The organism is Nitratireductor lacus, assembly GCF_056431025.1.
In genome coordinates, this window is the sequence record NZ_JBWKMB010000001.1 from 113031 (window position 1) to 169583 (window position 56553).

The window sequence follows — 56553 nt, forward strand, 5'->3', positions numbered from 1 at the left end:
AGACGGCGATAGAGCGGCATCTGGCCACCCTCGAAGCCGTTGATAGACACGCCTGAGCGTGACTTCTGACCCTTCACGCCGCGGCCACCGGTCTTGCCGGTACCCGAACCGATGCCACGACCGACGCGCTTGCGCGACTTGGTGGCGCCTTCATTATCCCTGAGTTCATTCAGTTTCATAATATCGCTCCTGGGATCCTCAGGCCTCGTCCACGACGCGGACGAGATGCTGCACCGACGCGATCATGCCGCGCACGGACGGTGTGTCCTCGAGCGTGGAACGGCGGTGCATCTTGTTCAAACCAAGGCCGATCAGCGTCTGACGCTGGCTGGCCGGGCGGCGAATCGGGCTGCCGATCTGTTCGACGGTGACCGTCTTGCCCTTCTTCTTCTCTGCCATTTTCATCAATCCTTGCAAACCTGGCGATCAAAGCCCGTCAGTAAACGGGCCGACCTGCCGTGATCCTTATTCCTCGCTGCCTGCAGCAGCGCCGCGGCGCGCCTGGAGCGTGGAATATTTAATGCCGCGCTGGGCAGCAACGTCCTTGGGATGCAACTGATGCTTCAGGGCATCGAAAGTGGCACGAACCATGTTGTAGGGGTTCGAGGAACCGAGCGATTTGGCCACCACGTCCTGAACGCCGAGCGTCTCGAACACAGCACGCATCGGACCACCGGCGATGATGCCGGTACCGGGTTTGGCGGCACGCAGGAGAACACGACCGGCGCCATGACGGCCCGCAACATCGTGGTGCAGTGTACGACCGCCACGCAGCGGAACGAAAACCATGTCGCGCTTGGCGCTCTCGGTCGCCTTGCGGATGGCCTCCGGCACTTCGCGAGCCTTGCCATGACCGAAGCCGACGCGGCCCTTCTGGTCGCCGACCACGACGAGTGCAGCAAAGCCGAAACGACGGCCGCCCTTCACCACCTTGGCGACGCGATTGATATGTACAAGCTTGTCGACGAATTCGCTATCGCGCTCTTCGCGCTCGCGACGATCGTCCCTACGTCCTTGTGCCATTGCCCTTTTCCTTGTTCTTTTCCGGAAGCACGGGGTTGAAAATGATAATCCGGGCGCTCCGTTTAGAAGCGCCCGAACGGTTTAGAACTTCAGGCCACCTTCGCGGGCGGCATCGGCAAGAGCCTTGACGCGACCGTGGAAGAGGTAAGGACCGCGGTCAAACACCACTTCCTCTACGCCTGCCTTCTTGGCCCGCTCGGCAACCAGCTTGCCAACGGCTGCAGCAGCAGCGGAATCGGCGCCGGTCTTGATCTGGCCCTTGAGATCCTTGTCGAGGGTCGACGCAGCCGCGAGCGTGTGGCCCTTGGCGTCGTCGATAACCTGGACGTAGATGTTCTTGGAGGAACGGTAGACCGAAAGACGGGGCTGGCCATTGGAGACCGCCTTGATCTTCCGGCGAACACGTCCCGCACGCCGTTTGACGGAGACTTTCGAGACCATGGTTCGAGTTCCTACTTCTTCTTGCCTTCTTTGCGAACGATCGTCTCGTCCGCATATTTGACGCCCTTGCCCTTATACGGCTCGGGGCCACGCTTCTTGCGAATCTCGGCCGCAACCTGGCCTACCACCTGCTTGTCGATGCCGGCGATCACGATTTCAGTCGGCTTCGGGCAGCTGATGCTGATTCCTTCCGGAGCCTCGTAAATCACTTCGTGGCTGTAGCCAAGCGAAAGCTGCAGGTTTTTACCCTGCATCGCGGCACGATAACCAACGCCATTGATCTCAAGACGCTTCTCGAAACCATCCTTCACACCCTGAAGGATGTTTGCGATCTGCGTGCGCGACATGCCCCATTTGGAGCGTGCGTCCTTGGACTGGTCGCGCGGGTCGACAGCGATAGCGTCATCCTCGAGCTTCACCAGAACCTCGTCGTTGACGACGAACCTCAGCTCACCCTTCGGACCCTTCGCCGTCACGGTCTGGCCCTCGACCTGAGCGGTGACGCCCTGCGGAACCGGGACCGGCTTTTTGCCAATGCGAGACATTTGTCTGCCCTCGTTCTTTGTGTGCGTTATCTGCCGGATCAGAAGATCTGGCAGAGCACCTCGCCACCCACATTCTGTTCGCGCGCCTCATGATCGGCCATCACGCCCTTCGGCGTCGAAAGGATGGCGATACCAAGACCGTTGGCGACCTGCGGAATGGATTTCACCGACACATAAACGCGACGGCCCGGCTTCGAAACACGCGCAATCTCGCGGATCACGGAGCCACCTTCGGCGTATTTGAGCTCGATTTCGATCTCGGACTTGCCGTTGTCATAGTCGATCTGGCTATAATCGCGGATATAGCCTTCGGACTTCAGAACATCGAGCACACGGGCGCGCAGACGCGAAGCCGGGGTAGAGACCTTCGGCTTGTTACGGCCGATGGCGTTGCGGATACGGGTCAGCATATCGCCGAGCGGATCATTCACGGACATCGTTCTTACCCCTTACCAGCTCGACTTGACCAGGCCCGGGATGAGCCCGTTATTGCCCAGTTCACGCAATGCAACACGCGACATCTTCAGCTTGCGATAATACGCACGCGGACGTCCGGTCACATCGCAGCGGTTGCGAATGCGAGTCTTGGACGAGTTGCGCGGGAGAGCAGCAAGCTTGAGCTGCGCCTGGAAGCGCTCCTCGATGGGCTTGGACTGATCCTTGACGATCGCCTTCAGCTCTGCGCGCTTGGCAGCGTAGCGATCGACCATCTTGCGTCGACGCTTGTTCTTTTCGACTGCGCTGACTTTTGCCATTTAAAGTGTCCTTCTTCTCGCCTGCCGTTACTGCCGGAACGGGAAGTTAAAGGCCTTGAGCAAGGCCCGCGCTTCGTCGTCGGTTTTTGCAGTCGTACAAACGATGATGTCCATTCCCCAGATCTGATCGACCTGATCGTAATTGATCTCGGGGAACACGATATGCTCCTTCAGGCCCATGGCGAAGTTGCCACGTCCGTCAAAGCTCTTCGGGTTCAGACCGCGGAAGTCGCGGACGCGCGGAAGCGCGATCGTCACGAGGCGGTCCAGAAATTCATACATACGGTCCTTGCGGAGCGTCACCTTGGCGCCGAGCGGCATGCCCTCACGCACCTTGAAACCGGCAATCGACTTCGAAGCACGCGTGATGACCGGCTTCTGACCGGCGATCTTGGCGAGATCCTCAGCAGCCGAGGTCGGCTTTTTGGAATCGCCCGTCGCCTCACCAACACCCATGTTGATGACGATCTTGTCGATGCGCGGCACCTGCATCTCATTGTCGTACTTGAAAGTATCGAGGAGCTCCTTGCGGATCACCTCGTCATACTTCTTCTTCCAGCGCGGCTGGTACTGAGCATTAGCCATCGATCAATTCTCCAGAGCGCTTCGCCACGCGCACCTTCTTGCCGTCTTCCTGGACCTTGAAGCCAACGCGGGTCGGCTTGCCATCCTTCGGGTCGGCCAGCGCCAGGTTCGACAGGTGGATTGGCGCTTCCTTCGTAATGATACCGCCCTCTGCCTGGGCGGACTGCTTCTGATGGCGGCGAACCAGGTTGACACCGCGCACGAGCGCCTTGTCTTCCTTTGGCATCACCTTCACCACTTCGCCGGTACGGCCCTTGTCCTTGCCGGCGAGAACGACGACGTTGTCGCCTTTTTTAATCTTCTGCATATCCCCGGCCTCCTAGAGCACTTCCGGCGCGAGTGAAATGATTTTCATGTGGTTTTTGGCGCGAAGCTCGCGCGGAACCGGTCCGAAAATACGCGTGCCAACGGGCTCTTTCTTGTTGTCGACGAGAACGGCTGCGTTCTTGTCGAAACGGATGACGCTGCCGTCAGCGCGGCGAATATCCTTCGCCGTACGCACAACAACCGCCTTCATCACGTCGCCCTTCTTCACGCGGCCGCGCGGGATCGCCTCTTTCACGGAGACGACAATGATGTCGCCCACGGAGGCATACTTCCGCTTCGAACCGCCAAGCACCTTGATGCACATGACACGACGGGCGCCGGAATTGTCCGCCACATCGAGGTTTGTTTGCATCTGAATCATGACTGGCCGCCTTCTCGTTCAATGGAAAGCGGTTCAGATACTCCGCTTTCCGGCAATTTCAATGTTTATTGTGCCTGGGCGTCTTTAAGGACGACCCAATTCTTGTCCTTAGAAATCGGCGCGGTCTCCTGGATGGTCACCAGATCACCGACCTTGCACGCATTCTCTTCGTCATGCGCCTTGTACTTCTTGGACATACGCACCGTCTTTTTCATCATCGGATGGGTAAAGCGACGCTCGACGCGGACGACAACGGTCTTGTCGTTCTTGTCGCTCACCACGGTGCCCTGCAAAACGCGCTTTGGCATGTTCGCTGTCCTCAGGCCTTGCTGCCGGCCGACTTCTCGGCCGCGATTGTCTTGATGCGCGCAATATCCCTACGGATTTCTTTCACGCGCGCGGTTTTTTCGAGCTGTCCGGTCGCTTTCTGGAAGCGGAGGTTGAACTGCTCTTTCTTGAGTTTTGTCAGCTCGTCGGTGAGCTGGTCCGGCGTCATCGCCCTGACATCAACAGACTTCATAGCGTTCGCCTTTCCTACTCTGCAATACGCTGCACGAAGCGCGTCTTGACCGGCAGCTTTGCAGCGCCCAGACGCAGCGCTTCACGCGCAATGTCTGCACCAACGCCATCGATCTCAAACATGACGCGGCCGGGCTTAACACGGCAGGCCCAATAGTCAACGGAGCCTTTGCCCTTACCCATACGAACTTCGGTCGGTTTCGAAGTGACCGGGAGGTCCGGGAAAATGCGGATCCACACACGACCCTGACGCTTCATGTAGCGGGTGATCGCGCGGCGGGCCGCTTCAATCTGGCGCGCGGTAACGCGCTCCGGCTCGAGAGCCTTCAGACCGAAGGACCCGAAGTTGAGTTCCGTGCCGCCCTTGGCAGCGCCGTGGATACGGCCCTTGAACTGCTTGCGGAACTTTGTGCGCTTTGGTTGCAGCATCGTTCTCTACTCCAAAATTCCTAAGCGTTCTCGCGACGCCGGTTGCTGCTACCGCCCTGGTCACCCTCGGTGGCACGGCGTTCGGAAGCCATCGGGTCATGTTCGAGGATCTCGCCCTTGAACACCCAGACTTTCACACCGCAAATGCCATAAGCGGTCTTTGCTTCGGCCGTGCCGTAATCGACATCGGCGCGCAGCGTGTGCAGCGGAACACGGCCCTCGCGGTACCATTCCATCCGGGCGATCTCCGCACCGCCGAGACGACCCGCACAATTGATGCGGATACCCTCGGCACCGAGACGCATGGCCGACTGAACGGCACGCTTCATGGCGCGGCGGAACGCGACGCGGCGCTCGAGCTGCTGAGCGATCGACTGAGCGATCAGCGTGGCATCGATCTCCGGCTTGCGAACCTCGACGATGTTCAAATGCGTTTCCGCATTCGTCATCTGCGAGACCTTGCGGCGCAGCTTCTCGATGTCTGCACCCTTTTTGCCGATGATCAGGCCCGGACGCGCAGAGTGAATGGTCACACGGCACTTCTTGTGCGGACGCTCGATCACAACCTTCGAGATGGCAGCCTGCTTGAGCTCCTTCTCGATATAGTTACGGATCTTGAAATCCTCGTGCAGAAGATCGCCATATTCGCCGTCATTGGCGTACCAGCGAGAGTCCCACGTGCGGTTGATACCGAGACGGAACCCGATCGGATTGATTTTCTGACCCATCAGGCGGCCTCCACTTTCTCTTCCACTTCACGCACGACAATCGTCAGATGCGAAAATGGCTTCTCGATGCGGCTGGCGCGGCCACGGCCACGCGCATGGAACCGCTTCATCACGATCGACTTGCCGACATGGGCTTCGGCCACGACCAGCGCATCCACGTCCAGGTCGTGATTGTTTTCCGCATTCGCGATTGCCGATTCCAGCGTCTTCTTGACGGTCTCGGCGATCCGCTTGCGCGAAAACTCCAGGTCGGCGAGCGCGGTCGCCACCTTCTTGCCGCGGATCATCGCAGCAACGAGGTTCAGCTTCTGCGGGCTGACGCGGATCGTGCGCAATACGGCACGGGCCTCATTGTCAGCAAGCCTGCGCGGCGCTTTGGCCTTGCCCATTGTTATTTCCTCTTTGCCTTCTTGTCCGCCCCATGGCCGTAATAGGTGCGGGTCGGAGCAAATTCACCAAACTTGTGACCGACCATCTCCTCGGAGACGGAAACGGGAATGTGTTTCTGGCCGTTGTAAACACCGAAGGTCAAACCCACGAACTGGGGCAGAATGGTGGAGCGACGGCTCCACATCTTGATGACCTCGTTACGGCCGCTATCGCGCACCTTCTCGGCCTTCTTCAGAAGATAGCCGTCGACGAAGGGGCCTTTCCAGACTGAACGGGACACTTGCCGCTACCTTTCCTTAGCTCTTGCGCTTGTGGCGCGAGCGCATGATGAACTTGTCGGTCGACTTGTTCGACCGGGTCTTCATGCCCTTTGTGGGTTTGCCCCAGGGCGACACAGGGTGACGGCCACCGGAGGTACGGCCCTCACCACCACCATGGGGGTGATCGACCGGGTTCATGACGACACCGCGGTTGTGCGGGCGCTTGCCCATCCAGCGCTTGCGACCGGCCTTACCCAGGCTGACATTGCCATGGTCCGGGTTGGACACGGCACCGACGGTTGCAAAACAGCGACCGGACACCAGGCGCTGTTCGCCCGAATTGAGGCGAAGGATCGCCATGCCCTGGTCACGACCGACGAGCTGAACGTAAGCGCCGGCAGAGCGTGCGATCTGTCCGCCCTTTTCGGGCTTCATCTCGACATTGTGCACGATCGTGCCGATCGGCATTGCCGAAAGCGGCATCGCATTGCCCGGCTTTACGTCGACCGCCTTGTCGCTGGCGATGATCTTATCGCCGGCAGCCAGGCGCTGCGGAGCCAGAATATAAGACAGCTCGCCATCTTCGTAACGCACCAGCGCGATGAACGCGGTACGGTTCGGATCGTACTCGATACGCTCCACCGTCGCCGAGATATCAAGCTTGCGACGCTTGAAGTCGATCAGACGATAGGTACGCTTGTGACCGCCGCCCTGGAAACGAGCGGTGATGCGACCCGTGTTGTTGCGGCCGCCCTTGCCCGTCAGACCCTGGGTCAGGCCCTTCACGGGCTTGCCCTTGTGAAGGCCGGAGCGGTCAACGATGACCAGCTGGCGCTGGCCTGGGGTTACCGGTTTAAACTTCTTCAGTGCCATTGTCTCTTCCTCGCCGCCCGATTAGAGGCCAGTCGCGATGTCGATGGAATGACCTTCGGCCAGCGTGACGATCGCTTTTTTCACGTCGCTCTGGCGGCCAATCGTTCCGCGAAAACGCTTCACCTTGCCCTTGCGAACAAGCGTGTTGACACCGGTCACCTTGACGCCGAAGAGCGCCTCGACAGCAGCCTTGATTTCCGGCTTCGTCGCCTTGCGGTCCACATTGAAGACCACCTGGTTGTTTTCCGACGCCATTGTCGATTTCTCGGTGATCGCCGGGCTGACGATCACGTCATAGTGGCGAAGCTCCGTCATTTGAAACGCTCCTCAAGGGCCTCGACGGCGGCCTTGGAAAGGACCAGCGTGCCGCGGCGCAGAATGTCGTAAACATTGATGCCCTGCACCGGCAGAACGTCGATGTTGGCGATGTTTTGAGCAGCACGCTTGAAGCCGGCATCGACTTCCGCGCCGCCGATCAGCAGAGCGTTGCTCAGGCCGAGCTTGGCGAAGCTCTCCACCAGGGACTTCGTCTTGCCGTCAGCGAGGGCCAGATCATCGATAATGATAAGGCTGGAGTCCTTCGCCTTGGCCGACAGAGCGTGCTTTAGACCGAGCGCACGGACCTTCTTGGGAAGATCGTGGCTATGGTCGCGAACGACCGGGCCATGAGCGCGACCACCGCCGCGGAACTGCGGTACACGAGCCGACGAGTGACGGGCGCGGCCCGTACCCTTCTGGCGATACATTTTCGCACCGGTACGCGCGATCTCCGAGCGTCCCTTGGTCTTGTGCGTGCCCTGCTGCTTCTTGGCGAGCTGCCAGCGCACGACGCGGTGCAGGATGTCTTCGCGGGGATCGAGACCAAAAATCTCATCCGAGATCTTCAGCTTCCCGGCATCCTTGCCTGCGAGGGTCGTAACTTTAATGTCCATTATTCAGCCCCCTCGGTGGCGGCAGCTTCTTCAGCCTTTGCAGCGCCATTGCTACGGATAGCGGCCGGCATCGGCACGTTGTCTGGCAGCGGAGCCTTGACGGCATCACGAACCGTGATCCAGGCGCCCTTGGAACCGGGAACCGCACCGCGAACCAGGATCAGGCCGCGCTCGGTATCCGTGGACACGATCTCCAGGTTCTGCGTGGTCACGCGGTGCGCGCCCATGTGGCCGGCCATCTTCTTGCCCTTGAACACCTTGCCGGGGTCCTGGCGCTGACCGGTCGAACCATGCGAGCGGTGCGAGACTGAGTTACCATGGGTTGCACGACCGCCACCGAAATTGTGGCGCTTCATGACACCCTGGAAGCCCTTACCGATCGAGGTGCCCGTCACGTCGACCTTCTGGCCGGGGACGAAATGCTCGACCGTGATCTCTGCGCCGACATCCAGAAGGTTGTCGGGCGACACACGGAATTCGGCCACCTTGGCCTTCGGCTCGACGGAAGCGGTCGCGAAATGGCCGCGCAACGCTTTCGACGTGTTCTTCACCTTGGCCAGTCCAACGCCAAGCTGAACAGCCGTGTAGCCGTTCTTCTCCTCGGTACGCTGCGCAACGACCTGACAGTTCTCCATGCGCAGAACCGTCACGGGCACATGCTCGCCCGCTTCGTTGTAGACGCGTGTCATACCGATCTTTTGTGCGATAACACCTGAACGCATCGGTTCGATTTCCTTTCGGGGTTCCCAGCCCCTCGCCCGTTTTCACGGTCAGAGGCTTGGGTTCCTGACTTTTTGTCTTGCGCCCTAGAGCTTGATCTCGACATCCACACCAGCAGCGAGGTCGAGCTTCATCAGCGCGTCGACCGTCTGCGGCGTCGGATCGACAATATCGAGGAGCCGCTTGTGGGTGCGCATCTCGAACTGCTCGCGGCTCTTCTTGTCGATGTGAGGAGACCGGTTAACAGTAAACTTCTCAATGCGCGTGGGCAGCGGCACCGGGCCGCGCACGTTCGCGCCCGTGCGTTTTGCCGTAGACACGATTTCCCGCGTCGAGGCATCAAGAACGCGATGATCAAACGCCTTGAGGCGGATACGGATATTCTGTCCGTTCATGTGTCACTTCCTTGTTCCGCTGCGACGCGGGGAACCGCGCCGCGCCGGAAGGTTGCCGTTCTTACTCAGTGATCGATGCGACGATGCCGGCACCGACGGTGCGGCCGCCTTCACGGATAGCGAAGCGCAGCTTCTCTTCCATGGCGATCGGCACGATCAGCTCGACGTCGACCGTCACATTGTCGCCAGGCATCACCATCTCCGTGCCTTCCGGCAGCGAAACCACGCCCGTCACGTCCGTCGTGCGGAAGTAGAACTGCGGACGGTAGTTCGTGAAGAACGGCGTATGACGGCCGCCCTCTTCCTTCGTCAGGATGTAGGCTTCTGCCTTGAACTTCGTGTGCGGCGTAACCGAGCCCGGCTTGCAAAGAACCTGGCCGCGCTCGACACCTTCACGGTCGACACCGCGGATCAGCGCGCCGATATTGTCGCCGGCCTGGCCCTGGTCGAGCAGCTTGCGGAACATCTCAACGCCGGTAACCGTCGTCTTCGTCGTGTCCTTGATGCCGACAATCTCGACTTCCTCGCCGACCTTGATGATGCCGCGCTCGACGCGACCCGTCACAACCGTGCCGCGGCCCGAAATCGAGAACACGTCCTCGATCGGCATCAGGAACGGCTGGTCAACCGGACGCTCCGGCGTCGGGATGTAGGCATCGACCTCGGCCATCAGCTTGCGGATCGCGTCCTCGCCGATCTCCTTGTTGGAATCTTCGAGAGCGGCAAGTGCCGAACCCTTGACGATCGGAATGTCGTCGCCCGGGAAGTCGTAGGACGACAGAAGCTCGCGAACCTCGAGCTCGACCAGCTCGAGAAGCTCTTCGTCGTCGACCTGGTCGACCTTGTTCAAAAACACCACGATTGCCGGAACGCCAACCTGGCGGGCAAGCAGAATGTGCTCGCGCGTCTGCGGCATCGGGCCGTCGGCTGCCGAAACAACCAGGATCGCGCCATCCATCTGCGCCGCGCCGGTGATCATGTTCTTCACATAGTCGGCGTGGCCGGGGCAGTCGACGTGGGCGTAGTGACGTGCGTCCGTCTCATACTCCACATGCGCCGTCGAAATGGTGATGCCGCGGGCCTTCTCTTCCGGCGCGCCATCGATCTGGTCATAAGCGCGGAATTCACCGAAATACTTCGTGATCGCAGCCGTCAAAGACGTCTTGCCGTGGTCAACGTGACCAATCGTGCCGATGTTCACATGCGGCTTCGTACGCTCAAATTTACCTTTGGCCATGTGAGCTCTCCATTCCTTGTGCCCGTTCGGGCTCTTTCAACTTTCGATAATCCGTAGCAAACGTATCTGAGCGGATTACGCGTATTTCTTCTGGATCTCCTGCGCCACAGCGCTGGGGACCGGCTCATAGTGATCGAACTGCATCGTGTACTGGGCGCGGCCCTGCGACATCGAACGCAGCGTATCGACGTATTTGAACATGTTGGCCAGCGGCACCATGGCGTTGATCACCGTGGCAATACCGCGTGCTTCCTGGCCCTGAATCTGGCCACGACGCCCGTTCAGGTCACCGATGATGCTGCCCACATACTCTTCCGGCGTCACAACCTCGACCTTCATGATCGGCTCAAGGAGCTGGGCACCGGCCTTCTGGGCGCCTTCACGGAATGCCGCGCGAGCGGCGATTTCGAAGGCGAGAACCGAAGAGTCAACGTCGTGATAGGCACCGTCGATGAGCGTGGCCTTCACGCCGAGCATGGGGAAGCCTGCAACCGGACCGGAAGAAAGAACACTCTCGATGCCCTTCTGGACGCCGGGAATGTATTCCTTCGGGACCGAACCGCCGACGATCTTGGATTCGAACTCGAACTCCTCGCTCTCGGTGTTCGGCGCGAACACGATCTTGACGCGGGCGAACTGGCCCGAACCACCGGACTGCTTCTTGTGGGTGTAGTCGATCTCGGCTTCGCGGGTGATCGTCTCACGGTAAGCAACCTGCGGCGCGCCCACATTGGCCTCGACCTTGAACTCACGCTTCAGACGATCAACGATGATGTCGAGGTGAAGCTCGCCCATGCCGGCAATGATGGTCTGACCGGACTCTTCGTCCGACTTGACGCGGAAGGAAGGATCCTCGGCTGCCAGACGATTGAGCGCGAGGCCCATCTTCTCCTGGTCGCCCTTGGTCTTCGGTTCGATGGCGATCTGGATCACCGGATCCGGGAACTCCATGCGCTCGAGAATGACCGGCTTCGTCGGATCGCAAAGCGTGTCGCCCGTGGTGGTCTCCTTGAGGCCAGCCAAGGCGACGATGTCGCCAGCGTAAGCCACTTCCAGATCAGAACGCGAATTGGAGTGCATCTGCAGCATACGGCCGATGCGCTCGCGCTTGTCCTTCACCGTGTTGGCAAGCGAAGCCCCCTTGTTCAGCACACCCGAATAGATGCGGCAGAAGGTGAGCGAGCCAACGAAAGGATCGTTCATGATCTTGAAGGCGAGCATGGAGACAGGCTCTTCGTCAGACGATTTGCGCGCAATCTCTGCTTCGGTCTTGGGATCGATGCCCTTGATCGACGGAACGTCCATCGGAGACGGCAGAAAGTCCACAACGGCGTCGAGCAGCGGCTGAACACCCTTGTTCTTGAAGGCGGAACCGCAGAACATCGGGAAGAACTTGACCTCGATCGTGCCCTTGCGGATGAGCTTGCGGATCTCGTCATTCGAGGGCATTTCGCCTTCGAGGTAACGCTCCATCGCGCCTTCGTCCATCTCGACGGCAGCCTCGATGAGCGCCTCGCGATACTCCTCGGCTTTGGCCTGAAGATCGGCTGGGATCTCGACGATGTCCCAGGCAGCGCCCAGGTTCTCGGACTGCCACACCAGCGCCTTCATCTCGATCAGATCGACAACACCGGCAAAATCGTTCTCGGCACCAATGGGGAGCTGCATGACGACAGCCTGCGCACCAAGACGGGTCTTGACCATCTCCGCCGAGCGGTAGAAGTCGGCGCCGATCTTGTCCATCTTGTTACAGAAGATCATGCGCGGGACTTTGTACTTGTCCGCCTGGCGCCAGACGGTTTCCGTCTGCGGCTCAACACCGGCATTGGCGTCGAGCAGCGCAACCGCACCGTCGAGAACGCGCAGCGAACGCTCCACTTCAATCGTGAAGTCGACGTGTCCGGGCGTGTCGATGATATTGAAGCGGCGCTTCTTGCCATCACGGCCTTCCCAGAAGGTGGTCGTGGCAGCAGACGTGATCGTGATCCCGCGCTCCTGCTCCTGCTCCATCCAGTCCATCGTCGCAGCGCCATCATGCACTTCGCCGATCTTGTGGGACTTTCCGGTGTAGAAAAGAATGCGCTCGGTCGTCGTCGTCTTGCCGGCGTCGATATGCGCCATGATACCGAAGTTGCGGTAGTCTTCGAGCTTATATTCGCGGGACATCGTCGTGTACCTCTTCGATCCGTAAGGCTACCAGCGGTAGTGCGAGAACGCGCGGTTGGCCTCAGCCATCTTGTGCGTGTCTTCGCGCTTTTTGACGGCCGTGCCGCGATTGTTGGCTGCATCGAGCAACTCGCCGGAAAGGCGATCGACCATGGTCGTCTCGTTGCGCTTGCGCGCAGCAGAAATCAGCCAGCGGATGGCCAGCGCCTGACGACGCTCGGGACGAACATCAACCGGCACCTGGTAGGTCGCGCCACCAACACGGCGGGAACGAACCTCAACGTGCGGAGCAACGTTCTCGAGCGCCTGATGGAACACACCAACAGGCTCCTGCTTCAGCTTGTCCTCAACCTGCTCGAACGCACCGTAAACGATACGCTCCGCAGCGGACTTTTTGCCATCAAGCATGATGGCGTTCATGAACTTCGTTACAACCGTGTCACCGAATTTCGGATCGGGGTTGATCTCTCGCTTTTCTGCGCGATGGCGTCGGGACATGTTTTTCGTCTCTTACCTTCGAAGGCCCGGCTCAAAAACAAAGCGCCGAAGCCGGGAAACCTACTTCGGACGCTTGGCGCCGTATTTGGAACGACGCTGTTTGCGGTTCTTGACACCCTGCGTGTCGAGCACACCACGAATAATGTGGTAGCGCACACCCGGAAGGTCCTTCACACGGCCGCCGCGGATCATGACCACGGAGTGCTCCTGAAGATTATGCCCCTCACCCGGGATATAACCGATGACCTCAAACCCGTTGGCGAGGCGGATCTTTGCCACCTTACGCATAGCCGAGTTCGGCTTCTTCGGCGTCGTTGTGTAAACGCGCGTACAAACGCCCCGCTTCTGCGGGTTGGCCTGCATGGCCGGAACCTTATTGCGCTTAACCGGCGCAATGCGCGGCTTGCGGATCAACTGGTTAACGGTAGGCATCAAACCTTCCCTTGTTACAATTCCGTGTCTCAAGCCCGAGGGCCGCTTCAAGAACAGTCTGCGTTCATGCATAAATCCGGGCTGCCAAACCGCTTTAACGGTCTTGCCCGGACATACAGCAGAGGAAGCGTTTCCGCTTCATGCGCCGCAAATTCTGTCGCTCGCAAAAACGAACCCTGTTTGAGACCTGATCCAGGGCGCGTCGCCCCGAAAGAAAAAGCCTCACATCGGCTCGGACGAAGCGGGTATTACTCGCATGTCGGTTAACCGTCAACCCCACCCGCGCAATTATCTGGCGCAAACACCAGTGACACGGCAGTGGCGAGGCGCAACGACACAATATTGCGCAATCAGGCGGGTTTTCGAAGCGAAACCGCGTCGCTCCTCTGTCATTCTCCAAAGCTACATGCGAAAAACAGGCCTCGCAATACAGGCATCCGCCGTCTGGCAAGAATCAGGGAAAACGATGAACGAATCTGAAGAACGCGCGGTCACCATCATCACCGGCCGCGTCTGGCGCGAAAAGGGCGAGGAGAGCGAAGGTGTGCACATCATGCTGCTCGCACCCGACGACGACACCGCCGTGCGGCTCGCTCTGGAGGCCCTTGCCCGCGAAGGCTATGCCGAGGCTGAGCTTGATCGAATCGGGGACATGGAGGGTGAGCCGGACGAGGAGCCTCATCTCTCCGCCTGGCAGGGCGCGCTTGAAGGCGAAATCGCGATCGTCACGTTTGACGAACCAATCTAGGTCCTGCCCCCACGGCGTTCACAGTCAGAAGGGACCGCCCGGACATCCACACGCATTAGGAAAACGGCAGAGTGCCCCGGGCGGCGTTTCCTTGAAATGGTCGAATGGTGCAGTCTCTGAAGAAGCCCGGCTGCCAGCCGGGCTGCTTCCGCAGGCGACGCACGGCGATCTAGTTCAACGCCGGTTCCAGCGTGAACACGACAAACTGCGAGAACTGGCCATTGGGATTGAAGTTGTTGTCGGAGGCCATGACGAGGGTTCGTTTGCCGCCGACATCCGGTCCCCAGGAGACCGCTTCGATGTTATCCACGTCGAGCCCGAAATCCCCTTCCCCGATCTTCAGAACCCGCGCCTTCCTGACCGGCGTGACATCACGGTCGGCAATGCTTTCCGCGCCGAGAATGTCGCTCGCACCTGCCGTTTCGACGAGATAGAGATTGATCTCGTTTCCAGTCCCCAGTGCAAAGGAACGCTCGACCGCAAGAAACCTGCCGGCCTCGATCTCCAGTATCTCCGTCAGACCGTTATCGTTGTAATAGGGCTCGGTTTCGGATTTCCGGTGGATCGGGCCGGTTTCGTAGACATATTCGGCAACCGGCACCCCGCTTTCCACATTGAAGCCAAGAATGCGCGACGGGCTGCCTGCTTCGAGCGTCGCCTTCGGGCCATCCTGAACGAGCGCATTCTCGGTCGCGACCCAGACGGTCTCTCCATCGACTGAAAGTGTCAGCCCTTCAAACGCCAGATTGTTGCGGATGCCCCGTTCGCCGGCAGTATCCGGCAGATAGGCTTCAGGGATCGCGAAGCTGCGCTTGAATGCGCCGTCCGGTCCAGCCTCGTAGAGCGTTGGATTGCCCGCGACGTCGCGTTCACTCGACCAGAACACGCTCTGGCGCGAAGCGTCGAAGCGGATGGCTTCGGGATCGATCGTTTTGGGCGCGAACGGCTCGCCATTCTCCCCCTGCAGCACATGGCTGGAGATGATATCGACGCCCTTAACGCCGTCTTCCTCAATCGCAAGCTTCAGCCGATAGAACCGCGCCGGCGCTTTCTCCGACCGGTCGTCCGAAATCGCATAAAACACCCCCGCCTCTGCATCATAGTCCAGGCCCGATATGCCGCCGAACTCGACGCCGGAGATCATGAGGCCGCTGGGAAGAACGATTTCGCCGAGATAGGCGGGCTTCATCATGGCGTCTGCGTGGGCGAGAGACTGCACCGAAACGGACAATGCCGCAGCGAAGACCAACTTAGTGAACATGAGAGTTTCTCCGTAAACCGGGCGGGAATGCACGCCCCGGAGAGCCTCATGATCCAGTCGGATGACAGGCACGCGACCATGACGGTGGATCGACAAAAGAAAAGCCGGGCGCAGGGCCCGGCTCTTGCATTTTTCTGAGAAGCGATCTGCCGATTATTCGGCAGCGCTTGTCGTCATGTCGGCGATCATCGGATCGGCCATCTCGGCGCCCGAGCTCTTGCGCCGCTCGTCCAGGATCAGATCGTCGCGCGAGCGCGCGATCCGGCGAACCTGGCTCATGGCGCCACCCGTACCGGCCGGGATGAGACGGCCGACAATGACGTTCTCCTTGAGGCCCTGCAGCGTATCGATCTTGCCGGCGACAGCCGCCTCGGTCAGCACGCGTGTGGTCTCCTGGAAGGAGGCCGCGGAGATGAAGGACGGTGTCTGCAGCGAAGCCTTGGTGATGCCGAGGAGGACCGGCTGGCCTTCGGCCGGCTTCTTGCCCTCTTCCACCAGACGCTCGTTGATCTCGTCGAACTCGACGGAGTCGACATGATCGCCCGGAATGTAGGTCGAGTCGCCCTGTGCGGTGATCTCGACCTTCTGCAGCATCTGGCGAACGATCACCTCGATGTGCTTGTCGTTGATCAACACGCCCTGCAAGCGATAGACTTCCTGGATTTCGTTGACCAGGTAGGAAGCCAGAGCCTCCACGCCCTTGATCGCCAGGATGTCGTGCGGCGCCGGGTTGCCGTCGAGAATGAAGTCGCCCTTCTCGATCTGGTCGCCGTCCTGAAGATGGAACGGCTTGCCCTTGGGAATGAGATATTCCGCGGGCTCCAGCGTCGAGTCATGCGGCTCGATGACGATGCGGCGCTTGTTCTTATAGTCGCGGCCGAAGCGGATCGTACCATCGATCTCGGCGATGATGGCGTGATCTTTCGGACGACGGGCCTCGAACAGTTCCGCAACGCGCGGCAGACCACCGGTGATGTCCTTGGTGCGGGCACTCTCGGTCGGGATACGGGCAATCACGTCGCCCGGCTTGACCTTGGAGCCCGGCTCCACGGACAGAACCGTCTCCACCGACAGCAGGAAGCGCGCATCGCCACCACGGGCGAGCTTTGCCACCTTGCCCTTGGCATCGAGCACCGTCAGCGCCGGCTTCAGGTCGGTTCCGCGCGGCGTCGAACGCCAGTCGATGACCTCACGCTTGGTGATGCCGGTGGATTCGTCGGCCGTTTCCTGGACCGACACACCGTCGACCAGGTCCTCGAAGGCAACGGTACCTTCCACCTCGGTCAGCATCGGACGCGTATAGGGATCCCACTCGGAGATGCGCTGCCCGCGCTTCACCTTGTCGCCCTCGTCGATGAACAGACGCGAGCCATAGGTGAGACGGTGGCTTGCCCGCTCCTCGCCGTTCTCGTCCAGGATCAGAACCGCCATGTTGCGGCCCATCACCACGAGATCGCCTTCGGAGTTGCGCACCACATTGCGGTTGCGGACCTTGACCGTGCCTTCGAAGGAAGCCTCGAGGAACGACTGGTCGACCACCTGCGCCGTGCCGCCCATGTGGAAGGTACGCATGGTGAGCTGGGTACCCGGTTCACCGATCGACTGGGCGGCGATGACACCAACGGCCTCGCCGATATTGACCGGCGTACCACGCGCGAGGTCACGACCGTAACAGATCGCGCAGACACCGCTGCGGACTTCACAGGTCAGCGCCGAACGGATGCGGACAGACTGGATACCGGCCTTTTCAATGGCCTCGACATCGCGCTCGTCAATCAGACGCCCGGCCGAAACGATGACCTCGTCGGTTGCGGGGTTGATGATGTCGTCAAGCGCGGTACGGCCCAGCACACGCTGACCGATGGAAGCAACCACCTGACCGGCGTCGACGATCGGCTGCATGGTCAGGCCCTTGTCGGTGCCGCAATCGGGCACGGTGACAATGCAGTCCTGGGCCACGTCAACCAGACGGCGGGTCAGGTAACCCGAGTTTGCCGTCTTCAGAGCCGTGTCGGCCAGACCCTTACGGGCACCGTGGGTGGAGTTGAAGTACTCCATCACGGTCAGGCCTTCCTTGAAGTTCGAGATGATCGGCGTCTCGATGATGGAGCCATCCGGACGGGCCATCAGGCCGCGCATGCCGGCAAGCTGACGCATCTGCGCCGGCGAGCCACGGGCACCGGAATGCGACATCATGTAGACCGAGTTCATCGGCTTCTGGCGACCGTCTTCGTTAAACTCGACCGCCTTAATGCGCTTCATCATCTCGTCGGCGACCTTTTCCGAGCACTTGGCCCAGGCATCGACGACCTTGTTGTACTTCTCGCCCTGCGTGATCAGGCCGTCATTGTACTGCTGCTCGTATTCCTTGGCGAGCGCTTCGGTCTCGGCCACCAGGTTTTCCTTGGTGTCCGGAATGACCATGTCGTCCTTGCCGAAGGAAATGCCGGCGCGGCAGGCATGGCCGAAGCCGAGCTGCATGACGCGGTCACAGAAGATAACCGTCTCTTTCTGGCCGCAGTGACGGTAGACCGTGTCGATCATCTTGGAGATGTTCTTCTTGGTCAGTTCCTGGTTGCAGATGTCGAAGGGCACATTGTGGTTCTTCGGCAGGAGCTCGCCAACGATCATGCGGCCAGGCGTCGTCTCGTGGATCTGCGAAACGAGATTGCCTTCCGCGTCGACCGTCTTGAAACGGCCCTTGATCTTGGTGTGCAGCGTGACGACCTTGTTCTCCAGCGCGTGGTGCAGCTCGCCCATATCGGCAAAGACCATGCCCTCGCCCGGCTCATTCTGGTTCATGATGGACAGATAGTAGAGTCCGAGAACCATGTCCTGCGATGGCACGATGATCGGTGCGCCGGAGGCCGGGTGCAGGATGTTGTTGGTCGACATCATCAGGACGCGCGCTTCGAGCTGGGCTTCCAGCGAAAGCGGCACGTGAACGGCCATCTGGTCGCCGTCGAAGTCGGCGTTGAACGCGGTACAGACCAGCGGGTGAAGCTGGATCGCCTTGCCTTCGATCAGCACCGGCTCGAACGCCTGGATGCCCAGACGGTGCAGCGTCGGCGCGCGGTTCAGCAAAACCGGATGCTCGCGGATAACCTCGTCCAGGATATCCCAGACTTCCGGCTTTTCCTTCTCGACCAGCTTCTTTGCCTGCTTGACGGTGGACGAATAGCCCTTCGCGTCGAGACGCGCGTAAATGAACGGCTTGAACAGCTCAAGCGCCATCTTCTTCGGCAGACCGCACTGGTGCAGCTTGAGCTCGGGACCGGTCACGATCACCGAACGGCCCGAATAGTCAACGCGCTTGCCGAGCAGGTTCTGGCGGAAGCGGCCCTGCTTGCCCTTCAGCATGTCGGAGAGCGACTTCAGCGGACGCTTGTTGGCACCGGTAATGACACGGCCGCGGCGGCCATTATCGAACAGTGCGTCAACAGCCTCCTGAAGCATGCGCTTCTCGTTACGGATGATGATGCCCGGTGCGCGCAGCTCGATGAGGCGCTTCAGACGGTTGTTGCGGTTGATCACACGGCGGTAAAGGTCGTTGAGATCGGACGTCGCAAAGCGACCGCCATCCAGCGGAACCAGCGGGCGCAGGTCCGGCGGGATGACCGGCACGATCTTCATGATCATCCACTCGGGACGGTTGCCCGACTCAAGGAAGTTCTCGACCACCTTGAGGCGCTTCAGAAGCTTCTTCTGCTTCAGCTCCGACGTGGTGGATGCCAGCTCCGAACGCAGATCACCCGCAATCGTGTCGAGGTCCATCGATTCCAGCAGGTGATGGATCGCCTCGGCGCCGATCATGGCGGTGAACTGGTCCTCGCCATACTCGTCGACCGCGATCAGATACTCTTCTTCGGAAAGAAGCTGGTTCTCCTTGAGTGCCGTCAGGCCGGGCTCGGTCACGATATAGTTCTCGAAATAGAGAACCCGCTCGATGTCCTTCAGGGTCATGTCGAGCAGCGTGCCGATGCGCGACGGCAGCGACTTCAGGAACCAGATATGCGCGACGGGTGCGGCCAGTTCGATGTGGCCCATGCGCTCACGACGCACCCGCGACAGCGTGACTTCAACGCCGCACTTCTCGCAGATGACGCCCTTGTACTTCATGCGCTTGTACTTGCCGCACAGGCACTCATAGTCCTTGATCGGACCGAAGATGCGTGCGCAGAAGAGACCGTCACGCTCGGGCTTGAACGTACGATAGTTGATGGTCTCGGGCTTTTTGATCTCGCCATACGACCAGGACAGGATCTTCTCGGGGCTGGCCAGAGAAATCCTGATCGAGTCGAAAGTCTGTGCCGGCGCCTGAGGGTTGAAAAGATTCATGACCTCTTGGTTCATGCCGATCTCCTTTTCGGGACGCCTTGTCCCTTTTAAACTTCGGTGAAGACTGCCGCCGCGTGTCCCACCGGTTCAAATGCTTGGCCGCTGCTATGCTGCCTTGCGAACGACGATGCGTGCCGCAGGTTTTCCTGCGACACGCGATAACGCTTATTCCGCAGCGTCGGGCAGCTGCTCGGCCTCGGCCGCGTCAATGCGGGAGTTTTCCAGCTCCACATTGAGGCCGAGCGAGCGCATTTCCTTGACGAGAACGTTGAAGCTCTCCGGAATGCCCGCCTCGAACGTGTCGTCGCCGCGCACGATGGCTTCGTAGACCTTGGTACGGCCTGCCACGTCGTCCGACTTCACGGTCAGCATTTCCTGCAGCGTGTAGGCCGCACCGTAAGCTTCCAGCGCCCAGACCTCCATCTCACCAAAGCGCTGGCCACCGAACTGCGCCTTGCCGCCCAGCGGCTGCTGGGTAACGAGCGAGTACGGCCCGATCGAACGGGCGTGGATCTTGTCGTCCACAAGGTGGTGCAGCTTCAGCATGTAGATGTAGCCGACGGTCACCTGACGGTCGAACGGCTCACCCGTACGCCCATCGTAGAGCGTGACCTGTCCGCTGGTCTGCATGCCTGCCTGCGCCAGCATGTCATTGACGTCCGCCTCATGCGCACCGTCGAAGACCGGCGTGGCGATGGACACGCCACGACGCATCTGCTCACCCAGCCGCACTACGCTTTCATCGTCATACTGGCGAACCGGCTCGTTGCGGTCGTTCTCGGGAATGACCGCCTCGATCGTCTTGCGCAGCGGCTTGATGTCGCCATTTTCCCTGTAGCTGTCGATCAGCTCGCCGATCTGCTGGCCCATGCCCGCACAGGCCCAGCCCAGATGCGTTTCGAGAATCTGACCGACATTCATGCGGCTCGGCACGCCCAGCGGGTTGAGCACGATGTCCACATGCTGGCCATCCTCCAGGAACGGCATGTCTTCGACCGGTACGATGCGTGACACGACACCCTTGTTGCCGTGACGGCCGGCCATTTTGTCGCCGGGCTGCATCTTGCGCTTCACGGCGACGAAGACCTTGACCATCTTCATGACGCCGGGCGGCATCTCGTCGCCGCGCTGCACCTTCTCGACCTTGTCCATGAAACGCTGCTCGAGCGCCTTCTTGGACTCGTCATACTGGGCACGCAGCGCTTCGAGCGCTTCCTGCTGCTTCTCGTCCTCGACGGCAAACTGCCACCACTGCGAGCGGGGATACTCGTCGAGAACCTCTGCGGAAAGCGCGCCGCCCTTCTTGAAGCCCTTCGGGCCCGCGATGGCCTGCTTGCCGTCCAGCATGTCGGCCAGACGCGCATAGACGTTGCGGTCGAGGATCGACTGCTCGTCGTCACGGTCCTTTGCGAGACGCTCGATTTCCTCACGCTCGATCGCCATGGCGCGCTCATCCTTCTCCACGCCGTGGCGGTTGAAGACGCGCACTTCCACGACCGTGCCATACGTGCCGGGCGGCATGCGCATGGATGTGTCACGAACGTCCGAAGCCTTTTCACCAAAAATGGCGCGCAGGAGCTTTTCTTCCGGCGTCATCGGGCTTTCGCCCTTCGGCGTGATCTTGCCGACGAGGATGTCGCCCGGCTGAACTTCAGCGCCGATATAGGTGATGCCGGCTTCATCGAGGTTCTTCAGCGCTTCTTCCGAAACGTTCGGAATGTCGCGCGTGATTTCTTCCGGTCCAAGCTTCGTGTCACGCGCCATCACCTCGAATTCCTCGATGTGAATGGAGGTGAAGACGTCATCGCGAACGATGCGCTCGGACAGAAGGATGGAGTCCTCGTAGTTGTAGCCGTTCCACGGCATGAACGCGACGAGCACGTTGCGGCCAAGCGCCAGATCACCAAGATCCGTGGACGGACCATCGGCGATGATGTCGCCCTTGTTGATCAGATCGCCCACGCGCACCAGCGGACGCTGGTTGACGCAGGTGTTCTGGTTCGAACGCTGGAACTTCATCAGACGGTAGATATCGACGCCAGAACGCGACGCGTCGACGTCTTCCGTTGCACGGATAACGATACGCGTTGCGTCCACCTGGTCGACCACACCGGTCCGGCGTGCGGCGATCGCAGCGCCGGAATCGCGTGCCACGATCGGCTCCATGCCGGTGCCGACGAACGGCGCTTCAGCCCGCACCAGCGGCACGGCCTGACGCTGCATGTTCGAGCCCATCAGTGCGCGGTTGGCGTCATCGTTCTCCAGGAACGGGATGAGCGCGGCCGCGACCGAAACGAGCTGCTTCGGCGACACGTCCATCAGGTCGACATTCTCGCGCGGCGCCATCATCACTTCGCCGGCGTGGCGGCAGATGACGAACTCGTCCGTGAAGCTGCCGTCTTCGCCGATGGAGGCATTGGCCTGGGCAACATAGTGCTTGGCTTCTTCCATGGCCGACAGATAGACGACGTCCTGCGTGACCTTGCCATCAACGATCTTGCGATACGGGCTTTCGATGAAGCCGTACTTGTTCACGCGGGCAAAGGTGGCCAGCGAGTTGATCAGACCGATATTCGGGCCTTCCGGCGTCTCAATCGGGCAGATGCGGCCATAGTGGGTCGGGTGCACGTCGCGCACCTCGAAGCCCGCACGCTCACGCGTCAGACCGCCCGGTCCAAGCGCCGAAAGGCGACGCTTGTGGGTGATCTCGGAAAGCGGGTTGGTCTGATCCATGAACTGCGAGAGCTGCGAGGAACCGAAGAACTCGCGCACGGCGGCAGCCGCCGGCTTCGCGTTGATCAGGTCCTGCGGCATGACCGTGTCGATCTCGATCGAGGACATACGCTCCTTGATCGCGCGCTCCATGCGCAGAAGACCGACGCGGTACTGGTTTTCCATCAGTTCGCCGACGGAACGCACACGGCGGTTGCCGAGATTGTCGATGTCGTCGATCTCGCCCTTGCCGTCGCGCAGCTCGACCAGTGTCTTGACCACGGCAACGATGTCTTCCTTGCGCAGAACGCGCACGGTGTCTTCCGCATCGAGCTCGAGACGCATATTCATCTTCACACGACCGACGGCCGAAAGGTCGTAGCGCTCGGCATCGAAGAACAGCGAATGGAACATCGCCTCCGCGGTCTCAAGCGTGGGCGGCTCGCCCGGGCGCATGACGCGATAGATGTCGAACAGCGCATCCTGACGCGACTCGTTCTTGTCGGCAGCCAGCGTGTTGCGGATGTAGCCGCCCACATTGACGTGGTCGATGTCGAGGAAATGCACCTCGGTCGCGCCCGTCTCGAGCAGGACTTTCAGCGTCTTCTCGTCGATCTCGTCACCGGCCTCGAGGAAGATCTCGCCCGTTTCCGGATTAACGATGTCCTCTGCGAGGTAATTGCCCAGCAGATCGTCTTCCGTGGCGCGGATCGCTTTCAGGCCCTTTTCAGCAAGCTGCTTTGCCTGACGCGCGGTGATCTTCTTGCCCGTCTCGACGACAACTTCGCCGCTGTCGGCATCGATCAGGTCCGCAGTTGCCTTCAGGCCCTTGAAGCGTTCGACCGTGTAAGGCACGCGCCAGTTTTCACCGTCGCGCACATAGGTGAGCTGATCGTAGAAGGTGGACAGTATCTCTTCGGCATCCATGCCGAGCGCCATCAGAAGCGATGTCGCCGGCAGCTTGCGGCGGCGGTCGATGCGCGCATGTACGATGTCCTTGGCGTCGAACTCGATGTCGAGCCAGGAACCGCGATAGGGAATAACGCGGGCGGCAAACAGAAGCTTGCCCGAAGAATGCGACTTGCCCTTGTCGTGATCGAAGAACACGCCAGGAGAGCGGTGCATCTGCGAAACGATGACGCGCTCGGTGCCGTTCACGATGAAGGTGCCGTTGGACGTCATGAGCGGCATGTCGCCCATATAGACGTCCTGCTCCTTGATGTCCTTGATCGACTTGGCGCCGGTATCCTCATCGACATCAAAGACGATCAGGCGCAGCGTCACCTTCAGCGGCGCAGCGAAGGTAAGATCGCGCTGCCGGCACTCGTCCACATCGAATTTCGGATCCTCGAACTCGTACTTCACGAATTCGAGCATTGCAGTTCCGGCGAAGTCCGAAATCGGGAAAACCGATTTGAACACCGCCTGCAGCCCCTCGTCAGGACGCCCGCCCTGGGGCTCCTCGACCATCAGGAACTGGTCATAGGATGCCTTCTGAACCTCGATAAGGTTCGGCATCTCCGCAACTTCCGGAATCTTTCCGAAGAACTTGCGTACCCGCCTGCGACCATTAAACGTTTGGGTCTCGGCCATCGTCGCTCCTTGCCCTGCCTGGCTTGCATTCACCACGTGAACCGCCATCCCGGCGGTCAATCCAAACGGATAAAAACCCGTTTCCTGAAAGCCGCTTGCGGCCCACAGGAAAGAGGTTTCGGTTCCTTGTTCAGTGTTCCGGTCCGCGCAGATCGGAAATCCACGCGGACCGGACGCTGAATTACTTCAGCTCAACTTTAGCGCCAGCGCCTTCGAGCTGACCCTTGATCTTCTCGGCTTCGTCCTTGGACACGCCTTCCTTGATCGGCTTCGGAGCGGACTCAACGAGGTCCTTGGCTTCCTTGAGGCCGAGACCCGTGATGCCGCGGACTTCCTTGATCACGTTGATCTTCTGTGCGCCTGCATCGGTGAGAACGACGTCGAATTCGGTCTTCTCTTCAGCAGCTTCGCCACCGGCAGCACCGCCTGCAGCAGCGGCAACAGCCACCGGAGCAGCAGCGGAGACGCCCCACTTCTCTTCAAGCATCTTCGAAAGCTCGGCCGCCTCGAGGACGGTCAGGCTCGACAGGTCTTCAACGATCTTAGCAAGATCAGCCATTGTATATTTCCTTTTGTGTTCGAACTGTGTTGTTGGTCTTGAGGACCGGCATCACGCCGCCTCGTCCTTCTTGGAATAGGCGCCGAAGACGCGCGCGAGCTGACCCGCGGGCGCATTGACAACCTGTGCGATCCGGGTAGCCGGCGTCGAAATCATGCCGACCAGCTTCGCCCTGAGCTCGTCCAGCGACGGCAGCGAGGCAAGTGCCTTCACGCCGTCGGCATCGAGCGCGGTCTCACCCATGGCACCGCCGAGAATGACAAGCCTGTCATTGCCCTTGGCGAAGTCATTGGCGACCCTAGGAGCGACAACCGGATCGTCCGAGTAAGCAATCAGGGTCTGGCCTTCGAAAAGGGCCTGAATGCCTTCGGACGGGGTTCCCTGAAGGGCGATCTTGGCGAGACGGTTTTTCGCAACCTTGACTGTGCCACCTGCGCCGCGCATCTTCGAACGAAGCTCGTTCATCTGTGCGACGGTCAGACCGGCATAGTGGGCCACGACGACCGAACCGGTGTTGCTGAACACCTGATTCAGATCCGCGACGAATTCGCGTTTTTCCGCTCTGTCCACTGCCTTCTCCATTTGACGGAAAGTCCCGAAAGACATATCCGCCGGTTTGCCTTTTGCCGCAGGGCATCCGCAAACTCGGATCACCCAAGCGACGCTCGAGGATCCTGTCCCCTTTCGCCAGCCGGAATTCCGGCATCGGACAAAAGGCCAACACGGTTCGAACCTTCAAACGGGGCAAGCCCCGGTCTCCGGTCCCACCCGTCTCATGCAGACCCCGAAAAGGGATTAAGGCGAACCGCCTGCAATCTCGGACAGGATGTTCCGGAAGTTTCCTTCCGGTTTCCAGATCTTGCGATCTGGAAAGTCCTGGGGAAGGCGCCAAAGCGCCCTCCCCGAAATCTCATCAGGACGCAGCCGTCAGGCTCGCCACGTCGATGCGCAGGCCCGGCCCCATGGTCGAGGTGATCGCCACCTTCTTCACATAGTTGCCCTTGGCACCTGCCGGCTTCGCCTTGATCACGGCATCTGCAAATGCGCGTACATTCTCGGCAATGGCCTTGGCATCAAAAGAAGCCTTGCCGACGCCCGCATGCACGATACCGGCCTTCTCGACGCGGAACTCGACGGCGCCACCCTTGGAAGCCTTGACCGCAGCGGTCACGTCAGCGGTAACCGTTCCGACCTTCGGGTTTGGCATCAGGCCACGCGGGCCGAGCACCTTGCCCAGACGGCCGACCAGCGGCATCATGTCCGGCGTCGCAATGCAGCGATCGAACTCGATCTCGCCCTTCTGGACGATCTCAACCAGATCCTCGGCACCGACGATGTCGGCACCGGCTGCCTTGGCTTCGTCCGCCTTGTCGCCCTTGGCGAAGACAGCAACACGAACCGTACGACCCGTGCCGTTCGGCAGGTTGACAACGCCGCGAACCATCTGGTCCGCATGGCGCGGATCAACGCCGAGGTTCATCGCCACTTCGATGGTCTCGTCAAATTTTGCGGTCGCACGGTCCTTCAGGAGCGCAACGGCCTCGTCGAGCGCGTATTCCTTGTCGCGGTCAATGCCTTCACGGGCCTTCGCGATGCGCTTGGAAAGTTTCGTCGCCATATCCTCAGCCCTCCACTTCCAGGCCCATGGACCGCGCGGAACCCTCGACCATGCGCATGGCTGCGTCGACGTCGTTCGCGTTCAGGTCCTTCATCTTGGCTTCGGCGATCTCACGCACCTTGTCGCGCGAAATCTTGCCTGCAACCGACTTGCCGGGCTCCTTGGAACCGGACTTCAGGTTGATCGCCTTCTTTAGGAAGTAGCTCACCGGCGGCGTCTTCATCGTGAAGGTGAAGGACTTGTCCTGGTAGTAGGTCACAACGACCGGAATCGGCGAGCCCTTCTCCATCTCCTGGGTCTGCGCATTGAATGCCTTGCAGAACTCCATGATATTGATGCCACGCTGACCAAGCGCAGGACCGATCGGGGGCGACGGCGTCGCCGAACCCGCGGGAACCTGAAGCTTGAGCAGGCCTGCAACTTTCTTAGCCATATCTCATCTGCCTTGTCGTTCACGCCGGCCCCCTCGGGAAGGATGGGCCGGCACTGCAGTTTGGTGGTCCGGAAATCAGCAGCCGGCTAAGCCGCCCTTCCCTTCCACCGACGAAGCCCCTCAAGGGGCAACACGGTCAGCCCTTTTCGACCTGACCGAATTCCAGATCGACGGGCACGGCCCGTCCGAAAATCGAAACCTCGACCTTGAGCCGCGAGCGCTCCTCGTCCACTTCCTGAACGGAGCCGTTAAACGAGGCGAAGGGACCGTCAGCGACGCGCACCTGCTCACCGATCTCGAATGTGACCGAAGGCTTGGGACGTTCCACGCCCTCCTGAACCTGGGTCAGGATACGCTCGGCTTCCGCCTCGGTGATCGGCACCGGCTTGGAATCGCCAAGAAAACCGGTCACTTTCGGCGTATTCTTGATCATCGAGAAGACGGCATCGGTGAGCTGCGCCTTGACGAGAACGTAACCGGGGAAGAACTTGCGCTCGGCATCGACCTTGCGGCCGCGACGCACTTCCACGACCTTCTCGGTCGGAACAACAACCTGCTCGACCTTGTCGGTCAGCCCCTTCTGGCGCGCCTGCTCCTCAATGGATTCGGCAACCTTCTTCTCAAAATTCGAATAGGCGTGGACGATGTACCAACGCGCAGTCATTTCAATCGCACTCCGTCAATCGTCCAGGATCAGGCGCCAATGCCAAGGATAAGCTCGATGCCGTAGGCCATGAGCTGATCGGCAGCGAAAAAGAAGATCGCCGCCAGCGTGGCGAATGCGATGACCATCACCGTAGAGATCAGTGTCTCACGCCGCGAGGGCCACGTTACTTTCGCGGTTTCGGACCGAACCTGCTGAAGAAACGTGAAGGGATTCGTGGTTTTCGACGCCATATGCCGCTCTTGGTTCTAAAGCCTGGTAAGCCAGGTTATTTATTGTCCCCGATCAGATCGGGAGAGATGCACGAGACCGGCGAGGCCAGCCCCAAGCCCGGAAGAAACCTGAAAAACCGAATCGTTTTCCACATTTCACCCATACGACAAAGGCGCGTAAAGCCGCTTTCCCGGCTCCACGCACCGCGTGTCTGTTTGACCTACATAGAACCGAAGTCCGATTCTTGCAAGCCCCCACTGGAGATTGTGGCTGCAAGCCGCCCAAAAGGCAATCCGGTCCGGTTCTTCAATGCGATGTCCTGGCAGGGGCAGAGGGGCTCGAACCCCCGACCTGCGGTTTTGGAGACCGCCGCTCTACCAACTGAGCTATACCCCTATCGGCGCCCTTATTGCCCAAACGCATTTTCAGTTCAAGAAGTAGTTTGCCTTCATTCGCCGAAAACCTCACTTTTTTCGCGGACTTTTCAACGCGCAGCTTTTGTTCGCTCCCGTGCCTGGGGCGTTTTCGAAGATACAGCGTTTTTCAGGCGGCAAGCCGCACTTGCGATGGAGGTTTTTGAAACTGACGCACTTCCCATCCGGCGCGCGATATCCGGGACCGCCCTTACAGCCGCACCCTTTGCACGGCGGGCGTTCGGGACAGTTTCGCGCCGCCGATACCTGCGGCAGGCCCGCAAACACGAAAACGATCAACAGGCCAAGAAGCACTCTCGCCATTTTCCCTCACCCTTCAGGCATAAAAAACGGGGCGCTGTATCCAGCGCCCCGCCTGAAAATCATAGGTGTCGCCGTCGTCATATGAGACAACGGCTCCTGCCTGATCACTCCGTGATCCATGCGGCGATGCCGGCACCGAACCAAAACGCGCCTGCGGCCGTTTTGGTACTTCCTTCGTCGGTAGCTTTCAGCAACGCTGCTTCGATCACTCAGTGATCGATGCGACGATGCCGGCACCGACGGTGCGGCCGCCTTCACGGATAGCGAAGCGCAGCTTCTCTTCCATGGCGATCGGCACGATCAGCTCGACGTCGACCGTCACATTGTCGCCAGGCATCACCATCTCCGTGCCTTCCGGCAGCGAAACCACGCCCGTCACGTCCGTCGTGCGGAAGTAGAACTGCGGACGGTAGTTCGTGAAGAACGGCGTATGACGGCCGCCCTCTTCCTTCGTCAGGATGTAGGCTTCTGCCTTGAACTTCGTGTGCGGCGTAACCGAGCCCGGCTTGCAAAGAACCTGGCCGCGCTCGACACCTTCACGGTCGACACCGCGGATCAGCGCGCCGATATTGTCGCCGGCCTGGCCCTGGTCGAGCAGCTTGCGGAACATCTCAACGCCGGTAACCGTCGTCTTCGTCGTGTCCTTGATGCCGACAATCTCGACTTCCTCGCCGACCTTGATGATGCCGCGCTCGACGCGACCCGTCACAACCGTGCCGCGGCCCGAAATCGAGAACACGTCCTCGATCGGCATCAGGAACGGCTGGTCAACCGGACGCTCCGGCGTCGGGATGTAGGCATCGACCTCGGCCATCAGCTTGCGGATCGCGTCCTCGCCGATCTCCTTGTTGGAATCTTCGAGAGCGGCAAGTGCCGAACCCTTGACGATCGGAATGTCGTCGCCCGGGAAGTCGTAGGACGACAGAAGCTCGCGAACCTCGAGCTCGACCAGCTCGAGAAGCTCTTCGTCGTCGACCTGGTCGACCTTGTTCAAAAACACCACGATTGCCGGAACGCCAACCTGGCGGGCAAGCAGAATGTGCTCGCGCGTCTGCGGCATCGGGCCGTCGGCTGCCGAAACAACCAGGATCGCGCCATCCATCTGCGCCGCGCCGGTGATCATGTTCTTCACATAGTCGGCGTGGCCGGGGCAGTCGACGTGGGCGTAGTGACGTGCGTCCGTCTCATACTCCACATGCGCCGTCGAAATGGTGATGCCGCGGGCCTTCTCTTCCGGCGCGCCATCGATCTGGTCATAAGCGCGGAATTCACCGAAATACTTCGTGATCGCAGCCGTCAAAGACGTCTTGCCGTGGTCAACGTGACCAATCGTGCCGATGTTCACATGCGGCTTCGTACGCTCAAATTTACCTTTGGCCATTGCAACTTCCTTTGGCGCCGTGGATGCGTTTGGGTTTTAGATGCGGGGCGATTACCGACAAAGTCGATAAATTACAAGCCCCTTTACCGCCTGGCCGGCCCGACAGGCCGATTCGCCTCTGCAATCGGGTGTTTCAGCCGCCTTTATGGGGCCCGTGATGAAGCAGACCACCCCCGCCCGGTTCCAGAAACCGGGTTCAGGCCACGATGCGGCGCATGGTGGCAGCCACGATCAGCTTGTGAAACGGTAGAACCGCCAAGAGATAGAGCCACCCGAGCAGATTGCGCGGTCGGACCAGCGTGGTGCAGGAGACACGCGTACCGCCGCGCTCCACCGGGTTCGCACCAAGAATCACGCGGAAATCCAGGTGCCTGTCATCGGTCCCCATGACGATCCGCTCCGGCGTGTGCTCGAGTATGGGAAACGGCACCGCCTTGTCCGCGCGCGCCGTCTCGTCCCTCGTTTTCAATCCGAATGGCGCGACCAGCCGATCGCGCAGGCGCATCAGGCTGTCGACCCATCCCGGGACCGTCTTGAACCCGCGCTCCATTGCGACGCCGGCATCGATCCGCTCACGCGAAACTGCGTCAAAAGTGTCGGAGAAACGCGCACCCGGCAAAACGGCCGGTGCCTCAGCAAGCCCCACCTCGGACATCAGCATGACAATAGCTCCATCGCTTGTTCGTCCGTATGGACAAACCGGGAAGAGCATCATGCAGCACGCGCAACGCACCAGCCAGCCGAAAGCGATCGAATGCGACAAACAAACACAGAGATAGGACGCCGGGGGGAGGAAACGCCGAAGATTAAAACCTGGAGCGGGTAGCGGGAATCGAACCCGCATATTCAGCTTGGAAGGCTGCTGCTCTACCATTGAGCTATACCCGCCGGGTTCGTCTCGCTGGCTCGGATCGACGGTGGTGGAGGGGGCTGGATTCGAACCAGCGTACGCATAGCGAACGGATTTACAGTCCGTCTCCTTTAACCACTCGGACACCCCTCCGTTTCCGTCGGAGCTTCAGCGACGTGGCGGAATTTCGAAAGGCAGATTGCCCTGCTCCATTCCGCGATGCGCCTTATGACGAGGCGGCTCTCCGGTGTCAACCGCCTGTCGCAAATCTTCGCCGAAAAACTTGCGTCCTGCGAATCCGGTTTCCAGAATGCCGCCACAGGACTATAGAGGCGCCATGAGCGACGATCACACCTCCCGAACCCCGAAAGACAGCCACTACGCGCGCCTCAGACGCGCTCACAGGGACCGCGCCCAGCAGAAACCGGGCAAGCATGCCCTCCCTGCCGGGCCCGACGCGGGGGATGGCATCGTGCGCCTTTACGGGCTGCACACGGTGCGGGCTGCGCTCGACAATCCGAAACGGCGAATCAAGCGTCTTTGCATTACCCGAAACGCGGCCGCGCGCCTTGAACTAACGGACGTTGCGGCCCTGCCCTTCCCGGTGGAAACCGTCGAACCACGCGAGATCGACCGTCTCCTTGGCCCCGATGCGGTACATCAGGGCGCGCTGCTTGAGGCGGAGCCGCTCAAGCCCGCGCCACTGCGTGATCTCGACGGGGCCGCCCTCGTCCTCGTTCTCGACCAGGTTACCGATCCGCACAATGTCGGCGCCATCATGCGCTCCGCCGTTGCTTTCGGAGTCAACGCGCTGGTCACGACCGCGCGCCACAGCCCGGCCGAATCCGGTGTTCTCGCCAAGGCAGCTTCCGGCGCGCTCGAGCACATCGATCATCTGACCGTGCGTAACCTCGCCGAGGCGCTCGAGGAACTTGCGCAGGCAGGCTTCCAGACGATCGGCCTCGATTCAGATGGACCGAAGCGCCTTGAAAGTACATTCGAGGCTGACCGGATCGCTCTGGTCCTGGGGGCCGAGGGCAAAGGTCTGCGGCAGAAAACCCGCGAAACCGTATCCGCACTGGCGCGGCTCGATGTGCCCGGCGCAATCCGTTCGCTCAACGTCTCGAATGCCGCAGCGGTCTCCCTCTATGCGGCCTGCCGGCACCTGAAGACCATTTCGGACACGGAATAGCTCCGACCCGTTCACGGGTTTCCAGAACCGCGCCAAAACGGCCAGATCGCCGTGCGTCCGTATGGACGCACAAAGGACGATCTAAACTATAAATGGAGCATCGGAATAATCCGAAAACCGGATTCCACTTTTCGGTCCGATGCTCTAGGCTGGCCGCAGCCGAACCGAACGCAACAGCACTGGACCGGGTTTTCCGATGACGCTGCACCGGATGCGACTGCTTCTGGCCGCCATGGGCCCTGACCGTTTCACCATCGCTCGCCGATGACGATCCTGTTCTGGCCCAATGGTTCGACGCCCTGCGCACCACCGACCGCGAGGCACTTGCGGATCTCCTTGCCGACGATGCGCGGATCGTCCTGAACGACATAGGCATTGAGCAGACGAAAGAAGAATTTCTCGGTTCGCTCGACGCCTGGGAGGAGGCGACAGGCAGTGGCACCGACATCCGCTATCGCGTGGAAGAAGAGCTGGGTGCCGAAACGGTTGTGACCGTGTGCTACGACTTCCCGGGCAATTCCGTTCTCACGAGCGAACGCTTTCTGATCGAGGGAGAGAGCATCCGGGAAAGCAATCAGACCCAGATCGCGGAAAGCTGCGACGGCCTTTGAAGCACCGGCCACGCGATGGGAATCGGGCCTGAGAGTTTGATAACTGTCTGTGAAAAATGGTGCCCCCGGACGGACTCGAACCGCCGACCCCCTGATTACAAATCAGGTGCTCTACCAACTGAGCTACAAGGGCATCCGGCGCTCCGTTAGCACAAACCGCGCAAGAGTGAAATCAAAACTGGCATCGATCATGTCCGATCCCCATATGAATGCGACTTCGTTTGCCTTTGCAGGCAAACGCCCACATGCTAACCGATAGCTGCCCGCCGCGAATTCAAGGCCTGTCCGACCGCCATGACCCAACAAACAATGGCCCTCGCCTTCGTTTCCGCCGACACCGAGGATGCCCAGGAAGCGGCAAAGCGGTTGTCGGCGCTCTATGGCCAGGAACGGCCCGAGGATGCTGACGTCATCGTGGCGCTTGGCGGTGACGGTTTCATGCTGCACACGCTCCGCGAAACGATGAGCGCGGGAAAGCGCATCTACGGCATGAATCGCGGCTCAATCGGTTTTCTGATGAATGAATACCGGGAGCGCGGCCTGCGCGAGCGCGTCGCCGCTGCAATTCCCGAAACCGTGCGCCCGCTGCAGATGGAGGCCATCGATGCCGATGGCAACAGGGTCCGGGCACTCGCCGTCAACGAGGTCTCGCTTCTGCGTCAGTCATACCAGGCAGCGAAGATCCGCATTGCCATCGACGACAAGGTACGCCTGGAAGAACTGATCTGTGACGGCGTCATGGTGGCAACGCCTGCCGGCTCCACGGCCTATAACCTGTCCGCTCACGGCCCCATTCTCCCGCTGGATGCGCCCCTGCTTGCGCTTACCCCCGTCAGCCCGTTTCGTCCGCGCCGATGGCGCGGCGCCCTGCTCTCCAACCAGGCGACGGTGCGTTTCGATATCCTCGAACCTGAAAAACGACCGGTTAACGCGGTTGCCGACCACACCGAGATCAAGTCAGTCGTGTCGGTGACGGTCCGCGAATCGCACCAGGAAACCGTGACCGTTCTGTTCGACGAGAGCCATTCCTGGAACGAACGCATCCTCTCCGAGCAGTTCCGTTACTGAACAATAGCTGACTTTACGGCAAGTGATCTGTTGACATCACACGCGACAGGCCGTACGCCCTCGAGGGATTCGGGGTTCCAAGGCCTCACAGGGCGGCACCACGCCGCAAACACAAAGACAGCCGAAACGTGCCAGCAGAAGAACAAGACACCGCTCAGGAAGCGTTGACATTTTCCGATCTGGGCCTGTCCCAGAAGGTCCTCTCCGCCGTGGCCGATGCGGGCTACACGCAACCCACACCGATCCAGGCAGGCGCCATCCCGCACGCCCTGGCCGGCAAGGATGTGCTGGGCATTGCCCAGACGGGGACTGGAAAGACAGCGTCCTTCGTCCTACCCATGCTCACGCGACTGGAGCGCGGACGCGCCAGGGCGCGCATGCCCCGGACGCTCATCCTGGAGCCGACACGGGAGCTCGCTGCGCAGGTCGAGGAGAATTTTGTCAAATATGGCAAGAACCATCGGCTCAACATCGCGCTTCTGATCGGCGGCGTTTCGTTCGACGAGCAGGAAAAGAAGCTGGAGCGCGGCGCCGATGTGCTGATCGCGACGCCAGGGCGTCTGCTCGATCATTTTGAGCGGGGAAAACTTCTTCTGACCGGTGTGGAAATCCTCGTGATCGACGAGGCCGACCGCATGCTCGACATGGGTTTCATCCCTGACATCGAGCGCATCTGCAAGCTCATTCCCTTCACGCGGCAGACCCTCTTCTTCTCGGCCACCATGCCGCCTGAGATCACCAAGCTCACCGAGCAGTTTCTACAGGCGCCGGTCCGCGTGGAGGTCTCGCGACCGGCAACCACCGCAACCAACATCACGCAGCGCTTTGTCAAAAGCGGTGCCAAGCCCTGGGAAAAGCGCGAGCGCCTGCGGTCGCTGATCGATTCTCAGGGTGACACGCTGAAAAATGCGATCATCTTCTGCAATCGCAAGAGCGAAGTGGCGACGCTGTTCCGTTCACTGGTCCGTCACGAATATGACGCCGGCGCGCTCCATGGAGACATGGATCAGCGCGCGCGGATGGCAATGCTGGAAAATTTCCGCAAAGGGAATCTGAAGCTGCTCGTCGCATCCGACGTCGCAGCACGCGGGCTCGACATCCCCGATGTGAGCCACGTTTTCAATTTCGACATTCCCACACATGCCGACGATTATGTGCATCGTATCGGCCGTACCGGCCGCGCGGGCCGCAAGGGTGCAGCGTTCACGCTGATTACCAAGGCGGATCGCAAATACATGGACTCGATCGAGAAGCTCATCGGCCAGGATGTCGAATGGCTGGACGGCGATCTCTCGACGCTCCAAGTGGAAGAAGGAACCGACGAACACAAGCGCGGACGCGGAGCAAAACGCGACAGCAAGAAGGACGCGGCAGGCGACGACAGAAAGCCTTCCGGCAGAAAGTCGCGCAAGGACGAAATCAAGTCCGAGAATGCCGAGCGCAAGGCAAAGCAGGACAAACCAGAACTCCGCCCAGAACCCCGCAAAGAGCAGCGACGCCATCAGCGCGAGGAAGACACCACTGTCGGCTTCGGCGAAGACGTGCCTGCGTTCATGAAGATCCCGGTCAGGACCTGAAGCCGCACGGGATGAGCGAATGAATAAAGCCGCTGCTGGAGCCTTCCCGCAGTGGCTTTTTTTTCACGAATGATTATTTCTTCCTGCTTCGCAGCCCTGCCTCGAACGCACGGCGCGCCCAAAGCGTCACTTCTTCAGGGTCGTCGATCGCGTGGTCAGGTATGCTCCAGTAGGGCATGGCAACCGGCCCCCGCCCCCTGTGGCCCGCCGGAACCCATTGCCGTGCACCGGCCGCTTTGAAAGCCGGCGCGGTCTGCGCATCGGCCTTCAGCAATATATCTCCGCCGACCAGCAGGGCGAAAACAACTCCCTGATGGTAAATTCCCTTGCCGCCGAACATGCGCCGAATGGTAACGGGACCGAGTCCTGCGAAAAGATCGCGTATGGCGTCGTCGTCCACCGCCCGCCCGTCAGGCAGTGCCGCGCGCTTCGGCAAGCGCTTTGAGGTCCGCAGGCTTCAGCTCGATGGATTCACCGCAGCCGCAGGCGGAAGTCTGGTTGGGATTCTTAAAGGTAAAGCCAGTGCGCAGCTTCGTCACCTCGAAATCGAGTTCGGTGCCGAGCAGGAAAAGCGCTGCTTCTGGCGCCACATAGACATGCGCCCCCCCATATTCCACATGGTCGTCCTTTGGATCAGGTTCCGTCACCAGATCGACCGTATACTCCATGCCGGCGCAGCCGCCCTTCTTGATGCCGACCCGCACGCCCCTGGCGCCGTCTCGGGCGGACACGATTTCACGCACGCGGTTTGCCGCAGCGTCGGTCATCGTCATCACTTGAAATCGGCTCATAAAAATCTCCGTTCACAGCGAGTACAAGGCTCGCGGAATGGTCATGTGCGAAAGATGGGCAGGATTCGGCCGCGTTGCAAGAGCAGCATTCAATACCACCCGACAGCGAACTGCGCCTCTTCCGACATCCTGTCCGGCGTCCACGGCGGATCGAACACCATCGTCACCTCGACATCGCCCACGCCCTCGACACTGCTTACGGCGTTCTGCACCCAGCCGGGCATCTCGCCCGCCACAGGGCAACCGGGCGCCGTCAGGGTCATGTCGATCTTGACCGACCGGTCATCCTCGATATCGACCTTGTAGATCAGACCGAGTTCATAAATGTCAGCCGGGATTTCCGGATCGTAGACCGTCTTCAGCGCGCTAACGATGTCGTCTGTCAGGCGTGCAAGCTCTTCCTGCGGAATGGAAGACGTCTTGGCTTCCATCTCCCGAGGGGCTGTGGCCTCGACAGTCTGGTCCGTATCCTGCGGTGTATCAGTCATCTTGTTCACCCGAAAAAACGCCGCGCTTTCTCAAGCGCTTCAGCGAGGGCGTCGACCTCCTCGCGTGTATTATACATGCCGAACGATGCACGGCATGTGGAGGTGACTCCGAAATGTTTCAAGAGCGGCTGGGCGCAATGCGTCCCGGCTCTGACGGCGACACCTGCCCGGTCGATCACCATCGACACATCATGGGCATGGATGCCCTGAAGCTCGAAGGACACGATGGCGCCTTTGTCCGGCGCATTGCCAAAAATCCGCAGCGAATTGATGCGGCCAAGCTGCTCATGCGCATAGCGCACCAGATCGGCCTCGTAAGCAGCAATCGCCTCGCGGCCAACGCCTTCCATATAGTCCAGCGCCGCGCCAAGCCCGATCGCCTGCACGATGGGCGGCGTACCGGCTTCGAAACGGTGCGGCGGATCGTTGTAGGTGACATTGTCGAGCGTCACGTCCTCGATCATCTCGCCGCCGCCCTGGAAGGGCCGCATGGCGGCAAGGCGCTCTTTCTTGCCATAGAGCACGCCAATGCCCGAAGGACCGTAGAGCTTGTGCCCGGTGCAGACATAGAAATCGCAATCGAGCGCCTGCACGTCGACCGGCAGGTGGACAGCGCCCTGGCTGCCATCGACCAGAACCGGAATCCCGCGCTCATGGGCGATGCGGATGATTTCCTTCAGCGGCGTAATGGTGCCAAGCACATTCGACATATGCGTGATGGCGACGAGCCGCGTGCGGTCGGTCAGCGTCTGTTCAAACGCCTCAACCGTGAGCACGCCTTCCTCATCGACCGGGATCCAGGCGAGTTTTGCGCCATGGCGCTCGCGCAGGAAATGCCAGGGCACGATGTTGGAGTGATGCTCCATGATCGACAGAACGATCTCGTCGCCCTCGCCGATATTGGGCATCGCATGGCCATAGGCGACGGTGTTGATCGCCTCGGTGGCCGACTTGGTGAAAATGATCTCGTCGGTGCTTTCCGCATTCAGGAAGCGCCGGACCGTTTCACGCGCCTTTTCATAGGCATCCGTGGCGGCGTTCGAGAGAAAATGCAGGCCGCGATGAACATTGGCATATTCATTGCTGTAGGCGTGCGTGATCGCATCGATGACCGCCTGCGGTTTCTGCGCCGATGCGCCATTGTCGAGATAAACGAGCGGCTTGCCGTAAACCTCGCGCGCAAGGATGGGGAAATCCCGGCGAACGGCTTCAACGTCATAGCGCATAGTGTCGACCTTATGGTCCATTTCGAAACCCCGCGTGCCCGCCCTTCGCTCAGAAAGGCGGGCGTGAGTGGTTTAGGATTAGCCGTGCGTGGCAAACCAGTCGACCAGTCTGGCCTCCAGCGCCTCGATCACGGTTTCATCCTCGAGCTCCTCGATAACCTCGGCCACGAAGGCCTTGACCAGCAGACCACGTGCAGTCTTCTCGTCGATGCCGCGCGCCATCATGTAGAAGAGGTGCTCGTATTCGATATCGGTCACCGTCGCGCCGTGGCCGCAGGCCACATCGTCGGCGAAGATCTCGAGTTCCGGCTTGGAAGAGAACCCGCCTTCATCGGTCAGCAACAGCGTGTTGCAGGCCATCTTGGCGTCGGTTTTCTGAGCGTCCTTCGCAACGCGGATCTGCCCTTGAAACACGCCATTGGCCTTGCCCGTCACGACATTGCGGAACGTCTCAGTGGAGACCGTGTCGGGTGCCAGGTGATCGAGCACCATGGTCACGTCGCAATGGGTCTCGCCGCCAAGCAGGTTCACGCCGCGAAGCTTGAACTCGGAGCCCTCGCCCCGCGCGACAACCTTCACTTCCTGGCGAACCAGCTTGCCGCCGCTGTTCATGATGAAGAGCGTGAGGCTCGAATCCTTGCCAAGCGAAGCCGTAAACTGGCCAAGATAAGCCGCATCGTCCGGCTGCTCCTGAAGCAGGATCCACAGCACATTCGCGCCATCGCCAACGTCCAGATGCGTGACGGAAGATGCAAGCGCATCGCCGGCGCCGGTCTGGCGCTCGATGATGGTCGCCTTTGAGCCGGCTGCCGCATCGACCACGAAACGGCCATGCACCTGACCGCCCGCATGAATGTTCTGAAGCTCGACCGGACGGCTGAGCTCTGCGCCTTCGGCGATGTCGAGCCAGTAGCCATCCGAAACGAAGGCTGCGTTGATCGCGCCGACGGCGTCGAACCGGTCGGAAGCCGTCAGCCATTCGGCAGGCAGCGCGCCGTCCTGCAGCTTGTCGGCCAGCGTGGCAATGGTCAGGCCCTCGGGGCCCGCATCGCGGCCATGCGCAGAGCCGTTCAGCACCGGCAGAACGAGCGCGTTTTCGATCAGCGGTGAAACCGCCTCGGCATTGGCGACCGGCTTGAAATCCGGAACGACGGAGAGAAGCCGGCGCAGATCGGTGTAGTGCCAGGCTTCGACGCGGCGCGTGGGCAGGCCCTGCTTGAGGAGCTCGAGCGCCTCATCGCGGCGGACGGTGACCTCGGCATCGCCCGGCAGGTCGGAGAAACGGCTGGAATAGCCGTTGACCAGCGCCGTTTCGGCCTCCGTCAGCGTGTTTTGAGCATGAAGGTTCATCTCGTTACCTCAAGCGGCTGCGTCGATGACGCCGGCGTAACCGTTCTTCTCCAGCTCAAGCGCCAGATCCTTGTCGCCAGACTTGATGACCTGGCCGCGGTAGAGAACGTGAACCGTGTCGGGAACGATGTAGTCGAGAAGACGCTGGTAGTGGGTGATCACCAGCACGGCGCGATCGGGCGAACGCAAGGCATTTACGCCATCGGCAACAATCTTCAGCGCATCGATGTCGAGGCCGGAATCGGTCTCGTCCAGAATGCAGAGTTTTGGCTCCAGAAGCTTCATCTGCAGGATTTCGGCCCGCTTCTTCTCACCGCCAGAGAAGCCGACATTGAGCGGACGCTTGAGCATGTCCATGCTCATGTCGAGCTCGTCGGCGGCAGCGCGAACGCGCTTCAGCATCTCGGGGATCTTCAGCTCTTCCTCACCGCGCGCCTTGCGCTGCGCGTTGATGGCGGTCTTGAGGAACTCCATCGTGGCAACGCCCGGAATCTCCAGCGGGTACTGGAAGGCGAGGAAAATGCCGGCGGCGGCGCGCTCGGCCGGATCCATCTCCAGAATGGACTCGCCATTGTAGAGGATCTCGCCCTCGGTCACCTCATAGTCGTCACGACCTGCGAGAATGTAGGACAGCGTGGACTTGCCGGAGCCGTTCGGCCCCATGATCGCGGCCACTTCGCCGGCTTTTACGGTCAGGTTGAGGCCACGAATGATCTCCGTGCCATCCTCGGCGATGCGGGCGTGCAGATTTTTGATTTCAAGCATGATTTTTTCCAAACAAATGCGCCGGCCTCAACCGACTGAACCTTCAAGCGAAATACCGATGAGCTTCTGCGCCTCCACGGCGAACTCCATCGGCAGTTCCTGGATGACGTCCTTGACGAAGCCGTTGACGATGAGCGCGATGGCCTCTTCCTCGGGAATGCCGCGCTGCATGACGTAAAACAGCTGGTCCTCGGAAATCTTCGACGTGGTCGCCTCGTGCTCGAACTGCGCAGTGGCGTTCTTCGCTTCGATATAGGGCACCGTGTGTGCGCCGCAGTCATTTCCGATCAGCAGGCTGTCGCACTGGGTGAAATTACGGGCGTTGGCTGCCTTGCGGTGCGCCGAAACCTTTCCACGATAGGTGTTCTGCGATTTGCCGGCGGAGATGCCCTTGGAGATGATGCGGCTCGACGTGTTCTTGCCCAGATGCAACATCTTGGTGCCGGAATCGATCTGCTGATGACCGTTGGAAACGGCAATCGAGTAGAACTCGCCGCGGCTGTTGTCGCCACGCAGGATGCAGGACGGGTACTTCCAGGTGATCGCCGAACCGGTCTCGACCTGGGTCCAGGAAATCTTGGAGTTGTTGCCCCGGCAATCGCCGCGCTTGGTGACGAAATTGTAGATGCCGCCCTTGCCCTCGGAATCACCCGGGTACCAGTTCTGGACCGTGGAGTACTTGATCTCCGCATCGTCCAGCGCGATCAGCTCGACCACGGCGGCGTGCAGCTGGTTTTCGTCGCGCTGCGGCGCGGTGCAGCCTTCCAGATAGGACACATAGGCGCCCTCTTCCGCGATGATCAGCGTGCGCTCGAACTGGCCGGTGTTTCGCTCGTTGATGCGGAAATAGGTCGATAATTCCATCGGGCAGCGCACGCCCTTCGGCACATAGACGAAGGAGCCATCAGTAAAGACGGCCGAGTTCAGCGCAGCATAGAAATTGTCCGACACCGGCACGACGGAACCCAGATATTTCTGGATCAGCTCGGGGTGCTCGCGGATCGCCTCGGAGATCGAGCAGAAGATCACGCCGGCCTTGGCGAGTTCCTTCTTGAACGTGGTCACGACCGAAATGGAATCGAACACCGCATCAACCGCAACGCGGCCGGAGCTGTAGACATTGTCGCTCGGGTCCTCGTTCAGCTCACTCGGCTCGCCCTGCTTGCGCACGCCGGCGAGAATTTCCTGCTCCCTCAACGGGATACCGAGCTTTTCGTAAGTCTTGAGCAATTCCGGATCGACTTCGTCCAGCGACTTCGGGCCGGTCTGGTTCTTCGGCGCTGCGTAGTAGTGCAGATCCTGAAAGTCGATCTTGGGATAGCTGACGCGCGCCCAGCTCGGCTCTTCCATGGCCTGCCAGCGCTTGTAGGCGTTCAGCCGCCATTCCGTCATCCACTCCGGCTCTTCCTTCTTGGCCGAGATGAAGCGGATGATGTCTTCGTTCAGGCCCTTGGGAGCCAGATCGCTTTCAATGAGGGTTTCGAAACCATATTTGTACTGGTCCACATCGATCATGCGGACCTGATCAATCGTCTCCTGCACGGCAGGCATATGCGTTCTCCATCCATGCCGGGGTCAAGGCCCGGCCGTCTTCAAATTGTGCACACCCTGATTGCCTTGTGGCAAACCTGATGTAGTGCTTCGGAGCGGACGTTTCATCCGGTCACATATTAAATATGTGTCTTTTTCTCCATTTTTATTCTCTTCACCATCGACTTTTCCCTTTCGACCACGCTAGGCGGCCTGCATCCCCGTCCCGGTGGCATTCTTTCGCCGCTTCGCAATACCGGCCAGCGCCGCGTCGAACAGCGCCAAATCCTGTTCACTCGTCGAGTGTCCGATGGAAACCCGCAATGCGCTTGCTTCGTCGCCCTGCCCCATGGCCTGCAGCACATGGCTGGGACCGACCCGGCCGGAGGAACAGGCCGAGCCCGCCGACAGCGCAACGCCGCCGAGGTCGAACGCGATCTGGGCAGTCTCGGCCTTCATGCCGGGAATGGAAAAGAAGCTCGTATTCGCAACCCGTGTCACGTCGCGGCCGTGGATGACGGCATCCGGCACATACCTCAGAATAGCGGCCTCGAATCGGTCCCGCATGGTGGAAAGCGCCGCCGTGCGGCCCAACCCTTCAAACGCCTCGGCAGCGGCAGCGCCAAAACCGGCGATGGCAGCGAGATTTTCAGTGCCCCCGCGATGCCCTTTTTCCTGGCCGCCGCCATGAATCAGCGGCTCCGGCATCATCAGGTCGGCACTTCCAACCACGGCGCCAGCCCCCTTGGGCCCGCCGATCTTGTGCGAGGAAAGAATGATGTAGTCAGTGTAACCCAATGAAACATCTACAGGAATACGGCCTGCAGCCTGCACGGCATCAAACACGGTGGTGGCACCGTGGGCCTTGGCCATACGCCCAATTTCCTCTACCGGCTGAACAATGCCGGTTTCATTGTTCACCGCGTGCACGGCAACCAGCGGCAGACCGGCATTGCGATCATGCGCAGCAAGCAGGGTTTCCAGTTCCGCAAGATCAATCAAACCGTCAGGTCGCACCGGTATCGTCTTGATGTCACTTTGTGAAAACCGGCCACCCTTCAGAATACAGGGATGATCAGAAGCACTCACATAAAGCGCAGAAAATCCGAGCGGTGCCCGCCCCATTTTCCAGCGCGGCGTGAGCAGCATTGCAGCAGCTTCCGTTGCGCCGGACGTAAAGATCACGTGCTCGGGACGCGCGCCAGCCAGTCGGGCAACGTGCGTGCGTGCGTCTTCCAGCACGCGCCTGGCTCCCCGCCCTTCGGTATGAACCGATGAGGGATTCGCCGGCATCGACAGCGCGTCCAGCATCGCCACCCGTGCCCGCTCGAGAAGCGGCGCACTGGCATTGAAGTCGAGATATGCCCGGGTTGCCGACATAGACCTTCCGCTTTTCTCCGCGAATCCGCTGTCTGCTTCACGCCTTCCGGGCCAAACTTGGCCGCAGTGACGTAATTTCCTTGAATTTTCAGGGCGAGCCGTCCTATTTACCCGGCTTGCCGACATGATGATCGCTTGCGCATCATCATTTTTGAACAATTCTAAACTAGCTTCTATGGAGGCGTCGGCGTCGCGTCAAGGGTTAAGGAACATCGTTCCCTGTGTAACCCGATATGCTGCGATGCCCAATGTGGAGTACTCATGCCTGAGGTCATTTTTGCCGGGCCTGCCGGACGTCTGGAAGGACGGTATCAGCCGTCGAAGGAAAAGAACGCTCCAATCGCGCTCATCCTCCACCCACATCCGCATTTCGGCGGCACGATGAACAACAAGATCGTCTACGATCTCTTCTACATGTTCCAGAGCCGGGGCTTCACCACGCTGCGCTTCAACTTCCGTGGCATCGGCCGAAGCCAGGGCGCCTTCGATCATGGCACCGGCGAACTGTCGGATGCGGCTGCAGCGCTCGACTGGGTGCAGTCGCTGCATCCCGATTCGAAGAATTGCTGGATCGCCGGCTATTCCTTCGGTGCCTGGATCGGCATGCAGCTCCTGATGCGCCGCCCCGAGATCGAGGGGTTCATGTCCATCTCGCCACAGCCGAATCTTTACGACTTCTCCTTCCTGGCCCCCTGCCCGTCATCCGGCCTGATTATTCATGGCGATGCCGACAAGGTTGCACCGCCCGCCGACGTTCAGGGCCTGGTTGACAAGCTGCAGTCACAGAAGGGCATTACGATCACCCAGAAAACCATGCCCGGCGTGAACCACTTCTATACCGATCACGTCGACGAACTGATCGGAGAGTGTTCGGACTATCTGGACCGCCGTCTGCGTGGCGAGCTTTCCGAACCCCGCCCGAAACGCCTGAAATAGACCGTCGCGCGGATGCGTCATACTGCCTCGCTTCCGCCAGAATCCAAAGAGCCTGAAAGACCATGACCGCCTTCAAATCCGACTTCCTGCGCACGCTCAGCGAACGCGGGTTCATCCACCAGACTTCCGACGACGCGGGTCTCGATGAACTGTTCCGGAACGAGACGGTTACGGCCTATATCGGCTTTGATCCGACCGCACCGAGCCTGCATGCCGGCGGTCTGATCCAGATCATGATGCTGCACTGGATGCAGCAGACCGGCCACCGCCCGGTCGCCCTGATGGGCGGCGGCACCGGCATGGTCGGCGACCCCTCGTTCAAGGATGAGGCGCGCAAGCTGATGACGCCGGAAACGATTGCCGACAACATTGCAGGCATCAAGAAGGTGTTCGCCAACTACCTGACCTTCGGTGACGGCCCGCAGGACGCGCTGATGGTCAACAATGCCGACTGGCTTCTGGACATCAATTATCTGGAATTCCTGCGCGATGTGGGTCGCCACTTCTCGGTCAACCGCATGCTGTCGTTCGATTCGGTGAAGCTGCGCCTCGACCGCGAGCAGTCTCTGTCGTTCCTGGAATTCAACTACATGATCCTCCAGGCCTACGATTACGTCGAGCTGAACAGGCGGCTCGGCTGCCGCCTGCAGATGGGCGGCTCGGACCAGTGGGGCAACATCGTCAACGGCATCGATCTCGGCCACCGCATGGGCACGCCGCAGCTCTACGCCCTTACCTCGCCGCTTCTGACCACGTCGTCGGGCGCGAAGATGGGCAAGAGCGCCGACGGCGCTGTCTGGCTCAACCCGGATATGCTCGGCGCCTACGATTTCTGGCAGTACTGGCGCAACACCGAAGATGCCGACGTCGAGCGTTTCCTCAAGCTCTACACGACGATGCCACTCGATGAGATCGCCCGCCTTGCGGCGTTGCACGGAGCCGAGCTTAACGAGGCCAAGAAGGTCCTCGCCACCGAGGTGACGGCGATGCTCCATGGCCGCGAGGCCGCAGAAGAGGCTGCAGAGACGGCGCGCAAGACTTTTGAGGAAGGCGCTCTGGCGCAGACCCTGCCGACCATCGAAGTGGAGCGCTCGGCGCTCGAGGAAGGCGTCGGCGTTCTGGCGCTTTTCGTAACCGCAGGCCTTGCCGCCTCCAATGGCGAGGCGCGCCGGCATGTGAAGGGTGGCGCAGTGCGCCTCAACGACCAGCCTGTCAGCGATGACCGGCAGGCCGTGACCCTCGACAACCTCACCGAGGAAGGCGTGGTAAAACTCTCGCTCGGCAAGAAGAAGCACGTGCTTCTGCGTCCGGTCTGAGGCGCACGAAGCACGGCGCTCTCGCAAATGGCGTGCGCTCGAATGGCGCACGCTTTCTTTTATCGAAACTCGAAAATCTGCCGGAAAATGCCGGGAGCGATGGCCGAGATGGGATTCACTTCCATCTGTGGCTCAGCCAGCTTGCCGTAAAGCCGGTAGGTGATGCCGATCAAACCGCGATCGCGTCCATTCCCAAGGAGACCGCCGAACACGGGAATCTCGCCAAAGATCCGGTTCAGGCCGTAAAGCGGCATGAAAGTGCCTGTGATCGCGATGTTGTTGTCTGCGTCGAACAGGGTTCCCTGAAATGTTGTGCCGATCAGCGGCCCACGCAGCACGCCATCCTTCAGTTCGAGACGGCCCGGGCCTTTCAGCACCGTCGCATAGCCACGTTCGAAACTGATCCTGTTGGCATCCACCTCGCCATTGTTCTCGGTTGCCGACACCAGCGAACGAAGACGGGGCTCGTCGACGATGAAGAAGTTCTCGGCCGAGACACGACCGCTCAGCACCCCACCATTTCCCTCGCTCAGCGAGAGGGCCATCTGCCCCCCTTCCATATTCGCGTAGAAATCGACAAACCGCATGACCGCGCCGGCATCGGAGGAATTGGCCACGATGCCGCTGGCGTCCCGCGCCAGCGTCACGGCGCCGCCCGATGCCGTTTTGGCAGTCAGATCGAGACGGCCCGGTCCACGCTGCGACGATGCATACTTCAGGGAAACGTCCCGCAACACCGCCCCGCCGAAGCCGGACACACGCGCAAGTTTCGCATCCAGGGTCACGCTCGCGCTTTCTGCTTCGGATGCGCCACCTCCCGCGCCCCTCTGTTCCGCCCCGAGATAGTGCTTGATCAAAGACCGGCCATCCAGCGCGGCACCGCGAACGGTCACCCTGTAATTCCTGTCCGAACGATCGATCGAAACCGAGAAGTCGTCACCGCGGTTAAGTCGCGCTCTTTCAAAACGTGCGCTGGAGAGATTCCCACCGGCAATGGTGATACCTCCTTCAGCCGAAAACGTTTCTCCGGACAGCCTGAAATCCGTCAGTGTCATCGAGGACGGCTTTTCATCAAGAACGAAGGATGCCGTCGCCGGAATGCCCGCGCCCTTGCTCCAGTTGATCCATGGCAGCGTCAGACGCGTCTTGTCGAGCTTGACCGTCAGAGCCTTGCGGCCGTTGCCAAGCTCGGAATAGTCGACCGTCATCGGGCCAGAGAGAATCTCGTCGAGGCCCGGAACCACTTTGTTTCGCAGCCTGTCGTCCAGCGTCAGCTGAATCCTGCGCGACCGCTCCACTCCGGTCTCACCGAAAGGCTCCACGAGCTCCAGCCGTGCCGGAATGCCGTTGAGGGTTGCCGAGGCGGATATATCCGCCCTTCCCGGCTCGACCATCAGGACACCGCTGGCATCGGCGACCGTCTGCCCGTCAAAAGGTTTTGAGATCGAGAGATTCCTGTATTCAAGCGTCGCCTGCCAGCCGAGATCTTCGCGCGGTATACCGTCGCTCAGAGGAATATCCGCCTTCACATGCCCTGTGACATCTCCTGTCACATCCTGAGGCGCAAGATCGATCCTGTCGGAAACGTCGATCGGTTCATAAGATGCGAGCTCGATGATCGCCGGTGCCTTTCCGGCGACATCGATCTCCAGCTTGCCGATGCGTGGCTTGATATGTGCATTGCGAACCCTGAGCGATCCGTTGCTCGCCGCAACCCTGCGCCCGCTCGGCATGAACACCGTCCCTGCTTCGATACCGATGTCGATATCTGCGCCCTGAAAGGCGATACGGCCGACGGCATCACGCACCGGCGGGATCCGGCCGGCGATGTCGAACCGTGCATCTGCGACCTCGAAGGCTCCGCTGACTTCTTCATTGTCCAGCGGCTTGCCATTGCCGAAACGCCCCGGTGGAACGCGCAGGCGCAGATTGCCTTCAACAACCCGCCCGCCGAACAGGTTTTCCAGCACCCATTCCCGCGCGCCGGAAGCGGCAAACCATGGCCAGAACTGCTTCACCTCATGCGTCGGCATGCCCTTGGTGTAAACGGCGAGCGAAAGACCCGGCGTCTTGCCCGCCACAATGGTCACGGCAGCGCTTGCGGTGATCACCCCCGACGTTGTGGCTATGCGGATCGTGTCACCGATGATCCGACCGCTTCCCGTATCGATGCGGCCCGAAACCCCGGCAACGAATGGCACGGCGGCTTCAGGTGAATCGATCGGCGCAATCGTCGATCTGCCGCTGGCAAGATCGAAACGATAGACCGCGCTCCCGGCATCCGGGTTTTCTACCGGAACAATCCGGCCGGTGAAATCGAAGGCCGAGCGACCGACGATCAGGCTTGCCTGGTTGATGACAACCATCCCCGTATCGTTTTCAACCGCGGCGCGAATGCGCCCTGTCGCCGTCAATACACCGTCTTCGCCAAGATCGAAGGGCGCCTCCTCCAGAGCCAGTTCAAATTGCAGCCTTCCCTTGCCGCTTTCGGTCTCCCCGCCGCTGAGTGAAATGCGCACCGCTTCGAGAAGACCAGCCGTGCGGCGCGTCTGCCCCGAAACCGTGCGCGCGGCTTCCAGAAGCGATGGCTTTGGCGCCGCGATCTCGACATCGAGCGATTTGATCGGCCCCTCACGCGCGGGCCGCAAAGCGGTTCCAGACAGCTCAATGTTGCGGTCATCGAAAGTGACACTGCTCTTGAAGTCCAGTTTGCCGGAAGGTGCCATCGAAGCATTGGCGTCAATGGCGAGGCTGCGCTGGGTGGTTTCGTCCACAACGACAACCACGTCACGCAGGCGAAGATAACGCGTTCCCGTACGCTCGGTCAGCGCGTAGACGCGCCGGAGCCCGTCGAAAACGTCTTTCTCGATCACGCGCGGATCGACAGTTTTTTTCCAGCGGGCGACCGCGGCCACTTCCTCGGGACGCGAGGAGAGACTGGCCAGTTGCACACGAGCGCCGGTAATTTCCGCGCTGCCCACCTGCACCTGCCCCCTGAGCAGGGGCAGGAGCCTGAAACCGAAATGCAGCGTGTCCGCGTCGATCAGCGTCTCACCGGTTTCAGCCTTTGTGAGATTAACATCGCGAATTTCGAGCGCGATCAGACTGCGATCACTCAGAACGATCCGAAGGCTCCCCATGGTCGCCTCGACTTCGTATCCCGCCAGCGCTGTCAGGGCTTTTTGAGCAGCCGAACGCAATCGATCCTGGCCGAAGGAGCCGGTCCCGAGGAATTGAATGGCCACGCCAAGGGAAACGAGAAGCGCGATCGTGACGAAAAGACCGCCAACGCACCGCCTTAGCCATAGCCACATGACCGAGCGTCTCAAAACCCGCCGAGCCCTGTCATGGGTAGACGGATACGTTTCCAGAGCCGCTATCTCGCCGCGCTTGAACCTGACCTTCCTGTGAGGAGCACCTTCCTGATCCAAAACCGTTCCCGTCGACACTCAGCAGCCATGGACGAATCCACCGACATCATTATATCTCTCCCTTTCATCGGCTATCCACAAACAGGGGAAAGAAAATGACAGAACCCGTCAAAGGAAGCGAAGCTCCGGATTTTTCACTGCCTGGTGATGGCGGCAGCGAAATCAGACTTTCGGACTTCCGCGGGAAGACCGTGGTTCTCTTCTTTTACCCCAAAGACGACACCAGTGGCTGCACCGCCGAGGCAATCGATTTTACCGCCTTCAAACCCGAATTCGATGCGCTGGATACGGTTTTGCTCGGGATGTCTCCCGATAGCCCCAAGAGCCATGACAAGTTCAAGGACAAGCACGCTCTCACAATCAGCCTCGTGTCCGACCAGGACAAGGAAACGCTCCAGGCTTATGGCGTGTGGGTCGAGAAAAGCATGTATGGGCGCAAATATATGGGTGTCGAGCGCTCCACCTTCCTGATTGGCCCGGACGGCCGCATCGCCGAGACGTGGCGCAAGGTGAAGGTGCCAGGCCATGCGCAGGCGGTGCTCGACGCCGCCAAAGCGCTCAAACACAACGGTGAATAGTCGCAGGCCCTATCCCGCGCCTGTTACGACAAAAGCCCGCAAAAGCCGTTGGTAACGAGCCTGCCGGACCGCATTTGGCGCCACATCCAGCCGCACACGAAAAGCTTTGTTAACCCTAATCAAGTGTAATCGACATCGAATTTAGTCCCTTGAACATAAGTTCGATTCTCGATGCGCCCACAGCAATCCGCGGTTTTTGGTAAACGCAAGGAACCCCATACGATCATCATCGCACGGGGCGACAAGATACGGCACTTCACCGTCCGGCCCTGGGTTGCTGCAATGGTGGGCTCAGCCGTTGCAGCGCTTGCCATCGGTTATCTTCTCGCCACTTCCTATCTGGTGCTCCGCGACGATCTGATCGGTGCGACCGTCGCCCGCCAGGCGCGCCTTCAGCAGGCTTACGAGGATCGAATCTCCGCCCTGCGTGCACAGCTCGATCGAGTTACCAGCCGGCAGCTCCTCGATCAGCAGTTCATGCAGGAAAAGGTAGGCGAACTGCTTGCCCGGCAGGACCAGTTGACCAAACGGCAAAGTCGCCTCGCTCCGGTGCTCAATCGAGCGGGCGCTGAACTGCTTCCCGAGAATGCGCCGGTGCCCGTCCCCAGGCCCCAGATCAAGGCTGAAACCGACCAGCTGCTTGACCCGACAAAAACCGGAAGCATCGCTGTCGCCTCGTTTGCCCCTTCGGCCAGAGACACGGTTCCCTGGCCGCTGCGCGCCCAGACATCCCAGCAGAGTGGACAATTGTCAGCAGCCGACAAGGCGGACTATCTGTTTGTGAAGCTCAATCGCGCGCTGGAATCCATTGAAACAGACCAGATCGACAGCGTGAGGCTGCTCGCCGAAGACGCCTATCAGACTGCCGACGCCATCGCCGGTACCCTGGAAGATGTTGGCCTGACGATTCCTGAAGATGACAGGGAGCAGAACGTTGGTGGTCCGCTTCTCGCCGCCACCTCGGCCCTTGTCTTCGAGGATCAGGTACGGGAACTGGATGAAGCACTGTCCCATTTGAACGAGGTGAAAACGAAGGCAAAGCGGCTCCCGCTGGCGAGCCCGTCACCTGGCGCACCGATATCAAGCCGGTTTGGTGCACGAAAGGATCCGTTTCTCGGTCGCCTGGCACATCACTCGGGAATCGACTTCCGAGCCCGCCGTGGCGCCCCAATCCACGCGACCGGCGCCGGAACCGTCGTCAAGGCAGGCTGGAACGGCGGCTATGGCCGCATGGTGGAGATCGACCATGGAAACGGTCTGACAACGCGCTACGCTCACATGAGCAAGATTCTCGTAAAGACCGGGGACAAAGTGGATGTCGGCACGAAGGTGGGCAAGGTGGGCTCCAGCGGCCGCTCCACAGGTCCGCACCTTCATTATGAAGTGCGCAGATCCGGCGCAGCCATCAACCCGTCCCGCTTCATCTCGGCGGGACGAAAGATCGCCAAATATCTCGAAAGCAATTCCTGAACATAAAAACGGGCGGACGTCATGCGTCCGCCCGTATTGTCATGTGCAGCCGGAAGACCGGCCAGAGCATCGGACCGAGAAGTGGGATCCGATTTTCGGGGCATTCCGATGCTCCATCAATAGTCTAGATCGTTCTTTTTGCGTCCGGATGGACGCACGGCGATCTAGGCCAGGTCCTCGACCTCCGCACCATCACTGCCATGCACACGCTGCGACAGAGCGGCCTCCATAAACGCGTCGAGCTTGCCGTCCAGAACATCCTGAGGGCTGGTGCTTTCCACGCCCGTGCGCAGATCCTTCACCAACTGATAGGGCTGCAGTACGTAGGAACGGATCTGGTGCCCCCAGCCGATGTCGGTCTTGGATGCTTCGGTCGCGTTTGCCGCGTCTTCGCGCTTCTTCAGTTCTTCCTCATAAAGACGCGCCCGCAGCATGTCCCAGGCGGTCGCCCGGTTCTTGTGCTGTGAGCGTTCTTTCTGACACTGAACGACGATACCGCTTGGAATGTGCGTGATGCGGACTGCAGAGTCGGTCGTGTTGACGTGCTGACCGCCCGCGCCCGACGCGCGATAGGTATCGATGCGAACCTCGGAATCGGGAATGTCGATATCGATCGTGTCGTCGATGACCGGGTAAATCCAGGCACTGGCAAAGGAGGTGTGCCGCCTCGCATTGCTGTCATATGGCGAAATGCGCACGAGGCGATGCACGCCCGATTCCGTTTTAAGCCAGCCATAGGCATTGCGCCCCTTGATCAGCAGCGTGGCAGACTTGATGCCCGCCTCTTCGCCGTCATGGACTTCCATCACGTCAACCTTCATGCCGCGGCGCTCGGCCCAGCGCGTGTACATGCGCAGAAGCATTTGCGCCCAGTCCTGGCTCTCGGTACCGCCAGCGCCGGCATGAATTTCGAGATAGGTGTCGTTTCCGTCAGCCTCACCGGAAAGGAGCATTTCGACCTGACGGGCCGCGATCTCATCGTTGAGCCCCTTCAGCGCGGCTTCGGCCTCCGAGACAACCGAGGCGTCACCCTCTTCCTCTCCAAGTTCGATGAGCCCGACATTGTCCTCAAGCGCCTGTGACAGGTTGCGGACACCGGTGATGTTCTCTTCGAGCATCTGGCGCTCGCGCATCAGCTTCTGGGCCTCCTGCGGATCGTTCCACAGATCAGCCTCCTCGGCGCGGGAATTCAGATATTCAAGCCTCTTTACCGCTTCATCCCAGTCAAAGATGCCTCCTCAGCAGGCTTATGGCCTGCTTGATTTCGTCGACAAGATTTTCGGTTTCCGCACGCATTGCAGATCCACACCTCGGTTTTGTTGGATTTTTCAGGAACGGTATCCTGAATCGCGTCGGACCATATGGAGCGTGCCCGCCTGTGTAAAGCGGACACGCCGATAATCTGTCGACATTGTCAGTAGAGGCCGCCGGCGCCCGAATTGACCGCACGGTTGGCCTGCGGAGAAATCACCCGGGGACCGCCCGCGCCTTCCAGGTCCTCCATGCCGATGACCCAGTAGCTGTCGGCCGGCCCCGTGCCCGGCTTGAAGGCTTCCATGATGACGCCCGGCTGTCCTGCCTGGGCGCGCATCCCCGTCTTGCGATCAATGGGAATGACGTTCATGCCTTCAGGCACCTGAAAATCCACAGGGCGCATATCCTTCAGGGCGTTCGCCATGAATTCCTTAAAGATCGGAGCGGCCAGGCCACCACCCGTGGAGCCACGCCCCATCGGACGCGGTGTATCGTAGCCCATGAACACTCCGACCACGAGGTCGGGTGTATAACCGACGAACCATGCGTCCTTTTCGTCGTTCGTCGTGCCGGTCTTGCCGGCAATCGGGCGGCCCAGCTCTGAAACGGTGACGGCGGTGCCGCGCGACACCACGCCCTGCATCATCGAGGTGATCTGATAAGCGGTCATGGGATCGAGAACCTGATCACGATCGTTGATGATCTCCGGTTCATCCTGCCCCGTCCACTCGCTCGCAACACAGCCAACGCACTCGCGGCGGTCATGCTTGTAGACAGTCTTGCCGTAGCGATCCTGAATGCGGTCGACCAGGGAAGGCACGATCTGTTTTCCGCCATTTGCCATCACCGCATAGGCTGAAACCATGCGCATGACCGTCGTTTCACCGGAGCCCAGCGACATGGCCAACACGGGAAGCATCTTGTCGTAAAGGCCAAAATGCTCCGCATAGTCGGCCACGAGCTGCATGCCCATATCCTTGGCCAGACGAACCGTCATCAGGTTGCGCGAGCGCTCGATGCCCGCACGCAGTGTCGAGGGCCCAGCCGACTTGCCGCCGTAATTTTTCGGCTCCCAGACATCATTGCCGACCTGAATGGAGATCGGCGCATCAAGCACAACCGACGCCGGCGTATAGCCATTGTCGAGCGCAGCGGCATAAACGATGGGTTTGAAGGCCGAACCGGGCTGGCGATAGGCCTGCGTTGCGCGGTTGAACTGGGATTCGGCATAGGAGAAACCGCCGACCATCGCCAGGACACGTCCCGTATGCGGATCCATGGCCACCAGGGCGCCCTCGATCTCGGGAACCTGACGCAACTCCCACGCCCGCTCCGTATCCGGTTTCTTCTCGACGAAAATCACGTCACCGGGTTTTAGGACGTCCGACTGTCTGTTCGCCTTGACCCGCTTGCCATCGACCACATGGCGCATGGCCCATTTCATGTCGTCGAGCGCAATGGTTCCTGTCTCACGTTCTTCCGAAAGCGCACCGGAGACAACACGTTCCGGTTTGATGCCGATGGAAATCTTGTCGTCTTCAGTCCCCAGAACCACGGCAAGTTGCCATTCCGGCACGTCGCTGAGGGCATCGACTTCGCCGAGCGGAACACCCCAGTCTCCGGAAATGTCGATCTGCGTGACCGGTCCGCGATAGCCGCGCAGCGTATCGTAACGAAGCAGACCATTCTGCAGCGCCTTGCGGGCATAAAGCTGCAATTGCGGGTCGAGTGTCGTGCGAACGGAAAGCCCGCCTTCGTAAAGCGCATCCTCACCATAGCGGGAGATGATGTCGCGGCGAACCTCTTCGGTGAAATACTCGCCTGCAAAGAGATAGGTTCCACGGCGGCGCGGAGATACGTTAAGCCCGGTCGCCTTGGCCTTCTCGCCCTCTTCTGCCGTGGCGTAGCCATTGGCGACCATCTGGTCGATCACCCAGTTGCGGCGTTCTATGGCGCGCTCCGTGTACCGGAATGGATGATAATTGGACGGACCTTTGGGCAAAGCGGCGAGATAGGCGGCTTCGGCAAGCGTCAGTTCATTGACCGACTTGTCGAAATAGGTCAGCGCAGCACCCGCGATGCCATAGGAGCCAAGACCGAAAAAGATCTCATTGAGATAGAGTTCGAGAATGCGATCCTTGGAGTAGGCCTGCTCGATGCGGAAGGAGAGCACCATCTCCTTGATCTTGCGCTGCATCGTCTGGTCCGACGTCAGAAGGAAGTTCTTGGCGACCTGCTGCGTGATGGTTGATGCACCCACCGGGCGGCGGCCGGAACCGAGATTCTGAATGTTCGTGACGACAGCGCGCGCGAGACCGGTCACGTCAACGCCCGGATGATTGTAGAAGTTCTTGTCTTCAGCCGAGAGGAAGGCAGCCTTGACACGGTCAGGCACCGCCTGAATGGGCAAATAGAGCCGGCGCTCGCGCGCAAACTCCGCCATCAGTGCGCCGTCGGCGGCGTGAACACGGGTGGTCACCGGCGGCTCATACTTCGCCAGAACCTCATAGTCGGGGAGATCTTTTGTCAGATCGCCGACATAAAGTGCAATGCCCGCTGCCACCAGCAGCGCCAGCACGATGCCCACGCCAAAGAAATACCCGATGAGACGTACCATGCCCGCTCCAATTTACACCCCGACATAGCCTTGCCCTGTAAAAGCCAGGGATCGCCGGGGCCGCCTTTCAAGTTCTGTCCGCATCACAAAGAGGAATGACGAAATGGTGCCTCGTCACCGCAACGCAGTCCGCCCATCTTCGTTGTTAGCGATTCTATAGTACCATTTTTTGTCACGATCTTCCGCCCGGAACACCCGGGGCTTCTGGAAAATCCTGAGTTTTTCCTTACTGCCTTAGTCTTGTGGGCAAAATGCGGCGGCATGCATGGCACCCCCTCCAGCCGCATTAATCCATGCCAGCGTTGCAGACTTGCAACGTCTTTGCATCATCCGCGAGCCCCGCCATTGGCCTTCGCGAAGTATCCCACCGCCTCGATGATCGCATCCATCGTGGCTGCGCGCCATGCCGGATCCCGAAGCTGGGCCTCGTCCTTCGGGTTCGACAGATAGCCAAGTTCCAGAAGAACCGACGGGATGTCGGGCGCCCGCAGGACGCGGAATCCCGCATATCGGTGCGGATTCTTCACCAGTTGTACCGTATCTGACAGTTTGCCGATCAGCGTGCGCGCAAAGCGTATGGAAAACGCATGCGTTTCGCGCCGGATGAGGTCGACCAGAATATCTTCGACTTCATCCTGCTCTTCTTCAGGCACCTTGCCTGCGATCTCGTCGGAGAGGTTTTCGCGTGCAGCCGTGGCGGCAGCCTCGGCGTCCGAAGCCTTGTCGGACACCGTGTAAACGGTCGCCCCGCGCACGCTGCGAATTGCGATCGCGTCAGCGTGTACGGAGACGAACAGGTCCGCGCCCTTCTCCCGGGCGATCCGCACCCGTTCATCGAGCCGCAGAAACCGGTCGTCTTCCCGCGTCAGAACGACCCGGTAGAGCCCGGTTTCCTCGAGTTTCCTGGCGAGTTCCAGTGAAAACAGAAGCGTGATCTGCTTTTCAACCGTGCCGTTGACGCCACGCGCGCCACCATCAGCGCCACCATGACCTGGATCAAGCGCGACGGTGAAACGATCCTGCGTATGAGACGCGGCGTCCAGTCGGGCTTCCGTCCCCGGCTTCAGCATGCTCGCACGCAATGCCGCATCGAACGCCTCGGTCGAGCTTGCCCGCAGTTCGATGATCAGGCGAAACCCGTCCGAAGTCTCGTTCTCCTTCACTTCGGCCTTTTCGACGGAGAACGGCCCGACCGCCCTGAAGACGAGCCGCGCCCGCTGCGCATCGACAGCACCGTACTGAACCGAAGCGACGAGCCCGCGCGGGCGCAGCTCAAGCGGATCGAAAGAAAAGTCCGTCGACGGGAGATCGATCACCAGCCGGCTGGGGTCGCGCAGAAGAAACCATCGAAAGTCGGGTTTGCGGTCGAAACGGACGACGATGCGCGTGTACTGCGCATCACCCGCCATCTTGTAATCATGTGCTTTTAGCGCAGAATCAGCACCGAGAGCGTTGTTGAAGACAAGAAGGATCGCCGCGAGAACAACCGAAAACAAAAGTGCTGGTCTGTGCAAAACCGCCTCTCTGCGATGCATTGTGCGAATTTTTATCGAATCGACATCGATTCCCTACGAACAAAGATGGCAATTTTGCTCTCGAATCGCCGGGAAACCGGTATTTTTTATGCGCTTTCCAGATCGATTGAGCAAATACGCACCAGGTTCTGCATCAACCTGCCACGCAACCCGTCAATGGAAATCAGGGTTGCCAATACAACTGTCAAATCATAAAAGCATCTATGAATCATCGCGATACGCGTGCCTGGTTTGAGTCCTGCTGACAAACGGCGATGAGCAACGGGGCGAATCTTTTCCGCTGCCGCAAACTGGAACGGGCGGTGATTCAGAAGGAATTTTTCAGGGCGTTCTCCAGACATGAGGGCTCTGACGTTGGAAACGGCCGGACCTTAAGAAACGTCCGCGCCGGCTCGCTATGAGCAAAAGCTGGCCCGTAAAACCGGGCCTTGGTTGAAACGGTTCTGCCGGGCGATGGAATGGCTTCAGGCGCGATTGGAAATAGATCCGGATTAAAATGCACCGCGAAATCGGTGTTCCGGCCCAATTTCGCGCGGCCTTCAACGCCGGCGAACCTCAGATTATCCGGCACAGATTGTCACACTGGCTTGCGGCGACACGCGTGGAGTCCAGCCCGACAATCGTTCCCTGCCGGGGAGACAAGAATTTATGCCGAACAAAATGCTAATAGACGCCTCCCATCCGGAGGAAACAAGGGTCGTCGTCCTTCGCGGTA

59 protein-coding genes and 4 tRNA genes (2 of these 63 running past the window's edge) are annotated in these 56553 nt (G+C 60.1%); 10 read left to right on the forward strand and 53 right to left on the reverse strand.

Features of this window, described 5'->3' with window-relative positions; genetic code table 11:
• The 25 genes from rplO to rpsL all read right to left on the reverse strand — a co-directional run.
• Positions 1-179 carry the 5' portion of a 50S ribosomal protein L15 gene (gene rplO, locus AC07E3_RS00570; RefSeq protein WP_007009533.1) on the reverse strand. The gene continues 298 nt to the left of window position 1, outside the view, so 179 of the gene's 477 nt are visible here — the first part of the coding sequence; the start codon lies at positions 177-179; the stop codon falls past the left edge of the window.
• Between the two features lie 19 nt (positions 180-198).
• Complete coding sequence (gene rpmD, locus AC07E3_RS00575; protein ID WP_007009532.1) at positions 199-399, reverse strand: 50S ribosomal protein L30; 201 nt, start codon at positions 397-399, stop codon at positions 199-201.
• Positions 400-465: 66 nt separating this feature from the next.
• Positions 466-1023 (reverse strand): 30S ribosomal protein S5, encoded by a 558-nt coding sequence (gene rpsE, locus AC07E3_RS00580; RefSeq protein WP_336071553.1) that lies wholly within the window; start codon positions 1021-1023, stop codon positions 466-468.
• An 81-nt stretch (positions 1024-1104) separates the two neighbouring features.
• Positions 1105-1464: a 50S ribosomal protein L18 gene (rplR, locus tag AC07E3_RS00585; protein ID WP_007009530.1), complete on the reverse strand. Its 360-nt coding sequence runs from the start codon at positions 1462-1464 to the stop codon at positions 1105-1107.
• An 11-nt stretch (positions 1465-1475) separates the two neighbouring features.
• Entirely contained in the window at positions 1476-2009 is a 534-nt protein-coding gene (gene rplF, locus AC07E3_RS00590; protein WP_478360002.1) for a 50S ribosomal protein L6, read from the reverse strand.
• A 38-nt stretch (positions 2010-2047) separates the two neighbouring features.
• The gene (gene rpsH, locus AC07E3_RS00595; protein WP_025030949.1) at positions 2048-2446 is read right to left on the reverse strand and encodes a 30S ribosomal protein S8; all 399 of its coding nucleotides are present in this window, start codon (positions 2444-2446) and stop codon (positions 2048-2050) included.
• 12 nt (positions 2447-2458) lie between these two features.
• Entirely contained in the window at positions 2459-2764 is a 306-nt protein-coding gene (gene rpsN, locus AC07E3_RS00600; RefSeq protein WP_007009526.1) for a 30S ribosomal protein S14, read from the reverse strand.
• Between the two features lie 27 nt (positions 2765-2791).
• Entirely contained in the window at positions 2792-3349 is a 558-nt protein-coding gene (rplE, locus tag AC07E3_RS00605; protein ID WP_065815256.1) for a 50S ribosomal protein L5, read from the reverse strand.
• Positions 3342-3656 carry a 50S ribosomal protein L24 gene (gene rplX, locus AC07E3_RS00610; RefSeq protein WP_007009524.1) on the reverse strand — a complete coding sequence of 105 codons (315 nt, stop codon included), beginning with the start codon at positions 3654-3656 and terminating at the stop codon, positions 3342-3344. Before rplX ends, rplE begins: the two co-directional genes overlap by 8 nt.
• 12 nt (positions 3657-3668) lie before the next feature.
• On the reverse strand, positions 3669-4037 hold the full coding sequence (gene rplN, locus AC07E3_RS00615) for a 50S ribosomal protein L14 (protein ID WP_007009523.1): 369 nt from the start codon (positions 4035-4037) through the stop codon (positions 3669-3671).
• A 65-nt stretch (positions 4038-4102) separates the two neighbouring features.
• Positions 4103-4345: a 30S ribosomal protein S17 gene (gene rpsQ / locus AC07E3_RS00620; RefSeq protein ID WP_007009522.1), complete on the reverse strand. Its 243-nt coding sequence runs from the start codon at positions 4343-4345 to the stop codon at positions 4103-4105.
• Between the two features lie 11 nt (positions 4346-4356).
• On the reverse strand, positions 4357-4557 hold the full coding sequence (gene rpmC / locus AC07E3_RS00625) for a 50S ribosomal protein L29 (RefSeq protein WP_478360003.1): 201 nt from the start codon (positions 4555-4557) through the stop codon (positions 4357-4359).
• 14 nt (positions 4558-4571) lie between these two features.
• The gene (rplP, locus tag AC07E3_RS00630) at positions 4572-4985 is read right to left on the reverse strand and encodes a 50S ribosomal protein L16 (protein ID WP_007009520.1); all 414 of its coding nucleotides are present in this window, start codon (positions 4983-4985) and stop codon (positions 4572-4574) included.
• Positions 4986-5005: 20 nt separating this feature from the next.
• Positions 5006-5713 carry a 30S ribosomal protein S3 gene (gene rpsC / locus AC07E3_RS00635; RefSeq protein WP_223020757.1) on the reverse strand — a complete coding sequence of 236 codons (708 nt, stop codon included), beginning with the start codon at positions 5711-5713 and terminating at the stop codon, positions 5006-5008.
• A complete protein-coding gene (gene rplV, locus AC07E3_RS00640; protein WP_007009518.1) occupies positions 5713-6102 on the reverse strand; it encodes a 50S ribosomal protein L22 in 390 nt (129 codons plus the stop codon). Before rplV ends, rpsC begins: the two co-directional genes overlap by 1 nt.
• Positions 6103-6104: 2 nt before the next feature.
• Positions 6105-6383, reverse strand: coding sequence for a 30S ribosomal protein S19 (rpsS, locus tag AC07E3_RS00645; protein WP_009452531.1), 279 nt, complete (start codon positions 6381-6383; stop codon positions 6105-6107).
• Positions 6384-6399: 16 nt separating this feature from the next.
• Positions 6400-7236, reverse strand: coding sequence for a 50S ribosomal protein L2 (gene rplB / locus AC07E3_RS00650; protein ID WP_292895762.1), 837 nt, complete (start codon positions 7234-7236; stop codon positions 6400-6402).
• Between the two features lie 21 nt (positions 7237-7257).
• The gene (locus tag AC07E3_RS00655) at positions 7258-7551 is read right to left on the reverse strand and encodes a 50S ribosomal protein L23 (RefSeq protein WP_007009515.1); all 294 of its coding nucleotides are present in this window, start codon (positions 7549-7551) and stop codon (positions 7258-7260) included.
• Positions 7548-8168 (reverse strand): 50S ribosomal protein L4, encoded by a 621-nt coding sequence (gene rplD, locus AC07E3_RS00660; protein ID WP_229446814.1) that lies wholly within the window; start codon positions 8166-8168, stop codon positions 7548-7550. Before rplD ends, AC07E3_RS00655 begins: the two co-directional genes overlap by 4 nt.
• Positions 8168-8890 carry a 50S ribosomal protein L3 gene (rplC, locus tag AC07E3_RS00665; protein ID WP_007009512.1) on the reverse strand — a complete coding sequence of 241 codons (723 nt, stop codon included), beginning with the start codon at positions 8888-8890 and terminating at the stop codon, positions 8168-8170. The genes rplD and rplC overlap by 1 nt, the downstream gene beginning before the upstream one ends.
• Before the next feature lie 84 nt (positions 8891-8974).
• Entirely contained in the window at positions 8975-9283 is a 309-nt protein-coding gene (rpsJ, locus tag AC07E3_RS00670; protein WP_007009511.1) for a 30S ribosomal protein S10, read from the reverse strand.
• 61 nt (positions 9284-9344) lie between these two features.
• Positions 9345-10520, reverse strand: coding sequence for an elongation factor Tu (gene tuf / locus AC07E3_RS00675; protein ID WP_336071567.1), 1176 nt, complete (start codon positions 10518-10520; stop codon positions 9345-9347).
• A gap of 75 nt (positions 10521-10595) precedes the next feature.
• On the reverse strand, positions 10596-12686 hold the full coding sequence (gene fusA, locus AC07E3_RS00680; protein WP_336071569.1) for an elongation factor G: 2091 nt from the start codon (positions 12684-12686) through the stop codon (positions 10596-10598).
• Between the two features lie 27 nt (positions 12687-12713).
• Positions 12714-13184, reverse strand: a complete 471-nt coding sequence (gene rpsG / locus AC07E3_RS00685; protein WP_007010617.1) for a 30S ribosomal protein S7 — start codon at positions 13182-13184, stop codon at positions 12714-12716.
• A gap of 60 nt (positions 13185-13244) precedes the next feature.
• Complete coding sequence (gene rpsL / locus AC07E3_RS00690) at positions 13245-13616, reverse strand: 30S ribosomal protein S12 (RefSeq protein ID WP_007010616.1); 372 nt, start codon at positions 13614-13616, stop codon at positions 13245-13247.
• Between the two features lie 466 nt (positions 13617-14082).
• On the opposite strand from rpsL, the gene AC07E3_RS00695 reads away from it, so the two are divergent.
• The gene (locus AC07E3_RS00695) at positions 14083-14364 is read left to right on the forward strand and encodes a hypothetical protein (RefSeq protein WP_007010615.1); all 282 of its coding nucleotides are present in this window, start codon (positions 14083-14085) and stop codon (positions 14362-14364) included.
• A 169-nt stretch (positions 14365-14533) separates the two neighbouring features.
• On the opposite strand, the gene AC07E3_RS00700 is transcribed toward AC07E3_RS00695, so the two are convergent.
• From AC07E3_RS00700 to AC07E3_RS00765, 14 genes are all read right to left on the reverse strand, one after another.
• The gene (locus AC07E3_RS00700) at positions 14534-15625 is read right to left on the reverse strand and encodes an esterase-like activity of phytase family protein (protein ID WP_478360004.1); all 1092 of its coding nucleotides are present in this window, start codon (positions 15623-15625) and stop codon (positions 14534-14536) included.
• 153 nt (positions 15626-15778) lie between these two features.
• Positions 15779-19978: a DNA-directed RNA polymerase subunit beta' gene (rpoC, locus tag AC07E3_RS00705; RefSeq protein WP_336071574.1), complete on the reverse strand. Its 4200-nt coding sequence runs from the start codon at positions 19976-19978 to the stop codon at positions 15779-15781.
• A gap of 150 nt (positions 19979-20128) precedes the next feature.
• A complete protein-coding gene (gene rpoB, locus AC07E3_RS00710) occupies positions 20129-24268 on the reverse strand; it encodes a DNA-directed RNA polymerase subunit beta (RefSeq protein ID WP_336071576.1) in 4140 nt (1379 codons plus the stop codon).
• Between the two features lie 181 nt (positions 24269-24449).
• Positions 24450-24827: a 50S ribosomal protein L7/L12 gene (gene rplL / locus AC07E3_RS00715; RefSeq protein WP_065815249.1), complete on the reverse strand. Its 378-nt coding sequence runs from the start codon at positions 24825-24827 to the stop codon at positions 24450-24452.
• 51 nt (positions 24828-24878) lie between these two features.
• A complete protein-coding gene (gene rplJ / locus AC07E3_RS00720; protein ID WP_336071579.1) occupies positions 24879-25397 on the reverse strand; it encodes a 50S ribosomal protein L10 in 519 nt (172 codons plus the stop codon).
• Between the two features lie 343 nt (positions 25398-25740).
• Positions 25741-26445, reverse strand: a complete 705-nt coding sequence (rplA, locus tag AC07E3_RS00725) for a 50S ribosomal protein L1 (RefSeq protein ID WP_336071581.1) — start codon at positions 26443-26445, stop codon at positions 25741-25743.
• Between the two features lie 4 nt (positions 26446-26449).
• Positions 26450-26878, reverse strand: a complete 429-nt coding sequence (rplK, locus tag AC07E3_RS00730; protein ID WP_065815247.1) for a 50S ribosomal protein L11 — start codon at positions 26876-26878, stop codon at positions 26450-26452.
• Positions 26879-27014: 136 nt separating this feature from the next.
• Positions 27015-27542: a transcription termination/antitermination protein NusG gene (nusG, locus tag AC07E3_RS00735; RefSeq protein WP_065815246.1), complete on the reverse strand. Its 528-nt coding sequence runs from the start codon at positions 27540-27542 to the stop codon at positions 27015-27017.
• Positions 27543-27571: 29 nt separating this feature from the next.
• The gene (gene secE / locus AC07E3_RS00740) at positions 27572-27775 is read right to left on the reverse strand and encodes a preprotein translocase subunit SecE (RefSeq protein ID WP_007010606.1); all 204 of its coding nucleotides are present in this window, start codon (positions 27773-27775) and stop codon (positions 27572-27574) included.
• 300 nt (positions 27776-28075) lie between these two features.
• A tRNA-Trp gene (locus AC07E3_RS00745) sits at positions 28076-28151 on the reverse strand.
• 546 nt (positions 28152-28697) lie between these two features.
• A complete protein-coding gene (gene tuf / locus AC07E3_RS00750; protein WP_336071567.1) occupies positions 28698-29873 on the reverse strand; it encodes an elongation factor Tu in 1176 nt (391 codons plus the stop codon).
• Between the two features lie 196 nt (positions 29874-30069).
• Complete coding sequence (locus AC07E3_RS00755; protein WP_336071584.1) at positions 30070-30534, reverse strand: DUF2867 domain-containing protein; 465 nt, start codon at positions 30532-30534, stop codon at positions 30070-30072.
• 153 nt (positions 30535-30687) lie between these two features.
• Positions 30688-30761 (reverse strand) — tRNA-Gly (locus tag AC07E3_RS00760).
• A 30-nt stretch (positions 30762-30791) separates the two neighbouring features.
• Positions 30792-30876 (reverse strand) — tRNA-Tyr (locus tag AC07E3_RS00765).
• 184 nt (positions 30877-31060) lie between these two features.
• On the opposite strand from AC07E3_RS00765, the gene AC07E3_RS00770 reads away from it, so the two are divergent.
• Positions 31061-31915, forward strand: a complete 855-nt coding sequence (locus AC07E3_RS00770) for a TrmH family RNA methyltransferase (protein ID WP_478360005.1) — start codon at positions 31061-31063, stop codon at positions 31913-31915.
• Between the two features lie 299 nt (positions 31916-32214).
• Complete coding sequence (locus AC07E3_RS00775) at positions 32215-32526, forward strand: nuclear transport factor 2 family protein (protein ID WP_478360130.1); 312 nt, start codon at positions 32215-32217, stop codon at positions 32524-32526.
• 57 nt (positions 32527-32583) lie between these two features.
• On the opposite strand, the gene AC07E3_RS00780 is transcribed toward AC07E3_RS00775, so the two are convergent.
• Positions 32584-32659: transfer RNA gene (locus AC07E3_RS00780), tRNA-Thr, on the reverse strand.
• Between the two features lie 161 nt (positions 32660-32820).
• On the opposite strand from AC07E3_RS00780, the gene AC07E3_RS00785 reads away from it, so the two are divergent.
• Positions 32821-33594 (forward strand): NAD kinase, encoded by a 774-nt coding sequence (locus AC07E3_RS00785; protein WP_336071587.1) that lies wholly within the window; start codon positions 32821-32823, stop codon positions 33592-33594.
• A 164-nt stretch (positions 33595-33758) separates the two neighbouring features.
• On the forward strand, positions 33759-35171 hold the full coding sequence (locus AC07E3_RS00790) for a DEAD/DEAH box helicase (protein ID WP_478360006.1): 1413 nt from the start codon (positions 33759-33761) through the stop codon (positions 35169-35171).
• Positions 35172-35244: 73 nt separating this feature from the next.
• Here AC07E3_RS00790 and AC07E3_RS00795 read toward each other — a convergent pair whose 3' ends face one another.
• The 8 genes from AC07E3_RS00795 to AC07E3_RS00830 all read right to left on the reverse strand — a co-directional run bounded on the left by AC07E3_RS00795 (position 35245) and on the right by AC07E3_RS00830 (position 42701).
• Positions 35245-35571, reverse strand: coding sequence for a TfoX/Sxy family protein (locus AC07E3_RS00795; RefSeq protein WP_336071643.1), 327 nt, complete (start codon positions 35569-35571; stop codon positions 35245-35247).
• Between the two features lie 10 nt (positions 35572-35581).
• Positions 35582-35962, reverse strand: a complete 381-nt coding sequence (gene sufA / locus AC07E3_RS00800) for a Fe-S cluster assembly scaffold SufA (protein WP_336071590.1) — start codon at positions 35960-35962, stop codon at positions 35582-35584.
• Positions 35963-36051: 89 nt separating this feature from the next.
• The gene (locus AC07E3_RS00805) at positions 36052-36450 is read right to left on the reverse strand and encodes an SUF system Fe-S cluster assembly protein (RefSeq protein WP_418793215.1); all 399 of its coding nucleotides are present in this window, start codon (positions 36448-36450) and stop codon (positions 36052-36054) included.
• A 5-nt stretch (positions 36451-36455) separates the two neighbouring features.
• Entirely contained in the window at positions 36456-37697 is a 1242-nt protein-coding gene (locus AC07E3_RS00810) for a cysteine desulfurase (RefSeq protein ID WP_478360007.1), read from the reverse strand.
• A gap of 57 nt (positions 37698-37754) precedes the next feature.
• On the reverse strand, positions 37755-39026 hold the full coding sequence (gene sufD / locus AC07E3_RS00815) for a Fe-S cluster assembly protein SufD (protein WP_336071593.1): 1272 nt from the start codon (positions 39024-39026) through the stop codon (positions 37755-37757).
• Between the two features lie 9 nt (positions 39027-39035).
• Complete coding sequence (gene sufC / locus AC07E3_RS00820) at positions 39036-39791, reverse strand: Fe-S cluster assembly ATPase SufC (RefSeq protein ID WP_336071594.1); 756 nt, start codon at positions 39789-39791, stop codon at positions 39036-39038.
• 27 nt (positions 39792-39818) lie between these two features.
• On the reverse strand, positions 39819-41342 hold the full coding sequence (gene sufB / locus AC07E3_RS00825; RefSeq protein ID WP_336071595.1) for a Fe-S cluster assembly protein SufB: 1524 nt from the start codon (positions 41340-41342) through the stop codon (positions 39819-39821).
• 183 nt (positions 41343-41525) lie between these two features.
• On the reverse strand, positions 41526-42701 hold the full coding sequence (locus tag AC07E3_RS00830) for a cysteine desulfurase family protein (protein WP_478360131.1): 1176 nt from the start codon (positions 42699-42701) through the stop codon (positions 41526-41528).
• A gap of 261 nt (positions 42702-42962) precedes the next feature.
• Here AC07E3_RS00830 and AC07E3_RS00835 point away from each other — a divergent pair, with 261 nt between their 5' ends.
• Entirely contained in the window at positions 42963-43637 is a 675-nt protein-coding gene (locus AC07E3_RS00835; protein WP_223004011.1) for an alpha/beta hydrolase, read from the forward strand.
• Between the two features lie 62 nt (positions 43638-43699).
• Positions 43700-44953 carry a tyrosine--tRNA ligase gene (gene tyrS, locus AC07E3_RS00840; protein ID WP_336071597.1) on the forward strand — a complete coding sequence of 418 codons (1254 nt, stop codon included), beginning with the start codon at positions 43700-43702 and terminating at the stop codon, positions 44951-44953.
• Between the two features lie 59 nt (positions 44954-45012).
• On the opposite strand, the gene AC07E3_RS00845 is transcribed toward tyrS, so the two are convergent.
• Positions 45013-48267 (reverse strand): YhdP family protein, encoded by a 3255-nt coding sequence (locus tag AC07E3_RS00845; protein WP_478360008.1) that lies wholly within the window; start codon positions 48265-48267, stop codon positions 45013-45015.
• A 212-nt stretch (positions 48268-48479) separates the two neighbouring features.
• On the opposite strand from AC07E3_RS00845, the gene AC07E3_RS00850 reads away from it, so the two are divergent.
• Positions 48480-48962, forward strand: coding sequence for a peroxiredoxin (locus AC07E3_RS00850; protein ID WP_478360009.1), 483 nt, complete (start codon positions 48480-48482; stop codon positions 48960-48962).
• Between the two features lie 171 nt (positions 48963-49133).
• A complete protein-coding gene (locus AC07E3_RS00855) occupies positions 49134-50432 on the forward strand; it encodes a M23 family metallopeptidase (protein WP_478360010.1) in 1299 nt (432 codons plus the stop codon).
• A 164-nt stretch (positions 50433-50596) separates the two neighbouring features.
• Here the strand turns inward: AC07E3_RS00855 and prfB are convergent.
• The 4 genes from prfB to AC07E3_RS00875 form a co-directional block, all read right to left on the reverse strand.
• Positions 50597-51728 (reverse strand): peptide chain release factor 2 gene (gene prfB, locus AC07E3_RS00860; protein ID WP_478360011.1). Its coding sequence is split into 2 segments (ribosomal slippage): positions 50597-51658 and positions 51660-51728, totalling 1131 coding nucleotides; the frame shifts between segments, so codons are not numbered across the junction.
• A 118-nt stretch (positions 51729-51846) separates the two neighbouring features.
• Positions 51847-54303, reverse strand: coding sequence for a penicillin-binding protein 1A (locus tag AC07E3_RS00865; protein WP_478360012.1), 2457 nt, complete (start codon positions 54301-54303; stop codon positions 51847-51849).
• Positions 54304-54629: 326 nt separating this feature from the next.
• Positions 54630-55712 (reverse strand): N-acetylmuramoyl-L-alanine amidase, encoded by a 1083-nt coding sequence (locus AC07E3_RS00870; protein ID WP_478360013.1) that lies wholly within the window; start codon positions 55710-55712, stop codon positions 54630-54632.
• 212 nt (positions 55713-55924) lie between these two features.
• Positions 55925-56179 carry a hypothetical protein gene (locus AC07E3_RS00875; RefSeq protein ID WP_478360014.1) on the reverse strand — a complete coding sequence of 85 codons (255 nt, stop codon included), beginning with the start codon at positions 56177-56179 and terminating at the stop codon, positions 55925-55927.
• A 307-nt stretch (positions 56180-56486) separates the two neighbouring features.
• Here AC07E3_RS00875 and AC07E3_RS00880 point away from each other — a divergent pair, with 307 nt between their 5' ends.
• Positions 56487-56553 carry the beginning of an Rne/Rng family ribonuclease gene (locus AC07E3_RS00880; RefSeq protein ID WP_478360015.1) on the forward strand. It continues 2699 nt past the right edge of the window, so the window shows 67 of its 2766 coding nt (coding positions 1-67); the start codon lies at positions 56487-56489; its stop codon lies beyond the right edge, outside the window.

Excerpts from the sequence above, each read along its gene's own strand:
- rpmD (WP_007009532.1), bottom strand. The coding sequence starts at position 399 with ATGGCAGAGAAGAAGAAGGGCAAGACGGTCACCGTCGAACAGATCGGC.
- rpsE (WP_336071553.1), bottom strand. The coding sequence starts at position 1,023 with ATGGCACAAGGACGTAGGGACGATCGTCGCGAGCGCGAAGAGCGCGAT.
- rplR (WP_007009530.1), bottom strand. The coding sequence starts at position 1,464 with ATGGTCTCGAAAGTCTCCGTCAAACGGCGTGCGGGACGTGTTCGCCGG.
- rplF (WP_478360002.1), bottom strand. The coding sequence starts at position 2,009 with ATGTCTCGCATTGGCAAAAAGCCGGTCCCGGTTCCGCAGGGCGTCACC.
- rpsH (WP_025030949.1), bottom strand. The coding sequence starts at position 2,446 with ATGTCCGTGAATGATCCGCTCGGCGATATGCTGACCCGTATCCGCAAC.
- rpsN (WP_007009526.1), bottom strand. The coding sequence starts at position 2,764 with ATGGCAAAAGTCAGCGCAGTCGAAAAGAACAAGCGTCGACGCAAGATG.
- rplE (WP_065815256.1), bottom strand. The coding sequence starts at position 3,349 with ATGGCTAATGCTCAGTACCAGCCGCGCTGGAAGAAGAAGTATGACGAG.
- rplX (WP_007009524.1), bottom strand. The coding sequence starts at position 3,656 with ATGCAGAAGATTAAAAAAGGCGACAACGTCGTCGTTCTCGCCGGCAAG.
- rplN (WP_007009523.1), bottom strand. The coding sequence starts at position 4,037 with ATGATTCAGATGCAAACAAACCTCGATGTGGCGGACAATTCCGGCGCC.
- rpsQ (WP_007009522.1), bottom strand. The coding sequence starts at position 4,345 with ATGCCAAAGCGCGTTTTGCAGGGCACCGTGGTGAGCGACAAGAACGAC.
- rpmC (WP_478360003.1), bottom strand. The coding sequence starts at position 4,557 with ATGAAGTCTGTTGATGTCAGGGCGATGACGCCGGACCAGCTCACCGAC.
- rplP (WP_007009520.1), bottom strand. The coding sequence starts at position 4,985 with ATGCTGCAACCAAAGCGCACAAAGTTCCGCAAGCAGTTCAAGGGCCGT.
- rpsC (WP_223020757.1), bottom strand. The coding sequence starts at position 5,713 with ATGGGTCAGAAAATCAATCCGATCGGGTTCCGTCTCGGTATCAACCGC.
- rplV (WP_007009518.1), bottom strand. The coding sequence starts at position 6,102 with ATGGGCAAGGCCAAAGCGCCGCGCAGGCTTGCTGACAATGAGGCCCGT.
- rplB (WP_292895762.1), bottom strand. The coding sequence starts at position 7,236 with ATGGCACTGAAGAAGTTTAAACCGGTAACCCCAGGCCAGCGCCAGCTG.
- AC07E3_RS00655 (WP_007009515.1), bottom strand. The coding sequence starts at position 7,551 with ATGACGGAGCTTCGCCACTATGACGTGATCGTCAGCCCGGCGATCACC.
- rplD (WP_229446814.1), bottom strand. The coding sequence starts at position 8,168 with ATGGACATTAAAGTTACGACCCTCGCAGGCAAGGATGCCGGGAAGCTG.
- rplC (WP_007009512.1), bottom strand. The coding sequence starts at position 8,890 with ATGCGTTCAGGTGTTATCGCACAAAAGATCGGTATGACACGCGTCTAC.
- rpsJ (WP_007009511.1), bottom strand. The coding sequence starts at position 9,283 with ATGAACGGACAGAATATCCGTATCCGCCTCAAGGCGTTTGATCATCGC.
- tuf (WP_336071567.1), bottom strand. The coding sequence starts at position 10,520 with ATGGCCAAAGGTAAATTTGAGCGTACGAAGCCGCATGTGAACATCGGC.
- fusA (WP_336071569.1), bottom strand. The coding sequence starts at position 12,686 with ATGTCCCGCGAATATAAGCTCGAAGACTACCGCAACTTCGGTATCATG.
- rpsG (WP_007010617.1), bottom strand. The coding sequence starts at position 13,184 with ATGTCCCGACGCCATCGCGCAGAAAAGCGAGAGATCAACCCCGATCCG.
- rpsL (WP_007010616.1), bottom strand. The coding sequence starts at position 13,616 with ATGCCTACCGTTAACCAGTTGATCCGCAAGCCGCGCATTGCGCCGGTT.
- AC07E3_RS00695 (WP_007010615.1), top strand. The coding sequence starts at position 14,083 with ATGAACGAATCTGAAGAACGCGCGGTCACCATCATCACCGGCCGCGTC.
- AC07E3_RS00700 (WP_478360004.1), bottom strand. The coding sequence starts at position 15,625 with ATGTTCACTAAGTTGGTCTTCGCTGCGGCATTGTCCGTTTCGGTGCAG.
- rpoC (WP_336071574.1), bottom strand. The coding sequence starts at position 19,978 with ATGAACCAAGAGGTCATGAATCTTTTCAACCCTCAGGCGCCGGCACAG.
- rpoB (WP_336071576.1), bottom strand. The coding sequence starts at position 24,268 with ATGGCCGAGACCCAAACGTTTAATGGTCGCAGGCGGGTACGCAAGTTC.
- rplL (WP_065815249.1), bottom strand. The coding sequence starts at position 24,827 with ATGGCTGATCTTGCTAAGATCGTTGAAGACCTGTCGAGCCTGACCGTC.
- rplA (WP_336071581.1), bottom strand. The coding sequence starts at position 26,445 with ATGGCGACGAAACTTTCCAAGCGCATCGCGAAGGCCCGTGAAGGCATT.
- rplK (WP_065815247.1), bottom strand. The coding sequence starts at position 26,878 with ATGGCTAAGAAAGTTGCAGGCCTGCTCAAGCTTCAGGTTCCCGCGGGT.
- nusG (WP_065815246.1), bottom strand. The coding sequence starts at position 27,542 with ATGACTGCGCGTTGGTACATCGTCCACGCCTATTCGAATTTTGAGAAG.
- secE (WP_007010606.1), bottom strand. The coding sequence starts at position 27,775 with ATGGCGTCGAAAACCACGAATCCCTTCACGTTTCTTCAGCAGGTTCGG.
- tuf (WP_336071567.1), bottom strand. The coding sequence starts at position 29,873 with ATGGCCAAAGGTAAATTTGAGCGTACGAAGCCGCATGTGAACATCGGC.
- AC07E3_RS00755 (WP_336071584.1), bottom strand. The coding sequence starts at position 30,534 with ATGCTGATGTCCGAGGTGGGGCTTGCTGAGGCACCGGCCGTTTTGCCG.
- AC07E3_RS00770 (WP_478360005.1), top strand. The coding sequence starts at position 31,061 with ATGAGCGACGATCACACCTCCCGAACCCCGAAAGACAGCCACTACGCG.
- AC07E3_RS00785 (WP_336071587.1), top strand. The coding sequence starts at position 32,821 with ATGACCCAACAAACAATGGCCCTCGCCTTCGTTTCCGCCGACACCGAG.
- sufA (WP_336071590.1), bottom strand. The coding sequence starts at position 35,962 with ATGAGCCGATTTCAAGTGATGACGATGACCGACGCTGCGGCAAACCGC.
- AC07E3_RS00805 (WP_418793215.1), bottom strand. The coding sequence starts at position 36,450 with ATGACTGATACACCGCAGGATACGGACCAGACTGTCGAGGCCACAGCC.
- AC07E3_RS00810 (WP_478360007.1), bottom strand. The coding sequence starts at position 37,697 with ATGGACCATAAGGTCGACACTATGCGCTATGACGTTGAAGCCGTTCGC.
- sufD (WP_336071593.1), bottom strand. The coding sequence starts at position 39,026 with ATGAACCTTCATGCTCAAAACACGCTGACGGAGGCCGAAACGGCGCTG.
- sufC (WP_336071594.1), bottom strand. The coding sequence starts at position 39,791 with ATGCTTGAAATCAAAAATCTGCACGCCCGCATCGCCGAGGATGGCACG.
- sufB (WP_336071595.1), bottom strand. The coding sequence starts at position 41,342 with ATGCCTGCCGTGCAGGAGACGATTGATCAGGTCCGCATGATCGATGTG.
- AC07E3_RS00830 (WP_478360131.1), bottom strand. The coding sequence starts at position 42,701 with ATGTCGGCAACCCGGGCATATCTCGACTTCAATGCCAGTGCGCCGCTT.
- AC07E3_RS00835 (WP_223004011.1), top strand. The coding sequence starts at position 42,963 with ATGCCTGAGGTCATTTTTGCCGGGCCTGCCGGACGTCTGGAAGGACGG.
- tyrS (WP_336071597.1), top strand. The coding sequence starts at position 43,700 with ATGACCGCCTTCAAATCCGACTTCCTGCGCACGCTCAGCGAACGCGGG.
- AC07E3_RS00845 (WP_478360008.1), bottom strand. The coding sequence starts at position 48,267 with ATGTGGCTATGGCTAAGGCGGTGCGTTGGCGGTCTTTTCGTCACGATC.
- AC07E3_RS00850 (WP_478360009.1), top strand. The coding sequence starts at position 48,480 with ATGACAGAACCCGTCAAAGGAAGCGAAGCTCCGGATTTTTCACTGCCT.
- AC07E3_RS00855 (WP_478360010.1), top strand. The coding sequence starts at position 49,134 with ATGCGCCCACAGCAATCCGCGGTTTTTGGTAAACGCAAGGAACCCCAT.
- AC07E3_RS00865 (WP_478360012.1), bottom strand. The coding sequence starts at position 54,303 with ATGGTACGTCTCATCGGGTATTTCTTTGGCGTGGGCATCGTGCTGGCG.
- AC07E3_RS00870 (WP_478360013.1), bottom strand. The coding sequence starts at position 55,712 with ATGGCGGGTGATGCGCAGTACACGCGCATCGTCGTCCGTTTCGACCGC.
- AC07E3_RS00875 (WP_478360014.1), bottom strand. The coding sequence starts at position 56,179 with ATGTCTGGAGAACGCCCTGAAAAATTCCTTCTGAATCACCGCCCGTTC.